At 68.8% G+C, this 57,350-nt stretch carries 48 protein-coding genes and 1 riboswitch (2 of these 49 cut by a window edge); of the genes, 32 read left to right on the top strand and 16 right to left on the bottom strand.

What is annotated here, in order from left to right:
- Both LQ566_RS06880 and LQ566_RS06875 read right to left on the bottom strand, forming a co-directional pair.
- Positions 1-689: the 5' portion of an alpha/beta hydrolase gene (locus tag LQ566_RS06880; protein ID WP_231090869.1), read on the bottom strand. It extends 343 nt beyond the left edge of the window; only the first 689 of its 1,032 coding nucleotides appear in the window; its start codon is at positions 687-689; the stop codon falls past the left edge of the window.
- Positions 686-2,107: a M28 family peptidase gene (locus tag LQ566_RS06875; RefSeq protein WP_231090868.1), complete on the bottom strand. Its 1,422-nt coding sequence runs from the start codon at positions 2,105-2,107 to the stop codon at positions 686-688. The genes LQ566_RS06880 and LQ566_RS06875 overlap by 4 nt, the downstream gene beginning before the upstream one ends.
- 88 nt (positions 2,108-2,195) lie before the next feature.
- Between LQ566_RS06875 and LQ566_RS06870 the strand changes: the two genes are divergently transcribed.
- The gene (locus LQ566_RS06870; protein ID WP_231090867.1) at positions 2,196-3,197 is read left to right on the top strand and encodes an AsnC family transcriptional regulator; all 1,002 of its coding nucleotides are present in this window, start codon (positions 2,196-2,198) and stop codon (positions 3,195-3,197) included.
- A gap of 71 nt (positions 3,198-3,268) precedes the next feature.
- Here the strand turns inward: LQ566_RS06870 and LQ566_RS06865 are convergent, their stop codons facing one another.
- The 3 genes from LQ566_RS06865 to LQ566_RS06855 form a co-directional block, all read right to left on the bottom strand.
- The gene (locus LQ566_RS06865) at positions 3,269-4,579 is read right to left on the bottom strand and encodes an MFS transporter (RefSeq protein ID WP_231090866.1); all 1,311 of its coding nucleotides are present in this window, start codon (positions 4,577-4,579) and stop codon (positions 3,269-3,271) included.
- A gap of 168 nt (positions 4,580-4,747) precedes the next feature.
- Positions 4,748-5,572: an ABC transporter permease gene (locus tag LQ566_RS06860; RefSeq protein ID WP_231090865.1), complete on the bottom strand. Its 825-nt coding sequence runs from the start codon at positions 5,570-5,572 to the stop codon at positions 4,748-4,750.
- Positions 5,569-11,223, bottom strand: a complete 5,655-nt coding sequence (locus LQ566_RS06855; protein ID WP_231090864.1) for an ATP-binding cassette domain-containing protein — start codon at positions 11,221-11,223, stop codon at positions 5,569-5,571. The genes LQ566_RS06860 and LQ566_RS06855 overlap by 4 nt, the downstream gene beginning before the upstream one ends.
- 153 nt (positions 11,224-11,376) lie before the next feature.
- On the opposite strand from LQ566_RS06855, the gene LQ566_RS06850 reads away from it, so the two are divergent.
- Positions 11,377-12,435, top strand: coding sequence for an enoyl-CoA hydratase/isomerase family protein (locus tag LQ566_RS06850; RefSeq protein WP_231090863.1), 1,059 nt, complete (start codon positions 11,377-11,379; stop codon positions 12,433-12,435).
- A complete protein-coding gene (locus LQ566_RS06845; protein WP_231090862.1) occupies positions 12,432-13,349 on the top strand; it encodes a DnaJ domain-containing protein in 918 nt (305 codons plus the stop codon). Before LQ566_RS06850 ends, LQ566_RS06845 begins: the two co-directional genes overlap by 4 nt.
- Positions 13,350-13,389: 40 nt before the next feature.
- Here the strand turns inward: LQ566_RS06845 and LQ566_RS06840 are convergent, their stop codons facing one another.
- Positions 13,390-14,124, bottom strand: coding sequence for a FadR/GntR family transcriptional regulator (locus tag LQ566_RS06840; protein WP_231090861.1), 735 nt, complete (start codon positions 14,122-14,124; stop codon positions 13,390-13,392).
- Positions 14,125-14,168: 44 nt separating this feature from the next.
- Between LQ566_RS06840 and LQ566_RS06835 the strand changes: the two genes are divergently transcribed.
- Positions 14,169-15,029, top strand: coding sequence for an amidohydrolase family protein (locus LQ566_RS06835; RefSeq protein WP_231090860.1), 861 nt, complete (start codon positions 14,169-14,171; stop codon positions 15,027-15,029).
- 291 nt (positions 15,030-15,320) lie between these two features.
- Here LQ566_RS06835 and LQ566_RS06830 read toward each other — a convergent pair whose 3' ends face one another.
- Positions 15,321-16,073, bottom strand: coding sequence for an SDR family NAD(P)-dependent oxidoreductase (locus LQ566_RS06830; RefSeq protein ID WP_231090859.1), 753 nt, complete (start codon positions 16,071-16,073; stop codon positions 15,321-15,323).
- Positions 16,073-16,930: a fumarylacetoacetate hydrolase family protein gene (locus LQ566_RS06825; RefSeq protein WP_231090858.1), complete on the bottom strand. Its 858-nt coding sequence runs from the start codon at positions 16,928-16,930 to the stop codon at positions 16,073-16,075. Before LQ566_RS06825 ends, LQ566_RS06830 begins: the two co-directional genes overlap by 1 nt.
- Before the next feature lie 98 nt (positions 16,931-17,028).
- On the opposite strand from LQ566_RS06825, the gene LQ566_RS06820 reads away from it, so the two are divergent.
- Both LQ566_RS06820 and LQ566_RS06815 read left to right on the top strand, forming a co-directional pair.
- A complete protein-coding gene (locus LQ566_RS06820; RefSeq protein WP_231090857.1) occupies positions 17,029-18,324 on the top strand; it encodes an L-fuconate dehydratase in 1,296 nt (431 codons plus the stop codon).
- Positions 18,317-19,294 (top strand): aldo/keto reductase, encoded by a 978-nt coding sequence (locus tag LQ566_RS06815; RefSeq protein ID WP_231090856.1) that lies wholly within the window; start codon positions 18,317-18,319, stop codon positions 19,292-19,294. Before LQ566_RS06820 ends, LQ566_RS06815 begins: the two co-directional genes overlap by 8 nt.
- Before the next feature lie 86 nt (positions 19,295-19,380).
- On the opposite strand, the gene LQ566_RS06810 is transcribed toward LQ566_RS06815, so the two are convergent.
- Together LQ566_RS06810 and LQ566_RS06805 are read right to left on the bottom strand one after the other, a co-directional pair.
- Positions 19,381-21,303, bottom strand: a complete 1,923-nt coding sequence (locus LQ566_RS06810) for a hypothetical protein (protein ID WP_231090855.1) — start codon at positions 21,301-21,303, stop codon at positions 19,381-19,383.
- 91 nt (positions 21,304-21,394) lie between these two features.
- The gene (locus LQ566_RS06805) at positions 21,395-22,039 is read right to left on the bottom strand and encodes a bifunctional 4-hydroxy-2-oxoglutarate aldolase/2-dehydro-3-deoxy-phosphogluconate aldolase (protein ID WP_231090854.1); all 645 of its coding nucleotides are present in this window, start codon (positions 22,037-22,039) and stop codon (positions 21,395-21,397) included.
- Positions 22,040-22,508: 469 nt separating this feature from the next.
- Between LQ566_RS06805 and LQ566_RS06800 the strand changes: the two genes are divergently transcribed.
- Both LQ566_RS06800 and LQ566_RS06795 read left to right on the top strand, forming a co-directional pair.
- Positions 22,509-24,236 (top strand): ABC transporter ATP-binding protein, encoded by a 1,728-nt coding sequence (locus LQ566_RS06800; RefSeq protein WP_231090853.1) that lies wholly within the window; start codon positions 22,509-22,511, stop codon positions 24,234-24,236.
- Complete coding sequence (locus LQ566_RS06795; protein ID WP_231090852.1) at positions 24,233-26,476, top strand: ABC transporter ATP-binding protein; 2,244 nt, start codon at positions 24,233-24,235, stop codon at positions 26,474-26,476. The genes LQ566_RS06800 and LQ566_RS06795 overlap by 4 nt, the downstream gene beginning before the upstream one ends.
- 108 nt (positions 26,477-26,584) lie before the next feature.
- Here LQ566_RS06795 and LQ566_RS06790 read toward each other — a convergent pair whose 3' ends face one another.
- Positions 26,585-26,791, bottom strand: a complete 207-nt coding sequence (locus LQ566_RS06790) for an AsnC family protein (RefSeq protein WP_231090851.1) — start codon at positions 26,789-26,791, stop codon at positions 26,585-26,587.
- 100 nt (positions 26,792-26,891) lie between these two features.
- On the opposite strand from LQ566_RS06790, the gene LQ566_RS06785 reads away from it, so the two are divergent.
- Positions 26,892-28,331 carry a serine hydrolase domain-containing protein gene (locus LQ566_RS06785; protein ID WP_231090850.1) on the top strand — a complete coding sequence of 480 codons (1,440 nt, stop codon included), beginning with the start codon at positions 26,892-26,894 and terminating at the stop codon, positions 28,329-28,331.
- Here the strand turns inward: LQ566_RS06785 and LQ566_RS06780 are convergent.
- Positions 28,286-29,431: a LacI family DNA-binding transcriptional regulator gene (locus LQ566_RS06780; RefSeq protein ID WP_231090849.1), complete on the bottom strand. Its 1,146-nt coding sequence runs from the start codon at positions 29,429-29,431 to the stop codon at positions 28,286-28,288. The two genes, LQ566_RS06785 and LQ566_RS06780, sit on opposite strands and share 46 nt — an antisense overlap.
- A 292-nt stretch (positions 29,432-29,723) precedes the next feature.
- Here LQ566_RS06780 and LQ566_RS06775 point away from each other — a divergent pair, with 292 nt between their 5' ends.
- From LQ566_RS06775 to LQ566_RS06725, 11 genes are all read left to right on the top strand, one after another.
- A complete protein-coding gene (locus tag LQ566_RS06775; RefSeq protein WP_231090848.1) occupies positions 29,724-30,782 on the top strand; it encodes an autoinducer 2 ABC transporter substrate-binding protein in 1,059 nt (352 codons plus the stop codon).
- 93 nt (positions 30,783-30,875) lie between these two features.
- The gene (locus LQ566_RS06770) at positions 30,876-32,396 is read left to right on the top strand and encodes a sugar ABC transporter ATP-binding protein (RefSeq protein ID WP_231090847.1); all 1,521 of its coding nucleotides are present in this window, start codon (positions 30,876-30,878) and stop codon (positions 32,394-32,396) included.
- Between the two features lies 1 nt (position 32,397).
- Positions 32,398-33,408 (top strand): ABC transporter permease, encoded by a 1,011-nt coding sequence (locus LQ566_RS06765; RefSeq protein ID WP_231090846.1) that lies wholly within the window; start codon positions 32,398-32,400, stop codon positions 33,406-33,408.
- 11 nt (positions 33,409-33,419) lie between these two features.
- Positions 33,420-34,478, top strand: a complete 1,059-nt coding sequence (locus LQ566_RS06760; RefSeq protein ID WP_231090845.1) for an ABC transporter permease — start codon at positions 33,420-33,422, stop codon at positions 34,476-34,478.
- A complete protein-coding gene (locus tag LQ566_RS06755; protein ID WP_231090844.1) occupies positions 34,475-35,038 on the top strand; it encodes an RpiB/LacA/LacB family sugar-phosphate isomerase in 564 nt (187 codons plus the stop codon). The genes LQ566_RS06760 and LQ566_RS06755 overlap by 4 nt, the downstream gene beginning before the upstream one ends.
- Before the next feature lie 6 nt (positions 35,039-35,044).
- On the top strand, positions 35,045-35,791 hold the full coding sequence (locus LQ566_RS06750; protein ID WP_231090843.1) for a glutamine amidotransferase: 747 nt from the start codon (positions 35,045-35,047) through the stop codon (positions 35,789-35,791).
- 189 nt (positions 35,792-35,980) lie between these two features.
- Positions 35,981-36,262, top strand: a complete 282-nt coding sequence (locus LQ566_RS06745; protein WP_231090842.1) for a hypothetical protein — start codon at positions 35,981-35,983, stop codon at positions 36,260-36,262.
- Complete coding sequence (locus tag LQ566_RS06740) at positions 36,262-37,401, top strand: hypothetical protein (protein ID WP_231090841.1); 1,140 nt, start codon at positions 36,262-36,264, stop codon at positions 37,399-37,401. Before LQ566_RS06745 ends, LQ566_RS06740 begins: the two co-directional genes overlap by 1 nt.
- Entirely contained in the window at positions 37,398-37,844 is a 447-nt protein-coding gene (locus tag LQ566_RS06735; protein WP_231090840.1) for a hypothetical protein, read from the top strand. The genes LQ566_RS06740 and LQ566_RS06735 overlap by 4 nt, the downstream gene beginning before the upstream one ends.
- A 3-nt stretch (positions 37,845-37,847) precedes the next feature.
- Positions 37,848-38,291, top strand: a complete 444-nt coding sequence (locus LQ566_RS06730; protein WP_231090839.1) for a hypothetical protein — start codon at positions 37,848-37,850, stop codon at positions 38,289-38,291.
- A 3-nt stretch (positions 38,292-38,294) separates the two neighbouring features.
- Positions 38,295-38,735, top strand: a complete 441-nt coding sequence (locus LQ566_RS06725) for a hypothetical protein (protein WP_231090838.1) — start codon at positions 38,295-38,297, stop codon at positions 38,733-38,735.
- Between the two features lie 462 nt (positions 38,736-39,197).
- Here the strand turns inward: LQ566_RS06725 and LQ566_RS06720 are convergent, their stop codons facing one another.
- Positions 39,198-40,640, bottom strand: a complete 1,443-nt coding sequence (locus LQ566_RS06720) for a rhamnulokinase (RefSeq protein WP_231090837.1) — start codon at positions 40,638-40,640, stop codon at positions 39,198-39,200.
- 7 nt (positions 40,641-40,647) lie between these two features.
- Positions 40,648-42,684 carry a bifunctional aldolase/short-chain dehydrogenase gene (locus tag LQ566_RS06715; protein WP_231090836.1) on the bottom strand — a complete coding sequence of 679 codons (2,037 nt, stop codon included), beginning with the start codon at positions 42,682-42,684 and terminating at the stop codon, positions 40,648-40,650.
- Between the two features lie 122 nt (positions 42,685-42,806).
- Here LQ566_RS06715 and LQ566_RS06710 point away from each other — a divergent pair, with 122 nt between their 5' ends.
- Complete coding sequence (locus LQ566_RS06710; protein ID WP_231090835.1) at positions 42,807-43,583, top strand: DeoR/GlpR family DNA-binding transcription regulator; 777 nt, start codon at positions 42,807-42,809, stop codon at positions 43,581-43,583.
- Positions 43,584-43,637: 54 nt separating this feature from the next.
- Positions 43,638-44,411, top strand: coding sequence for a class II aldolase/adducin family protein (locus tag LQ566_RS06705; protein ID WP_231090834.1), 774 nt, complete (start codon positions 43,638-43,640; stop codon positions 44,409-44,411).
- A gap of 36 nt (positions 44,412-44,447) precedes the next feature.
- Here LQ566_RS06705 and LQ566_RS06700 read toward each other — a convergent pair whose 3' ends face one another.
- Positions 44,448-45,860: a D-alanyl-D-alanine carboxypeptidase family protein gene (locus tag LQ566_RS06700; RefSeq protein ID WP_231090833.1), complete on the bottom strand. Its 1,413-nt coding sequence runs from the start codon at positions 45,858-45,860 to the stop codon at positions 44,448-44,450.
- Between the two features lie 134 nt (positions 45,861-45,994).
- On the opposite strand from LQ566_RS06700, the gene LQ566_RS06695 reads away from it, so the two are divergent.
- Genes LQ566_RS06695 through LQ566_RS06685 form a run of 3 tightly spaced genes read left to right on the top strand, consistent with a single transcriptional unit; the run spans position 45,995 to position 49,136 of the window.
- Positions 45,995-46,747 (top strand): glycosyltransferase family 2 protein, encoded by a 753-nt coding sequence (locus LQ566_RS06695; RefSeq protein WP_231090832.1) that lies wholly within the window; start codon positions 45,995-45,997, stop codon positions 46,745-46,747.
- Positions 46,744-47,790, top strand: coding sequence for a lysylphosphatidylglycerol synthase transmembrane domain-containing protein (locus tag LQ566_RS06690; protein WP_231090831.1), 1,047 nt, complete (start codon positions 46,744-46,746; stop codon positions 47,788-47,790). Before LQ566_RS06695 ends, LQ566_RS06690 begins: the two co-directional genes overlap by 4 nt.
- 35 nt (positions 47,791-47,825) lie before the next feature.
- Positions 47,826-49,136: an MFS transporter gene (locus LQ566_RS06685; RefSeq protein ID WP_231090830.1), complete on the top strand. Its 1,311-nt coding sequence runs from the start codon at positions 47,826-47,828 to the stop codon at positions 49,134-49,136.
- Between the two features lie 47 nt (positions 49,137-49,183).
- Here the strand turns inward: LQ566_RS06685 and LQ566_RS06680 are convergent, their stop codons facing one another.
- Complete coding sequence (locus LQ566_RS06680; protein WP_231090829.1) at positions 49,184-50,374, bottom strand: Fic family protein; 1,191 nt, start codon at positions 50,372-50,374, stop codon at positions 49,184-49,186.
- Between the two features lie 168 nt (positions 50,375-50,542).
- Positions 50,543-50,651, top strand: a riboswitch (TPP riboswitch).
- Here LQ566_RS06680 and LQ566_RS06675 point away from each other — a divergent pair.
- From LQ566_RS06675 to LQ566_RS06645, 7 genes are all read left to right on the top strand, one after another.
- Positions 50,646-51,272 (top strand): ECF transporter S component, encoded by a 627-nt coding sequence (locus tag LQ566_RS06675; RefSeq protein WP_231090828.1) that lies wholly within the window; start codon positions 50,646-50,648, stop codon positions 51,270-51,272. (Overlaps the previous riboswitch by 6 nt.)
- A gap of 10 nt (positions 51,273-51,282) precedes the next feature.
- A complete protein-coding gene (locus LQ566_RS06670; protein WP_231090827.1) occupies positions 51,283-52,725 on the top strand; it encodes an ABC transporter ATP-binding protein in 1,443 nt (480 codons plus the stop codon).
- Positions 52,722-53,525 carry an energy-coupling factor transporter transmembrane component T family protein gene (locus LQ566_RS06665; RefSeq protein ID WP_231090826.1) on the top strand — a complete coding sequence of 268 codons (804 nt, stop codon included), beginning with the start codon at positions 52,722-52,724 and terminating at the stop codon, positions 53,523-53,525. Before LQ566_RS06670 ends, LQ566_RS06665 begins: the two co-directional genes overlap by 4 nt.
- Positions 53,526-53,549: 24 nt before the next feature.
- Positions 53,550-55,163: an adenosylhomocysteinase gene (locus tag LQ566_RS06660; RefSeq protein WP_231090825.1), complete on the top strand. Its 1,614-nt coding sequence runs from the start codon at positions 53,550-53,552 to the stop codon at positions 55,161-55,163.
- Positions 55,156-56,466, top strand: coding sequence for an amidohydrolase family protein (locus LQ566_RS06655; protein WP_231090824.1), 1,311 nt, complete (start codon positions 55,156-55,158; stop codon positions 56,464-56,466). Before LQ566_RS06660 ends, LQ566_RS06655 begins: the two co-directional genes overlap by 8 nt.
- The gene (locus tag LQ566_RS06650) at positions 56,463-56,927 is read left to right on the top strand and encodes a cupin domain-containing protein (RefSeq protein WP_231090823.1); all 465 of its coding nucleotides are present in this window, start codon (positions 56,463-56,465) and stop codon (positions 56,925-56,927) included. The genes LQ566_RS06655 and LQ566_RS06650 overlap by 4 nt, the downstream gene beginning before the upstream one ends.
- A gap of 291 nt (positions 56,928-57,218) precedes the next feature.
- Positions 57,219-57,350: the 5' portion of an ABC transporter substrate-binding protein gene (locus LQ566_RS06645; protein ID WP_231090822.1), read on the top strand. 744 nt of this gene lie beyond the right edge of the window; 132 of the gene's 876 nt are visible here — the first part of the coding sequence; its start codon is at positions 57,219-57,221; the stop codon falls past the right edge of the window.

Below are 57,350 nucleotides of genomic sequence, written 5' to 3'. Positions count from 1 at the left end.
CAGAGCCGATCCAGGTCGCCCCAGCGTGCACGCGCCCGGTCGCTGAGTCCGTCGGTGGCGATCAGCTCCCGCAGACGCTCGTCCTCGGTGCTCGCCCCGCGCAGCATGAGAGCGATGAGTGCGGAGACCACGCCAGAGCCCGGCACAGCGGCGGGGAGCGCTCGGGCGAGGCGGATGCTGAGGTCCATGCGGGTGACGGGCGTGAATGCGGCCGTGCCGCGCAGTCGAGAGCGGGAGTCGGGCTCCGGGGCCACCGATGCGAAGAGCGCGGCGACGGCGCCCTCCGAGTGCCCTGCGGCGAGCCAGTCATCCCCGAGCCGGTCATCGATGGTGCTGCGGGCACGCACCATGGCGCACAGGGACGCGCCCAGCGGCCGTCCGATCAGGTAGGGGTGCTCTCCCGCGCTGCCGATACCGGGGTAGTCGGGACGCAGGACCGCGATTCCGCGGGCGAGGAGGGCGTCGCAGAGCGCGTCGCCCTGGGACATCCGCCGCCACTCGGGATGCTCGGGCGAACCGGTGCTGGGCGCCGAGCGACGAGATGCCCCGGTGGTCATGTGCCCGAACACCACCACGGGAAAGCCGGTGCTCGGGGCGGGGGCGTGCGGCACGTGGACGAGCCCCGTCTCGACGGTGCCATCCGCATCGAAGGCGACCGCGCGGGTGGTGCCGTGGACGAGACCGGTCACCAGCGCCCCCGTGGAAGCAGCCGGCGCAGGGCCGCCGGCATCGTGCCCAGCAGGGAGCCGCGTCGTCGTTCGGCGTCATCGATCACGTCGGTGAAGAACCGTGCGACCGGGGCGAGCTGGTCGACGTCGATGCGATCGATCGTGTCGACGTCGTCGTACAGATACAGCGGACCGGAGATGAGGCTCACCGTGGGCACGCCGGACACCAGCGTGAACGAGGCGTCGGTCGGGATCCCTCCGGCAAAGAACTCCAGCGGGGCGGCGCCCATCAGGGTGGTCGAATGCAGCGCGTTGCGGCGCACCGCGCGGGCGATGCGGGCGGTGAACGCAGGATTCACGTTGAGGAAGATGCCCCGGGGTTCGGTCTCACCGGTGGAGCGGAATCCGCCGTCTGCGCCCTCCACGGCTCGCAGGCCGATGTGCTCGATCGTGGTGTTCAGCACGATGTTCCAGGGCGAGTTGCGCGACAGCACGTAGCGACGGGCGAACTCCTGGTGTGCCTGATATCCCGTGAAGTGCGTGTCGAACGTGACGAACAGCAGGGTCTTGTCGCGCCGCGCGCCGCCCGCCGCCGCCCGGCCGTAGTGCTCCGCCAGCGCGATCACCTCCGCCGTGCCCGAAGCATCCTCCACCGCGCCCGCGCCGACGGAGTCGTGGTGCGACTGGATCATGATGGCGTCGTCACTGGCACCGGCGAGCACCCCGATCACGGTGCGTGAGATCACCTCCTCACGCGTGATGTCGAGGGTCAGAGCGGCGCTCGCGCGCTTCGCGAGGGCTGAGCGCAGCCGCTCGCCTCCGGCCCGTGTGACCCAGACACCCGGCAGGGGAAACAGCGTCCGGCGATAGTACTCGTTGTGGTAGCCGAGGGAATCGGGATAGTCGCGGAGGACGCCGATCACCCCGATCGCGCCCGCGGCTGCCGCCTCGCGCATGGTGCGCGCGAGCGACGTGACGTACGGGTTCCGGCTGCGCAGTACGTCTCGCCGCAGGACGCGGCGCCCCGGATCGTGGATGAACAGCGTCAGAGGCAGGGTGTGCGCGAGCGTCATGTCGAAGGTGAGATCGAACAGCACGATCGCTCCGCGGACGTCGTGGCTGCGCACGCGGCCTGCGCCGATATCCACGACAGGTGCATCCACACGGTGTTCGGCAACGCCCGTCCAGGTGTGGCCCGCCAGGCCCGAGTGCAGGATGGGTGAGCAGTCGATCCGGGTGTCGCCCACCGTCAGCCCGTGCTCGCGAGCACGCCATGCGTACGATGCCACCTCCATGATCTGGGTGTCGAGCCCGGCCTGCGCGAAGCGGCGCTGCACATAGCCGGCCGCGGCAGCCCCACCCGGACTCCCGGTGGCCCGCGGGGAGAGCGCGATCAGATCCTCGATGGTCGCCATCATCGCGGGAGCGGTCAGTGTCATCACTCCAGGTTAGGAATCCATATGCGTAGGTCGGACGGATGCGCCGGTTCCGTCAGACTGGAGCGTCACGGAGTCTAGGATTCGTCACATGGAAGATGTCGACGACGCCACCGTCGCCCGCTCCCTGGATGAGATCGATCTGGCGGTGCTGCACGCACTGCAGATCGACGCCCGGGCGCCCTGGGCCCGCATCGCTGCCGTCATCGGCGTCGACGCGGCGACGGTGGTCCGGCACTGGAGCGCCCTGCGCGCCGACGGACTGGCCTGGCTGACGGCCTGGCCCACCCCCCAGCGATGGTCGGCCACCACCGACCTGGGGGTGGCCCTGCTGGATTCGCGTACCCCGGCGGATGCTCTCGCGGCGGTGGTGCGCCGACCCTGGGTGCTGAGCGTGGACGAGACATCCGCCGGCTTCCTCGCGTTGCTGGCCACTTCGGCGGGCCTTGCCCGGCTGGGGGATCGCGCGCGGGAGCTCGCCGACGACGGGGCTCGGGTGCTGCGGATGGATGTGGCCGCATCGATCGTGGCGGAGGACTCCACCTGGCGCCTGGCGGTGCTCTCGAACGCGCAGCAGCGTTCGCTGCGCGCCGGCGCGCCGAGCGAAGCGGTGGGTTCCCGGCCGATAGCAGCCACCACGCTCGCGGAGATCGCGGCCGCTCTGGACGAGGATCCGCGCATGCCCGCAGCGACGCTCGCCCTGCGGCTCGGCGTGTCCGAGGCGACGGCGCGACGCCACCTGGAACGGGCCACGGCGGCAGGGCTCCTGCGATTCGGGTGCGACCTCGCGATGCCCGCGGCCGGCTTCCGGCGGGGCGTGGTGCTGTGGGGGCGCAGCGAAGATCCGGAGGGGGCCGCCGTCCGTGCCGCTCGCCTGCCGGAGGTGCATCGGGCGGGCATCCTCGTGGGCGCGGCCCCGCTGTTCGTGTGCCTGCGGTCTCGATCTCTCACGTCCCTTCCCGCCGTGGAGCGGGCCTGGGGCGGCGATGTGGAGATCAGCGACCGCTGGGCGGTGCTTCGTGGCATGAAGCGCAACGGACACGTGCTGGACGCCGAGGGGCGATCGGTCGCCCGGGTCGCTCCGTCGTGGTGATCGGTTTCATCGCGCGCACATCGTCCGAATCCGGCCCGGTTGAGAGCGTTTTGCGCACGATGAACGCGTGATCAGGCCGACCGCAGACGATCGTCGAGGCGGTAGCGCAGCAGCGGGATGAGGCTGAGGGCGCACAGGGCGGCCGGGATCACGGAGACGCCCACCACGATCGCCCACTGCGCGCTCGCGCTCTGCGGGGCGGCGTCACCCGTCGAGGCCGCGTATCCGCCGATCGACAGCACCAGTCCGAGTAGCGCTGGTCCCAGGGCCAGCCCCAGCAGCTCGAAGCCGGACCACACGCCGGCAATCATCCCGATGCGGTTGACGCCGTTGCGCTGCGCGTCATCGGCGGCGAGGTCGGGAAGCATCGCGAGCGGGAACAGCTGCGCGCCCGCGTATCCGACGCCCACCACCGCGGCGGCGATGAACATCGGCAGCGCATGACCGGTGCGCGCGGTGAGCAGGGCCAGTAGCCCCACCGTCATCACGACGGTCGCCACGGCATACCCGCTCCGCTTGCCGATGCGAGCGGAGAGCCGGGACCATGCGGGCGTCAGCACGACGGCGGGGCCGACGAAGCAGACGAACGCGATCGTGGCCGCTGAGGGATCGTGGAGCACATGCCGCGCCACGTACACCACGCCGCCCAGCACCATGCCGATGCCGACGGCCTGCAGCACGAACGCGGCGATGAGTACGCGCGCGTCGGCCTGACGCAGCACGATGGTCAGTTGGTCGAACAACCGGCCGCCGGCCTGCTCGGTGCGCGTGAGCGGCACCGAACGCGTGCCCCACCACACCCCGATCGTCCCGATGAGGATGAGCGCCGCCATCGCCACGGCCATCACGCGGTAGCCGGCGATTCCCCCGAAAGTCTCGACGAGAGCGGGCGCCGCGGCCCCCGCCACCAGGATCGCCAGCGTGAACACGATCACCCGCCAGGTGATCATCCGCGTGCGCTCGTCGTAGTCGTCGGTGATCTCCGCGGACATCGCGAGATAGGGCACCTGGAAGAACGCGTAAACGGTCGCTGAGGCGAGGAAGGCGATCAGCACCCAGAGCGCGGCCGCCACGGGCGGCGCCGTCGGACCGAAGAACATCGCGGTGAAGGCGAGGGAGAGCAGGATCCCGGCGCGGAGGATGAAGGGACGACGTCGTCCACGCGGGTTACGGGAACGGTCGCTGAGCCGCCCCGCAACGGGGTTCAGGAAGAAGTCCCACGCCTTCGGCGCGAACACGATCATCCCTGCGATCGCTGCCTCCACGCCGAGCAGATCGGTCAGATAGGGCATCAGGATGAGACCCGGGACGGTCCCATAGGTTCCCGAGGAGATGCCGCCGAGGGCGTAGCCTGCTCGAATGCGGCGCGACAGCGCAGTCATGGGGCGATGTTATGGCGAACGGTGCATCTCGTTTCACTCCATGCCTCCGATCCGTCACGGGCGGGCGCAGGTTTCCCTTGATCCGTCAGCGGATTGCGCCTGTCGGTGTTGCTCAGCGGGGCGGTGTTCTGGAAATCGGCGGGCTGCGTGCTGTGATGCGTCAGCGGGTCAGTCGATGTCGCGTCGCCACGTGGTGAAGGTGCCGATCACGGTCAGCAGGACGGCGTAGCCGGCCAGAACCAGCGCACCCACCCACCATGCGGGGGTGTCCGACGCTGCGTCGCCGGTGCCCGCGATCGCCAGCAGGCTCTGACCGACGAGGGCGTCCGATGCTGCGCCGGGCAGATACTGCAGCGGCTCGCGCAGCTGGTCGACGAACATGCCGGCCATCCGGATCACCGGCTCCACGAACTGCGTGAACGCCAGCACCACCACGATGGCTGCCACCTGGTTGCGGATGACGCTGCCGACGCCGATGCCGACCAGCGTCCAGAGGATCAGGGCCAGCACAACGCGTCCTGCCATGGCCCAGGTGCCGGTGCTGCCGAGGGCGGTCTCCTGGCCGAACACGGCGAGCATTCCGGCGCCACCGCCGATGGTGGAGGCGATGGCGACCACGCCGTAGATCGCCCCCATGATCACGCCGACGATCAGCTTCGAGCTGAGCACGACGCCGCGACGCGGATTGGCCAGCAGCGTCGGCACGATGAGCTTGTGACGGAACTCGCTGGTGACCATAAGCGTGCCGAAGAGCAGGGGCAGCACGTAGCCGCTGCTCGCGGCCAGCGAGTAGATCCAGGGCGCGACCTGGTCTGCGGGCAGCGGAATCGGCTGTCCGCCAGGAATGCTCCCCGACGCGCTCGCGCCGACCGCCGCACCCATGCCCACGGCGAACATGAGCAAGTAGGCCACCAGGATGACGCCGATCACCCACCAGCCCACCGTGGTGAACTGCTTGGTGAACTCGGAACGGGTCGCGTTGCCGAGGCTCATCGGCCCTCACCTCCGTGGTCGTTGGCGTCCGTGTGGTCTGTTTCGGCGGCGTGCTCGTCGCCGAAACGGCGGAAGAACGCGTCGGCGGCGTCATCGGACTCGGTGCGGTCATCCCGCCGCTCCCACGCGTCGCGCGGAACCGGGTCCTCTTCCTCGAGCGAGTCGTCGTCCGTGTCTTCGGTGAACTGCGCGAGCGGGATCTCGATCACGCGGGTCGATAGATCCTCCGCCGGAACATCGCCGTGCAGCGCCGACGTGACGGCATCGGCCGCGTACGGGGCGGTTCCGGTGTCGTGCGTGGGATCGACGGATCCGTCGCGCATCAGCTCGTCGCCGTCGGGGTCTGCGCTGGTGCGGGAGCCGAGGAGCAGGTCATCGAACGACAGCTCGCCGGTGACGGGATTCGCCTCGTACGTGAGCACGGTGGGCGCGGGGACGTCGGGGACGTCGGGAGCGTCCTCGCCGGTGGACGCATCGGGGTCACCGGACGTTGTGCCGGGGGAGGGCGTGCCGTGTTCGGCGGACGTCGCGGCGCTGTCGTCGTACGTGTTCGCGTCGGAGGTGTTCTCGTCGGAGGTGTTCTCGTCGGAGGTGTTCTCGTCGGAGGTGTTCTCGTCGGAGGTGTTCTCGTCGTGCGTGTTCGTGTCGGAGGTGTTCTCGTCCTGCGTGTTCGCGTCGTATGCGTTCTCGTCGTGCGTGTTCGCGTCGTGTGGGTTCTCGTCGGAGGTGCTCTCGCTGGACGTGTTCGCGTCGTCCGTGTTCGCGTTGTCCGTGTTCTCGCCGAATGGGTTCTCGCCGGATGGATTCTCGGCGGTTTCGGCGCGGGGAGCGTCGTCGAGAGGGCCGTCGTGGCTCGGCTCGGACGAGAGGTTGTCGTCCGAGCGGACTTCTCCGGTGTGGTGCGTGTCGGCGACCGCCGCATCCGCGGGCTCCACTCCATCGCCGGCGTGCTCAGTACCATCGTGGTCCGACGTGTGAGCGGAGCTGGTGTCGGTCGAGTGGATGGATTCCGCCGTGACCACCGGAATCGTACCGGTGCGGATAATGCCGATCTCGCCCGTCGCCGCCACCTCGTACCGGGTCTCGGCGGCGATGTCCTCGGCCCGGATGACGCCGATCTCACCGGTGGGCGCCACCTCGAACACGGTGTTGTCAGAGGCGGTGCTGGCGTCAGCATTGGTGCGCGGCGGCTGCGGCGGGGTCCACCCTTCGCCGGGTCCGCTGTCCTGCCTTGGAGCCCACGCGGAGTCATCCGGCTGTTCCGGGGCGGGGTCTTCCGCTGACGGCGTCGCCGTGAAAGAAGTGGTGGCCGTGGCAGGGGCGCGGAACAGCGGCGGGGTGGCGGGGGCCGGAGCGGGCTCCGGTGCATCCGTGGCCTCGAAGACAGGAATGTCGAAGGCGGACCCGTCGTGCTCAGGGATGTCGCTCTCGCTCGCCGGTGCCGGTGCCTCGGCGTTCGGTGACCAGGTGTCGGACGAGGGCGCGTGCTCGCTCGGCGTGGTGACGTCATCGGACGGAGCCGTACCACCGGGTGCTGTGTTGTCCGCAAAGGTTGCGTAGCCGTCGGCCGCCTCATGGTCGTTGGGCGTCGCGTTCCCGTTGGTCGGCGTCGCGTTCCCGTCGGTCGGCGTCGCGTTGCCGTCGGTCGGCGTTGCGTTCCCGTCGGTCGGCCCGTCGGTCGGTGTCGCGTCGGTCGGCGTCGCGTTGGAGTCGGATTCGTGGAACGAGGGTGTCTCGCCGGATAGCGCCGGGTCGGACTGAGTCGTGACGCTTGTCTGCCCGCTGTCATCCGCGTCTGCGAACGCGCTCGTTGTGCTGGTGCCCGCATCGGGTTCGGGGCTGGCGTCGGTGAGGGAAGCTTCCGGTTCGCTGCGCTCCGCGGACGTGTCGGGGAGAGGAGACTCCAGCACGGCGGCATCATGGGCGGCCGTGGGCGGCACATCGGCCTCACCCTGCGCGGAGGCCTCCGGCCTCGCCCCGGCGGACTGATCAGTGCCCGCCGAGTTCTCCGAGATGCGAGGCGTGCTCGCCAGGGCAGCATCGGTGGTGAGTGTCGACTCGTCTCCCGCTGCCGGGACCACGGAGATCAACTCGGTGGGCAGGTTCCAGTCTCCCGCGGGATCGTCCTCGGACGTGGCCTCTGCAGGCGATGCCTGCTCGGCAGGAACCGCACCCTGCAGTCCCGTGGCATCGTCTCCCGTGAACGCCCCGGACTCCGAAACAGCGGCGTCCTCGGTCGCCTCGGCGTTGTTGAAGAGCTCATCGAGCGTGCCGATGGCGTCTGTGACCACCGGCGGCGCGGCGTCCGACGACGCGGCGGCGTTCTCGGTCGCCTCAGCGGAGCGTCGACGTGAGAGACGCCACCACGGGCGACGCTCGGGTCGCTGCGGCGCGGCAGAAGCACTCACCGAGCCGGGCTCGTCTGTGCTCTGGGGCTCATCTGTGCTCTGAGGCTCGTCTGTGCCCTCGGGCTCGTGGATGATCTGCGGCTCAGCGGGGGCGGTCGTGGCGGTGGCTGCCGACAGCGGCATCGCCCAGTCCGGTGTGATCTCGTCGCCGAGGCCGTCCTCGTCCGAGTCCGCCGCGGGCAGACGAGAAGATCTGTCGGTGCTGTCGGTGCTGTCGGTGCTGTCGGTGCTGTCGTGCGCGTGGTCTGTTTCTGCCGGGAAGGCAGATTCTGCGGCGAGATCGATCTCGCCGTCGCCCGTGACGCTCGCCGACTCTGGCAGGTACGAACTGTCCGGCACCGAGGAGGCCGTGCCAGCACCCCGGTCGTCGGAGCGGCCAGTGGCGTCGTCGGCGGGGCCCGCAACTGCGTGGTCAGCTGGTCTGCTGTCAGAGTCGAGAGCAGGATCATCGCCGAACGGGTACTTCATCGACGCAGGCATCCACCAGGCACGAGGTGCAGCTTGGTCAGCCTGGCCCGCGGGAGCGTCCTTTGAGACCGAGCCCTCGTTCTCTCCCAGGGGAAGTTCCACGCTGGTGGGAGGCACAGTGTCCCCAGAGCCGGGGGCGGTCTCCACCGGCGATGCGTCCTTCGTGCCACCATCGCCGGTCTCGGGGACTCCGGCATCCGTGACGTTGTCGAACGCCGTCGAGACGCCATATGCGTCGCCGTCGGCGCCACCATCGTTCGCCGCGGTGGCTTCTGCACCCGTGTATGCGTCCGGACCACCGGCGGGCTCTGCGCCTGCACCCGCGTCTGCATCGGCGTCGGCATCAGCGTCGGCGGCGACGTCTGTGTGAGCGCCCGAGGAGAACTCTTCAGCACCGCCGACTGCGGCTGCTTCCGGCTCGGTGTTCGTGTCCGCGTCGAGGTGACCGCCGTCGCTCGTGCCGCCTCGCTCGTCTTCGAGGCCGGGGGAGTCCTCGGGCGGACCTGCGGCGTCTGCGTCGGCCTGGTGATTCGTCCCGTCTTCGGCGAGCGTCTCGCTCGTCTCGGCGACCGGCTCGGTGCTCGCCGCAGAACCGTCCCGGGCGTCCTCGTCCGGCGCATCCATCAGCGACGCGGTCCCGGTGGGAACGCGAATCTCGGCAGGCATCCACCATGCGGTACCGAGCCCCGCCGGTCCACGATCGTCCGAACTCACGTCCTGCCTGTCGTTGGATTCAGGGACCGGCTGCGCGGAATCGAGCGCTTCCGCCGTGGGGGATTCTTGTGAAGGCGCTTCCTCACCGCTTGTCTCGGAAGCGCCCCAGCCGTCAGCATCCTCGGCGGACGTCGGGGCATCGCCGGACAGCGCGGTGTCGCTCGACAGCCCAGTGTCCTCGGTCGGCGGCGTGGTGCCGTCGCCCGGCTCTTCGTCGGAAAGATCACGAGCGGATTCGCCGGCATCGGACGCACCGGCGAAGCTCACGATATCCGGTGCCGCATCGTCGGCGGAGTGGTCAGCTTCATCGTCCGAGGACCTGCCGGCGGCGTCATCGGGGCCTGTGATGGGGCCGCTCGCATCGGCCTCCGAGGCGAACGCGGCTCCGTCGGAGCCATACGCGTCATCGTGCGGGCTCGCGGGAGCGTGGGCACTGGCAAAGCCGTTCCCGTCAGCGTCGGCTCCGTGGATGTCGTCGCGGGTAGCCTCGTCGGCGTCATCGGGGCTCTCAACGTCAGCGCGCTCCGCGTGCGGAACTGCAGCGTCAGCGTCAGCGTCAGTTTCGGTGTCGGCGCCAGTTTCGGTGTCGGTGCCGTCATAGATGCCACCGTCGGTGCCGGCTCCGTGAATGTCGTCACGGTCGGCGTCAGACTCGGCGGCTGCGTCCGGGCCCCCCTCTTCGAGAGCTCCGCGGCCCTCGGCGCGCGAGCCGAACTCGGCTGCCGGAACGTTCGACTCGGAAGGCTCGGCGTCGGCGGGGGCCACAGGGAGGAGAAGGCGGTCCTCGCTCGATTCTTCGCCGTTTGTCGGCGTGGCATCCGCGGTATCGCCGCCCTCCCCGACGGAACCGTCCACTCCACTCGGCGCGTCCGTAGCGGCATCCGCACTCACGTCGGAGTCCTGCGTGACAGCGGGTTCGCCCAGGAGCATCTGCTCAGCGGCGCCGGCCGAGGACGTGTCCGGCTCGTCACGGTCCGTTGCCGCACTCGCTGCGGCCGTGGCGAAGGCTCCTCCGGCCACCGCGCCGGCGGCCACGGATCCCGCACCGGCAGCGGCGGGTCCGGCACCGGTCGCGACCGTTGCCGCGGACGTGATCGCAGAACCTCCGCCGGCTGCAGCGCCCGCGTCTGCATCGCCCAGCGCGCGGCCCGAAGCGGAAGGGTGTACCCGCGTGCCGTTGGTGAGCTCGAAGAACACCTCTTCCAGCGAGGGGCCCTTGCGCTGCAGCAGTGAGAGCGCCACGCCGGCGTCCGCTGCGGCCGCGCCCACCTCGGCGGTGGTCGCGCCGCGGACGGTGAGACCTGAGCGCAGGAGCTCGGCGGTGAGACCGGCTTCACGCAGTGCGGCGGCCAGCGCGCCTCGGTCGGGACCGTCGACCACCGTGGCCGACTCCTCGTCGGTGAGGAGGTCGCCGAACCCTCCGTGGAAGACCAGCCGACCGCCCGAGATCATGATCAGCGCGTCTGCCGTCTGCTGGACCTCCGCGAGCATGTGCGAGGAGACCAGCACGGTGCGACCTTCGGCAGCGAGCGCGCGAAGGAAGCCGCGGATCCAGGTGATGCCCTCGGGATCGAGTCCGTTCGTCGGCTCATCCAGCACGAGAACGCCGGGGTCGCCCAGCAGCGCCGTTGCGAGCGCGAGGCGCTGCCGCATGCCCAGGGAGTAGCCGCCCACCTTGCGTCCTGCGGCGCCACTCAGCCCGACGAGTTCCAGAACCTCGGGAACGCGAGAGAGCGCGATGCCCGCGGCACGTGCGTAGACCTTGAGGTGATCGGAGGCGGTGCGCCCCGGGTGGAAGGACGTTGCTTCGAGCACCGCCCCGACGGTTCGTGCCGGGTGAGCGAGGCGCCCGTAGGGTGCGCCGTCGATCAGCGCAGAACCGGACGTGGGGGTGACGAGACCCAGCAGCATTCGCAACGTCGTCGTCTTGCCGGCACCATTCGGACCGAGGAAGCCGGTCACCACACCGGGCTCGACGCGGGCGGTGAGGCCGTCGACGGCGGTCACCGCACCGTAGCGCTTCGTGAGGCTCCGGAACTCCAACACGTGTCCTTCGGGCATGTGCCAGCCTCTCTTCGTCGCGAATCAGGTCATCTCATTGTGGCCGATTCAGCGTTTCTCCGGTGGATCATCGGCGATTCCGGAGGCGCGTCTGCCACCGCTGTGCCCGCTGCGGTGACCGATGGTCCCTGTCGCGAGGGTAACCTAGGCCGGGTGAGCACGCCACAGTCGGACGCCTCGGTGATCGTCCAGATGACGGGGGGCCTGGGACAGCTGACGCTGAACCGGCCGCGCACCCTCAACGCCCTGAGCATCGACATGATTGAGATCATGCTGGTGGCCCTGCGCGGCTGGATATCGGATCCGGACGTGTCGGCGGTGCTGATCGATGCCGCCGGCGACCGCGGCCTGTGCGCGGGCGGCGATGTCCGCGCCGTTCGTGAGTCGCTGATCGGTGGACGGCCCGACGAAGCCCTGCACTTCTTCCGTGAGGAGTATGCACTGGATCTGCTGATCCACGAGTACCCCAAACCGGTCGTGGTGTTCGCCGATGGGATCACGATGGGTGGTGGCATCGGGCTCGCCGGGCACGCCGCGGTACGCGTGGTCACCGAACGCTCGCAGCTCGCGATGCCGGAGACGCGCATCGGATTCACCCCGGACGTCGGCGGCAGCCTGCTGCTTGCACGCGCCCCGGGCCGCGTGGGGGAGTACCTCGGCCTCACCGGCGTCTCGATGAACGCCGCGGACGCGATCTGGGCGGGTTTCGCCGATCAGCTCGTTCCGTCGGATCGGCTGCCTTCCGCACTGGACGCTCTGCGCCACCGGGCCGACCCGGGAACGCCGATGGAGCTGCTCATGCTGTTCGATGAGACGCCCGGACGCTCGCGTTTGGAAGACGCTCGCGAATGGATCGACGATGCCTTCTCACGGGACACGGTCGGTGACATCGTGCAGCGCCTGCGGGAGATCGGAGGAGAGGCAGCCACCACCGCCGATCTGCTGGGGGAAGTGTCGCCCAGTTCGCTGGCGGTCACGCTCTCCTCGATTCGCGCCGCCCGCGAGGCGGACGATCTGCGGGCCGTGCTGGAGCAGGAGTTCCACGTGGGAGCGTTCCTGTCCGCGCGCCCCGACATGGCCGAAGGCATCCGTGCTCAGCTCGTGGACAAGGACCGGTCGCCCGCATGGTCGCCGGCGACCATCGCCGACTTGCCCGACGGTCTCGGAGAGGAAGCTCTCGCGTTCCGCGCACCGACGGCGCTCTTTTCGTGAGCGGGTCGCCGCTGGCCGCGTCCGCGTATGAGATTCTGCGCGTGGCGGCTGATGCGAGCGACGAAGAACTTCGTCGGGCGTATCGACTCCGGCTGCGGGAGGCGCACCCCGACACGGGCGGCGACGCCGCGCTCTTCGTTCGCGTGCAGGCTGCATGGGAACTGGTGGGCACCCCCGCCGCGCGAGCCGCGTACGACCGCGGACGCGGGGGTGCCTCCGTCTCCCACCCGACGTTCGCCCCGGAACCCACCGTGCGCAGCCGCCCCAGCGACACCCGGCCGGGTCCGCGCAGTCACGGACAGCCCGGCGGCTACAACCGCGAGCGGTATCTCGTGGGCATTCGCGAGTGGGCCGGGCGCGGCGTCGCGCTCCCCGATCCCTACGACCCGGCGCTGGTGCGCTCCGCACCCCGGGAGCTTCGGCGCCTGCTCGCCGACGCGCTCGCGGAGGAGAACACCGCCCGCTCGCTCTCCGACCTGGGCATGGGCTACACGATCTGGCATGACGTCGCCGTGCCGCGCATCGGCGGAAAGCTCGATCACGTCGTCCTCGGTCCGAGCGGCCTGTTCGCGGTCGCGAGCGACGACTACGCCGCACCGGTCAAGTTCCGTCGTGGCGAGGTGATCGGCGAGGGTGTGGACGCGGCACCAGTGGGGGCGACCGTGGCGGCGGCGCGTGCGCTGGGCAAGGCTGCCGGGGTCCGCTTCGGCGGCGTGATCGTGGTGCTGCCCGACGCCGATGTCCCGGAGCAGATCACCGAACTCGGGCGGGTCCGCTCGCTCGCGGCGGTGGTCGTGGGCCGCGGTGCGCTCACGACCGTGCTGCGTCGGGGGATCACCGGTGTGCGTGATCTCGGCGGCACGGAGATCTTCGACGTCCGCACGCGCCTGCAGGCGGCCATCCGCTTCGTCTGAGCCCGCCGGCCTGTCCGTGCGAAGGCCGCCGTCGCCTGTCTCAGTCGGCGGGGGTGGGGGCGGACTGGTCCGCATCCCGTGAGTCATCCGCTGTGGCAGAGGCGGCCGCGGCTTTGCGCAGCCACCGCTCGATTCCGGAGACGTGTACGGATGCGAGCGAGGACGCGAGTTCGGGGTCGTGTGCGGCGATGGCCTCCGCGATCGCCTGGTGCTCGCTGAGTGTGCGCTCGACCGCGCCGTCCTGGGTGAGACCGCGCCAGAGCCGTGCGCGCACGGTCTGGCTGCTGAGGCTGTCGAGCAGGCTCGAGAGGTAGTTGTTCCCGCCCATCCGGGTGATCGCGCCGTGGAAGCGCAGATCGTGGGCGACGAGCTCGGCGATGTCGGTGAGACCGAGGGCCTGATCCATCTCCGCTTCGAGAGAGGCGACGTCCTCATCGCTCGCCTTGAGTGCGGCCGCCGCGGTGGCGTGTGATTCGAGGACGCGTCGAACGGTGAAGATTTCGAGCAGCGACTCGTCGTCGTGCATGTCGACGACGAACGAGATGGCCTCCAGCAGAAGGTGCGGTTCCAGGCTGGTGACGTACGTTCCATCGCCGCGGCGCACATCGAGCACCCGGATGACCTCCAGCGCCTTGACCGCCTCCCGCATCGAGTTGCGGGACAGGCCCAGCCGTTCAGCGAGTTCCTTCTCCGGGGGCAGCCGATCGCCCGGGCCCAGCTCGCCGCGCACGATCATCGCCTTGATCTTCTGGATCGCCTCGTCAGTCACCGCCATGGGGTCATGATAGCGAGACATCGGATGTCCGGCAGGATAGACGCATGCACATCCTCGACGCGCATCTCCACCTCTGGGACCCCGCCGTTCTCGACTACGGCTGGCTGAGTGGTGACCTGGACCGAACGTTCGGCCCGCGGGAGCTCGAACACGCACTGGCCGGGATGTCCGATGACCGTGCGTTCATCTTCATGCAGGCCGATGCGCGCCCCGACCAGGCGCTCGCCGAGGTGGACTGGGTGGCCTCGCTGCCGTTGCCAGTGCGGGGATTCATCGCCTTCGCCGCGCTGGAACAGGGCGACGCGGTCGCGGAGCATCTGGCCGCCCTGTCCTCGCGACCCGGCGTGGTCGGAGTGCGTCGGCTGCTCCAGGGGGAGGCGCCGGGCTTTGCGCTCACCCCCGACTTCCTCCGCGGGGCGGAACTCGCGGCCGCGCACGGACTGGTGTTCGATGCCTGCGTGCGCGGCGAGGCCCAGCTCCGCGATGTCGCGGCGCTCGCGGACGAGCTCCCGCAGCTGAGCATCGTGCTGGACCACCTCGGCAAGCCGGTCGTGGGTTCGGCGGAGGCGCCGGCCGACCCGTCCGCGGGCGGCTGGTCGCGATCGATCCGTGACCTTGCCGAGCGCCCGAACCTGGTGTGCAAGGTGTCGGGCTTGCCGGGCGAGAGCGACGGCGCCTTCTCCGCCGCTCAGTTCGAGCCGTTCCTGGATGTGGCGCTGGAGGCGTTCGGTGCGGAGCGCCTCCTCTACGCCAGTGACTGGCCCGCCTCCTTCCCGGGTGACGCCGTGGCAGGATACGGCGCGTGGGAGCGGATCGTTCGCGAGTGGATCGCTTCTCGCGGCATCGACGCCGGCGCCGTGCTGCGGACGAACGCCGAGCGGGTCTACGGACTCGACGCGACCTGAGACGGCGGTGATGGGTGGTCACGGGCCTGGGGGATGGGCGATGGCGCCGACTTCCTGCCACAGACGATAAACGGCGCCCAGCCAAGGGGGGTGGCTGGGCGCCGCTTGGACTGACACAATGCGGCAGTCCGCTGAGGTCTGATGTTCAGTTTCGGGCAATGATCATCAGAAGAATGTGACTCGATCTCTCAAGTCGCTTCCAGCGTAGCGCGTCTCAGATGCCCGCGGGCGAACTTTCACCCGCATTGCGGAAAAAACTCGTCCGCTCGGCGGGCGCACCCGGCACGAGCATCAGGAGCGCGGACGCGGACGCAGTTGCGCCATGCCGCCGTCGACCTCGATGAACGTTCCGGTGGTCGAACCCGACCGCGGGCTCACGAGGTAGGCGACCGCGTCGGCAACCTCATCCGGGGACACCAGGCGACCGTGCGGCTGGCGCGCCTGGAGCGCGGCGCGCTCCGCCTCGGGGTCGGTCTCCTTCTCCAGGAGCCGGCCGATCCACGGCGTGTCGGCGGTACCCGGGTTGACGGCGTTGACGCGGATGCCCTCGTGGAGGTGATCGGCGGCCATGGCACGCGTGAGGGAGAGAACGGCGCCCTTGGTCGCAGAGTACAGCGCGCGCTGCGGAAGGCCCGTCGTCGCCGCGATGGACGAGGTGTTGCAAATTGCTGCGGAGGGCGACTGGCGCAGCCACGGCAGGGCAGCGCTGGTCACCCGCGCGATCCCGGTGACGTTGATCGACAGAACGCGCGCCCACTCGTCGTCGTCGTTGGCCGCGATGTCGCCCTGTGCGCCGATGCCGGCGTTGTTGATGAGGATGTCGATGCGGCCGTGGTCCGCCGCGACCTGTTCGACGGCCGCGGTGACGCTGGCGCGATCCGAGATGTCCGCCCGGTACGCGGAGAAGGCGGCATCGGCGATGTCGGGGTTGAGATCCAGCACCGCGATGGTGGCGCCCTCCTCATGCAGGCGCCGGCCGATGGCCGCGCCGATTCCCTGTGCGCCGCCCGTGACGACGGCGACGAGTCCGTCCATGCTTCCCATCAGTTCTTCTCCCATGCGATGAATTCGTGGCGCTGACGCCCCAGTCCGTCGATCTCGACCTCCACGACGTCCCCGGCCTTCAGGTAGGGGAACTTGCCGCCGAAGGCCACACCCTGCGGGGTGCCAGTGAGGATCAGGTCACCGGGTTCGAGGGTGACGTACTGCGACAGGTGCCAGACGATGTGGGTGACATCGAAGATCATGTCGTTGGTGTTGGAGTCCTGACGCGGCTCCCCGTTGACGAAGCTGCGCAGTCCGACGTTGCGCGGATCGATCTCATCCGGCGTGACCAGCCACGGGCCGGTGGGGTTGAAGCCGAAGGCGATCTTGCCCTTCGACCACTGTCCCCCGGAGACCTCCATCTGGAACGCCCGCTCGGAGACGTCGTCGCAGATCACGAACCCGGCGATGTGCGCAGCGGCCTCCTCCGGTGAGTCGAGGTAGGCGGCACGGGTGCCGATGACGACGCCGAGCTCGACCTCCCAGTCGGTCTTCTCGCTCCCGCGGGGGATCGTGACGGCATCATTCGGACCCACGACGGTGTTCGGCGTCTTGAGGAACATGATCGGAATCGTCGGCGGCTCCGCACCGGACTCCCGCGCATGCGCAGCGTAGTTCTGCCCGATGCAGATGACGGCGCTCGGGCGGGCGATCGCCGCGCCGATGCGCAGCTCGTCCGCACCCGCCAGCACCGGCAGCCGGCCGGCGTCGATCGCCGCCTGCGTGCGGGAGATCGGATCGTTCTCCAGGAAGGCTCCGTCGATGTCGGCGGTGACGCCACGCAGGTCCAGCGTGGCGTCAGCAGTGATGACGACGGGGATCTCCTCGCCGACGGGACCCAGACGTGCGAACTTCATCGATGCTCCGTTTCCGTGTGGCCGCGTCAGGCGGCGTCAATTGACAGTATAGACATCCGATGTTTAATCTGTGAGAGCCCGATCCAAGGAGATCTCACGTGAGCCGTATCGTCGCCCTCGAAACGACAGACATCCGCTTCCCCACCTCGCTCAGCCTCGACGGCTCCGACGCGATGAACCCGGACCCCGACTACTCGGCCGCATACGTGCGGATCGTCACCGACGCCGACGACGACATCTCGGGGCACGCGTTCGTGTTCACCATCGGTCGCGGCAACGACGTCCAGGTCGCCGCCATCGACACCCTGGCCGGTCATCTGGTGGGTCGTGAGATCGAGCCGCTGCTCGATGACATGGGCGGCACCTGGAAGGAGATCAACGGCGACTCGCAGCTGCGCTGGCTCGGCCCCGAAAAGGGCGTCATGCACATGGCGATCGGAGCCGTGATCAACGCCCTGTGGGACATCAAGGCCAAGCGTGCCGGTCTGCCGCTGTGGCAGCTGCTGTCCCAGCTCAGTCCGGAGGAGATCGTCTCCCTCGTCGACTTCCGCTACCTCACCAACGCCCTCACGCCCGAGGACGCACTGCAGATCCTGCGCGACGCGGAGGCGGGCCGCGCCGAGCGCACCGAGCGCCTGCTCGCGGAGGGCTACCCGGGCTACACCACCAGCCCCGGATGGCTCGGGTACTCCGACGAGAAGCTGGAGCGCCTGGCGCGCGAGGCGATGGCAGATGGCTTCACGCAGATCAAGCTGAAGGTGGGCGCCGATCTGCAGGACGACATCCGTCGCTTCCGCAAGGCACGCGAGGTGTGCGGTCCCGACTTCCCGATCGCCATCGACGCCAACCAGCGCTGGGAGGTGAGCGAGGCCATCGAGTGGGTGAACGCGCTCGCCGAGTTCCAGCCGGCATGGATCGAGGAGCCCACCAGCCCCGACGATATCCTCGGCCACGCGGAGATCGCGCGCGGCGTCGCACCGATCCGGGTGGCCACTGGGGAGCACGCGCAGAACCGCATGATCTTCAAGCAGCTGCTGCAGGCCGAGGCGATCTCCGTGATGCAGATCGACGCTGCCCGCGTCGGCGGGGTGAACGAGAACATCGCCAACCTGCTGCTGGCCGCCAAGTTCGGAGTTCCGGTGTGCCCGCACGCCGGTGGTGTCGGGCTGTGCGAGGCGGTGCAGCATCTGTCGATGTTCGACTTCGTGGCTGTCTCGGGTTCGAAGGAGGGGCGACTGATCGAGTTCGTCGACCACCTGCACGAGCACTTCGTCATCCCGACAGACATCCAGGGCGGGAACTACATGGCTCCGACGGCACCGGGCACGGGCATGGAGATGAAGGCGGAGTCTCGCGAGCGGTACACGTGGAGCGGAGCGCACGCGAATGCGTGACACCGTGTCGGGCCTGGCAGAGCTGCCGGTGCGGCTCGGCTACGGAGCCGCCAACCTCGGCAACATGTTCCGCGAGGTGTCGGACGACGAGGCCTGGGAGGTGCTCGAAGCCGCCTGGGAGGGCGGCGTGCGCTACTTCGACACCGCGCCGCACTACGGTCTCGGGCTGTCGGAGCGACGTCTCGGGGCTTTCCTGCAGACCAAGCCCCGAGACGAGTTCATCGTCTCCACCAAGGCCGGGCGGCTGATCCGGCCGAACCCCGATGACGACGGCGGACTCGACCTCGACAACGCCTTCCATGTCCGCACCGACGTGCGCCGCGAACTCGCCTACGACGGCGATGGCGTGCGCGCCTCGCTCGCGGAGTCCCTGGAGCGGATGGGGCTGGACCGCATCGACGTGCTGTACCTGCACGACCCGGAGCGCTCGGGTCACCTGGACCAGGCCATCGCGGAGGCTTATCCGGCGATGCAGGAACTGCGCGCCGAGGGGCTCGTCAGCGCCGTGGGTATCGGCTCCATGGTGTCGGATGCTCTTGCCCGCTCGGTGCGGGAGGCCGATCTGGACGTGATCATGATCGCCGGACGGTACACGCTGCTCGAACAGCCCGCGGCGAGTGAGGTGCTTCCCGCCTGCCATGCTCGCGACACTGCCGTTGTCGCCGCCTCCGTGTTCAACTCGGGTCTGCTGGCCACGGCCGTGCCGTCTCGCGACAGCCGGTACGAATACGGCGCCGTTCCCGACGACATCTGGGAGCGTGTGACCCGGATCGCCGCGATGTGCGACCGGCATGGGGTGCCCCTTCCCGCCGCCGCGCTGCAGTTCCCGTTCCAGGACTCGGCCACCGCGTCCGTCATCGTCGGAACGGCGCGTGCCGACCAGATCCGCCAGAACCTCGACCTCGTGACGGCGCCGATCCCCGCCGCACTGTGGGATGAGCTTCGCGCCGAGGGGCTGATTCCGGCCTGACGCGCACAGCGTCGTCGTGAAAGATGAGAATCGCACCTCCGAGACGTCTCGGAGGTGCGATTTCTATCTCTCAGGGGGTTTCGCGGTCAGTCCACGTATCCGCCCTCGCCGGTGTCGCCGTCATAGACGAACTCGCGCTTGCCGGTGTCGATGTGGATGTCGATGCCGAGGGGCTCCTGCGCCAGGAGATGCTCCTCGGCCTGCTTCGCCTTCGCCTCGTATTCCTTGGCGGTCTTCTCGTCGACGCCGAACACCGTGCCGCCCTTCAGATCGGTGATGATGAAAAGGAACGCCTGCACCGCGGTGCGATTGAACTCGGTGTCGGGGATCTCCTTCCACAGCGAGCCGTCGTCTCGGGCGGTCTTGTAGTGATCGATGAGTGCCTGGAGCTTCGCTTCGGTGGTGCCGGTGCCGGGCAGCCCCTCCTCGCCTCCGGCGGTGCCGGTCGACTTCGGCGTCGGCTCGGCGGATGCCGTCGGCTGCGGGGTGGGCTTAGCCGTGCCGCTGGGCTTCGGTGTCGCCGTTCCCTTGGGCGTCGGTGACGCCTTCGGAGTCGCGCTCTGCTTCGGCGTCGCGGAGGGCTTCGGATCGGCGGAGCTGGTGGTGGGCGCGGGCGCCGGCGTGGGCTCCGTGGACGTGCCGGAGCTCTGCAGAGCGATGCCGACGACGATCGCGATGATCGCCAGCAGGGCGAGAACACCGACGCCGATCAGCGTGGGAAGCACCCACTTCTTACGTCCGGACGGGACCACCGTGCCGGTCATCTGTGAGGCGGCGGGGTGTCCGGGCTGCGTCGGTGTGCCGCCGCCCAAGGGCGGGGTGCCATACGGCGTGGGTGGGGCGCCGTACGGTGCGGGCGGGGCGCCGTACGGGGCGGGCGGGGCGCCGTACGGGGCGGGCGTCGGCGCTTGGCCGTAGGCCGGAGATCCGTATGCCGGCTGACCCGCGGGAGAGTGCCCGTATCCGGCCGGGCCCGCGGCGCCGTACGGCTGGGCGGGGGGAATCTGGCCGTAGGGCTGGGTCGGCGCGCCTTGCCCGTACGGCTGGGTCGGTGTGTCTTGCCCGTACGGCTGGGTGGGTGTTGTCTGGCCAGACGGCTGGGTCGGTGTGCCCTGGCCGTGCTGCTCGGTGGGCGCTGCCTGCCCGTAAGGCTGGGTCGCCGCGTCCTGCCCATGGGCTCCCGTGCCCGCGTTGCCGTAGGGCTGGGTGGGTGCTGTTTGGCTGTAGGGCTGGGTTGGTGCGTCTTGCCCATGGGCTCCCGTGCCCGCGTTGCCGTAGGGCTGGGTGGGTGCTGTTTGGCTGTAGGGCTGGGTTGGTGCGTCTTGTCCAAGGGCTCCCGTGCCCGCGTTGCCGGAGGGCTGTGTGGGTGCTGTTTGGGTGTTGGGCTGGGTGGGTGCTGTTTGGCTGTAGGGCTGCGTGGGCGCGTCTTGCCCGTAGCCGCCCGTGTCCGTGTTGCCGTACGGCTGGGGCAGCTCCGACTGCCCATACGGCAGCGTCGGTGCGTTGTGCCCGTAGGCCCCCGCGCCTGCGTCGCCGTACGGCTGGGTCGGGGAGGTCTGCCCGTAGGTCTGGGCCGGTGCGTCGTTCGCGTGGGCACCTGCGCCGCCGTAAGGCTGAGTGGGTGCCGACGGACCGTACGGGTGGGTGGGTGCCGGCTGACCGGAGGGCGGGACCGGCGGCTGCCCGTACGGCGGGGCCGGCGGCTGCCCGTACGGGTGGGTGGGCGCCGGCTGACCGGAGAGCGAGGCCGGCGGCTGCCCGTGTGGCGCGGACTGCGGTGGGGGCGGTCCGTCAGACGGGTCGGCCGTCGGCTCTCCGGTATCGCCCGAGGTCTGCCCGTCGGCATCCGGGATCGCCGGCCCCGGCGCGACCGAATCCGCCGCTTCATCCGGTTCCTGCGCGGATTCGCCCGAGGCGTCCGTCGCCGGCGGGAATGCCGCCTCCGGTGTCTGTGGCGGATCGCTTTCCGATCCGTTCTGGTGCTGCGGATCCTGACGCTCGTCACTCATGGACGCCCCCTTCGTCGTGTTCAGGACACGACCGCTGCGAAGGACGCGTCCATCACCCACATGCTACGTGGGCGATGTCCGCCGCGGGAGTTCAGGCCTCGCGGACGGCGCGCAGCGCGTCGGCGAAGAGGCGCGCCCGCCGCGTGATCTCCTCGTAGTCCTCCGCGGCCAGGGCGGCTCCGGGAACCAGATCGCCACCCGCACCCGCTGCGATCGCACCAGCGGCGAACCAGGTTGCGAGGTTGTCCGGGGTAACACCGCCGGTGGGCATCAGCGGGACGTTCGGGAACGGGCCGCGCAGCGCACCCAGGAAGCTCGGGCCGCCCAGCGATGCGGGGAAGATCTTCACGACGTCGGAGCCCAGCTCGACGGCGGACATCACCTCGGTGGGAGTCAGCGCGCCGGTCATGGTGACCGCTCCCGTCGCCTTCATCGCCTGCGTCAGCTCCGGACGCGTGCCCGGGCTCACCAGGAAGGCGGCGCCCGCGTCTGCGGCCTCACGTGCCTGAGCTTCGGTGGTCACGGTTCCCGCTCCCACGTATGCCGAGGCGCCATAGGTGGCGATGGCGCGCGCGATCACCGCGGCCGCGTCGGGAGTGGAGTAGGTGACCTCGATGCCGCGGATTCCACCGCTGATCAGGGCGTCGATCGCCCGCATCGCGTGCTCGGGCGACGGGGCGCGGAGCACGGCGAGCACTCCGGTGGCGCGGACGGGGGCGAGGACGTCGGTCGTCATGTCAATTACCTCACTGGCGCGGGAGAGGGGGAGGGCACCGGTGCGAGCCTACCCGCCTCGGCTCTGGCTCCCGCATCGAACGGTGCCGCGGAGGCCAGTCGGCGGGTGGATAGTCCCGGGATCTCCCGATCCGCGCCGGGCGGCATCGCGGACGCCGGCACGTGGGGCCATCCCGGGACAGCCTGACCCGTACCTCACGGTCGACGGCCCTCATGTCTACAGCCCTTACTGCCGACGGCCCTTACTGCCGACGGCCCTTACTGCCGACGGCCCTTACTGCCGACAGCGGAGTCGCCTCGCGGTGGTCTGCCCGCCGTCATCGTGATGGCTGCCGGGCCGCCGGCCAATGTCGGAGGTTCGTGCTTCGCTGAGAGCGGACGCCGTGACGTTGCCCAGCAGACGCAGAGCGCGTAGCGTAGTCCGTCGCCTCGCGCGCACCCGCGCGAGGAAATCCTGCATCGGAGAGAACGTGCTCGGAAGAATTCTCGTCCGGTACCTGGGTCGATATTGGCCGTGGCTGATCGCCGTCGTGGTGTTTCAGTTCGCGTCCGCCCTCGCCTCCTTGTACCTGCCGCACCTGAACGCAGACATCATCAACACCGGCGTCGCGACCGGCGACACCGGCTACATCCTGTCCACCGGTGGGTGGATGCTGCTCATCTCCCTCGGGCAGATCGCCGCATCGCTCATTGCCACGTATTTCGCCGCCCGCGCCTCGATGTCGGCGGGCCGCGACATCCGAGCCGACGTGTTCGGCAAGGTCTCCGGATTCTCCGAGCGCGAGGTCTCGCAGTTCGGTCCCGGATCCCTCATCACCCGCAACACCAACGATGTGCAGCAGGTGCAGATGCTCGCGATGATGGGCTCCACCATGCTCGTCACCGCGCCGCTGCTGGCCATCGGCGGCATCATCATGGCCCTGCTGCAGGATGTCGGCCTGTCCTGGCTGCTGGCCGTGGCCATCCCGCTGCTGCTCATCGTGGCGGTGGCCATCATCAGCCGCATGGTGCCGCTGTTCCGCTCGTACCAGAGCAAGCTCGACGCCGTGAACCGGGTGATGCGCGAGCAGCTCACCGGCGTGCGCGTGGTCCGCGCCTTCGTGCGTGAGCCCATCGAGGAGGGCCGCTTCCGCGAGGCGAACACCGACATCCGCATCGTCGGCCGCAAGGTCGGGTCCCTGTTCGTGGTGCTGTTCCCCGTCGCCATGCTGATCCTCGACGTCACCATCGTGGGCGTCATCTGGTTCGGCGGCATCCAGGTCGATGCCGGTCACGTGCAGGTCGGCACCCTGTTCGCGTTCATGCAGTACGTCATGCAGATCCTGATGGGCGTCCTCATGGCGAGCTTCATGACGATCATGATCCCGCGCGCCGCCGTGTCCGCCGACCGCATCAGCGAGGTGCTGGAGACCCCGTCCACGCTGACGGCTCCCGAGCGCCCGGTGGCGTCCTTCCCCGAGACCGGAACGGTCGCCTTCAACGACGTCTCGTTCCAGTACCCGGGTGCCGATGCGCCTGTGTTGTCCGCTGTCACCTTCCGCGCCGACAAGGGCGAGACCGTGGCCATCGTGGGCTCGACGGGTGCGGGAAAGACCACGCTGGTCTCTCTCATTCCGCGTCTGTTCGACACCACCACCGGTTCGGTCCTCGTCGACGGCGTCGACGTGCGCGAGGCGGACGCGGAGTCGCTGTGGTCGCGGCTGGGGCTGGTGCCCCAGAAGGCGTTCCTCTTCAGTGGCACGATCGCCTCGAATCTGCGCTTCGGCCGGGAGAGCGCTACCGACGAGGAGCTCTGGCACGCGCTGGAGATCGCGCAGGGGGCCGATTTCGTCCGCGAGATGCCGGACGGACTGGAATCCACCATCGCGCAGGGCGGCACGAACGTGTCCGGCGGTCAGCGCCAACGTCTCGCCATCGCGCGCGCGATCGTGCGTCAGCCGGAGATCCTCATCTTCGATGACTCGTTCTCGGCGCTCGATCTCACCACGGACGCCCGCCTCCGGGAAGCGCTGTGGCGCGAACTGCCGGATGTGACGAAGATCGTGGTCGCCCAGCGCGTGTCCACCATCACCGAGGCCGATCGCATCATCGTGCTGGAGGACGGCACGGTCGCCGGGATCGGTACGCACGAGGAGCTGCTCGCCAGCAGCGAGACCTACCGTGAGATCGTCGAGTCGCAGCTGGGGGTGGACGCATGAGCGAGACGCAGAACAAGACGGCCGACGACGCCGCTGTCCAGGAAGAGCTCGAACAGGCCCAGGCCATGGCGCAGGCCATGGAGGCGGGCGAGTGGGCGCAGGGAGGAAAGGCCAAGAACTTCTGGCCCAGCTTCAAGCGCATGATCGGTCTGCTCCGCCCATACGCGGTGGCCTTCATCGGGGTGTCCATCCTCGGCGCCATCAGTGTGGTGCTTGCGGTGGCTGCGCCGAAGGTGCTCGGCGAGGCGACGAACCTCGTGTTCGAAGGGGCCATGTCGACCGCAGCCGCGGCGCTGCTCACCTCGGTGCTCGGTGCCGACGCGATCGTCGGCATGGACCAGGCCGCCGTGGTCGAGGCGCTTCGGCAGATGGGGCAGAACGACTTCGCGAACGTCATCAACGGGCTGAAGGACTTCGAGCTCGGCGCCGGCGTGAACTTCGACGCGCTGCGCCTCGTGATCCTCGCGGTCCTGGCGATCTACGTCGCCTCCGCACTGCTGAACTGGATCCAGGGATACGTGGTCAACGTGATCATGGTGCGTGCCATGTGGTCGCTGCGCGAGGAGGTCGAGGCGAAGATCAACCGCCTGCCGCTCGCGTACTTCGACAGGGTGCAGCGTGGTCAGCTGATCTCCCGCGTGACCAACGACATCGACAACATCACCCAGACGATGCAGCAGTCCCTCTCCGGTGCCGTCACCTCGGTGCTCACCGTGCTGGGCGTGCTCATCATGATGTTCTCGATCAACTGGATCCTGGCGCTGATCGCACTGGTCTCCCTGCCGCTGATGGGCGTCATCTTCGGCGTGATCGGCCCGCGCTCGCAGGCCGCCTTCAAGGTCCAGTGGGCTCAGGTCGGCAAGCTCAACGCGCGGGTGGAGGAGTCCTTCTCCGGTCACGCGCTCGTGAAGGTGTTCGGACGTGAGAAGGCCTCTGCCGAGGCGTTCGCGGTCGAGAACGAGGAGCTGTACAAGGCCTCGTTCAAGGCGCAGTTCCTCTCCAACATCATGATGCCGGCGATGATGTTCATCGGCTCCGTGGTGTACGTCGGAATCGCTGTGGTCGGCGCCCTCATGGTGGCCGGCGGCACGCTTCGCCTCGGCGATGTGCAGGCCTTCCTGCAGTACTCGCAGCAGTTCACCCAGCCGCTGTCGCAGCTCGGTGGCATGGCCGCGGTGGTGCAGTCGGGAACGGCCTCCGCTGAGCGTGTGTTCGAGCTGCTGGACGAGCAGGAGCAGGAGCCGGATGCGGCCGACGCCCCCGCGCTGGTGGCCGGCCCCGGTGTCATCGAGTTCCAGGACGTGAAGTTCGCCTACTCGCCCGAGAAGCCCCTGATCACCGGACTGTCCTTCCGCGTGGAGCCCGGCCAGACGGTGGCGATCGTCGGTCCGACCGGTGCCGGAAAGACCACGCTGGTCAACCTGATCATGCGCTTCTATGAGCTGGACGGCGGCCGGATCCTGCTGGACGGACAGGACATCGGCCAGCTGACGCGCCACGACGTGCGCTCGCGCACCGGCATGGTGCTGCAGGATCCCTGGCTGTTCGCCGGCACGATCCGCGAGAACATCCGTTACGGACGCGAAAGCGCCACCGACGAAGAGATCGTCGCGGCCGCCGTCGCCACCCGTGTGGACAACTTCGTGCGTTCGCTGCCGGACGGCTACGACACGGTTCTCGACGAAGACGCATCCAACGTCTCGGCAGGTGAGCGCCAGCTCATCACGATCGCGCGCGCGTTCGTGGCCCAGCCGTCGGTGCTCATCCTCGACGAGGCCACGAGCTCCGTCGACACACGCACCGAGGTGCTGCTGCAGCACGCCATGGCCGCGCTTCGTGAGGGACGTACGTCGTTCGTCATCGCGCACCGCCTGTCCACCATCCGCGACGCCGACCTCATCCTGGTGATGGAGCACGGCGACATCGTGGAGCAGGGCAATCACGAGGAACTCATCGCGAAGAAGGGCGCGTACTGGAACCTGTACCAGTCGCAGTTCGAGCACGCGGTGAGCGATGTCGAGGATGCGCCCGCCACGGGAACGATCCCGGTGCTCACGGGGGCGATCCCCGTGGCCACGGGATCCGTCGCTGTGGCCGCGGGTGCCGAGACGATCGCGGTCGACGCCCTCACCGTGGCGGAGGGTGCTCCGGTTCCGGGTGAGACCCCCGCTGCCGCCGCAAGCGAGGCGGACGACGCCGAGTCCACCGGCGATCCGCGGACTCGTTCCACCGACGCCTGACGGCGATGCCCGATGGGCCCGGTCCCGCTCACGCGGGGCCGGGCCCATCGGCGTAAGCGGCACCGGGTCAACGGCGTCGGGCGCAGTGGCTCGTGGGTGCGGGGACGGTCACTGCCGCCCGAAGCGGCGGTGAGCAGCCTGCTTGCTCACCCCCAGCGCGCTCGCGATCGCCTGCCACGAGTAGCCGAGGTTTCGGGCTCGGCGCACCTGGGCCTCCTCGGCCCGGGCGAGCTGCTGGCGGAGCCCTGTGAGCCGGTGAAGCTCAGCCATCGGCTCGCCGGAGTCTTCTGCCTCGATGGATGTCTGAATGGTCATGTGCACCTCCATCGTCAATGTATGTTGACCTGCGCTGGATGTCAACATGCATTGACGATGGCTCCGGCGTTCCCGCGCGTCTGCATGAAAACATGGGTCCATGACTGCTGATCTTGTCCGCCTGGTTCCGCATCTCACCGCATTTCTCGACGAGTGGATCGAGCGGCAGCGGGTGATCCACGCCGTGCCCGGCATTCAGGTGGCGGTGCGTGTGGGCACCGATCTGCTCTACTCGCGCGCGTTCGGCCTCGCGGATACGTCGACGGGAGAGGAGCTGGGCACCGAGCACGTGTTCCGGATCGCGTCGCATTCGAAGACGTTCACGGCCACAGCCGTCATGCAGCAGGTGGAAGCCGGCCGGCTGCGTCTGGACGACACCGTCGCCCAGCACGTCCCAGAGCTGGCCGACGCTCCGATCGGATCATCCAGCATCCGGGAGCTGCTGGGGCACCAGTCCGGAGCGGAGCGCGACGGTCGCGCGGCGGACTTCTGGCAGCGTGAAGCGCCATTCGTCGACAGAGACGGCCTCATTGCGCAGCTGCGTCACGATCGGGTCTTCCCCGCCAATACCCACTTCCACTACTCCAACCTCGCCTACTCGCTGCTCGGGCTCGTTCTGGAGGCCGTGACCGGCACCTCATACGCCACCGTGATCCGCGACACCCTGCGTCCGATGTCCGAGGCGATGAGTGAGCAGGTGCGGATCGGGCCCGAACTGGACGTGGACGGCGGATTCGGCCTCCCCGCTCGCCGAGCCTCCGGTCACGGCATCCCGCGGGCCGAGCGCATGACCGGCGCCGATGGCGATCGGACTGCGCCCGTGATCCCGCCGGTGGACACAGGCGCTGAGTCGGCGGCGACGGGCTTCTGGGCCAATGCCGAGACGGCGTCTGCGTGGGTGGCCGCTCATGCCTTCGGAACCGGGCTGTTCCTCGCGGACGACACCAAGCGGCTGATGCAGCGCGACGAGTCGAAGATCTCGACGGGTGGGACCACCCGCTGGTACGGTCTCGGGTGGATCATCCGGAAGGTCGGTGATCGCCGGGTGATCGGGCACTCCGGCGGGTTCCCCGGCCACATCACCCAGTCGTGGGCCGACCCGAAGACCGGCTTCGCCGTCAGCGTCCTGACCAATCGCATCGACGGGCCGGCCAGCGCCCTGGCTGCGGGCATCATCTCCCTCATCGACCTCGCCGTCGAAGAAGCCGACGAGAAGACCGACGAGCTCCTCGAACCGGGTGCCGCCGGGCGGTACCTGTCGCTGTGGGGCGACGTCAACCTCGTGTCGCTTCCCGGCGTCGTGCTGCAGCTGTCCGATACCGCGCTCGACCCCGCGGCGGGAGCGGTGGTGATGCACGACGATCACGGAGCGCTTCGTGCGGAGGCCGAGGACGGCTTCGGGGACGCGGGTGAGGTCGCGGACCTCCGGCGTGACGGATCCGGTACCGTGACGGCGGTCACCATCACGGGTGTCACGCACTACCGCCCCGACGTCTACCTCGATCGCGAAGCGGCCATGCTCGCCCCCGATGCGGGGTGAGATGACGATCGCGGGACCACCTCGGGCGTGAGGACCAGCTCGACGTGGTCGTGGGCGTGTGCGGCACCCGTCTGCTGGTCGAGCATGTGCGCGGCGGCGATGCCGAGCTCGGCGATGGGCTGGCGGACGGTGCTCAGTGGCACCACCCAGTCCTTCGCGAACTCGATGTCGTCGTAGCCGACCAGCGCGATGTCGCCGGGCACCGAAGCGCCCGCGGCGATGAGCGCACGGTACGCCCCGAACGCCAGCATGTCGTTCCCGCAGAAGATCGCGGTGGGCCAGTCGTCGGGTTCCGTGGCGGCGAGGAGACGGCGGGCTGCGCTCTCGCCGTCGCTGATGCCGATGCCTCGGGTGTGCACGGGGATGAACGCCCGGTCTGGGTCCAGGCCGGCCTCGGCGAGAACCGCCCGCGCGCCCCGCGCCCGCTGTTCGAACTGCCGGAGACGTCGCGGCCCCGCGATGTAGCCGATGCGTTCGTGGCCGCGTTCGAGGAGCATGGTGGCCGCAAGCCTGCCGCCCTGCTCGTGATCCACCGTGATGGTGCACAATCCGGAGCTCCCCGGGTAGTCCAGCAGCACCATGGGAAGTTCCGCGTGCACCGCACGGTAGTGGGCAGCGGCCGAGACGCCGCGCGCCGGTGCGAGGATGACACCGCGCACCCGCTGGGCGGACAGCATGGTGAGCAGCTCCTGTTCGCGACGGGGGTCGCCTTCGGAGTCGCACAGCAGCACGACCTGTCCGCTGCGGCGCGCCGCCTGCTCGACGGCGTGGGCGACGCCCATGTAGAACGGGCTGGCGATGTCGAGCACGACCAGCCCGATCACGTTGCTGGTCGCTCCCGTCAGGACTCGAGCATGCTGGTTCGGAACGAAGCCGAGCGTGGTGATCGCCTGCAGGACACGCTCGCGTAGGGCGGGGCGGACACGCTCCGGATGGTTGATGGTGTTGGAGACCGTGCCGACGGACACACCGGCGTGCTCGGCGACTTCACGGATCCGCACCGGCGCGAGTGAGGGCGTCGCATCCGGCTCGCCCGAACCCGCGGGGCGTGACGGGGTGGCGTCGCCCGACGTATCAACGCGCCGACGCGCGGGCGTCATCCGCGCTCCCGCGCGCGTCTGGCGATGGGGGGAGAAACCATGAAACCTCCTGGATCAGCATCGATCAGTGGGGCGAGCCGCAGGTTCGGGATGTCACAGCTCTGCATCACCTGTTGAATCCTAGTGATTCTCCCGCTACGTTTGAAGCGCTTCAAGAATGAAGCGCTTCAAATCGAGCAACGACGCCGATAACACCGTGTGTCGACTGCAGAGCCGCGACGGGTGTGCAGCGACAGTGCGGGGCGTTCTGCCGGCATATGCACCAGAGACACCCACACACGAGGAGACGCACATGAAGAAGCAGGGACGCTTCGCCGCAGCGCTGCTGGGCCTGACCGTTTCGGTCGCCCTGAGCTTGACCGGCTGCACCGCCGGCGGAACCGCCGGGGGCGGCGACAACGCCGGGGGTGGCGACAACGCCGAGGGCGGCGACTACACGATCGTCATCGTTCCCAAGGACTCGACGAACCCGTGGTTCGTCCGCATGGAGGAGGGCGTCAAGAAGTACGCGGCCGACTCCGGCCTCAACGTCTACCAGAAGGGCCCGGCTGAGACCGACGCCACCATGCAGGCCCAGGTGATCCAGGACCTCATCGCGCAGGGCGTCGACGCGATCGGCGTCGTCCCCGTCGACCCGGGCGCCCTGGAGCCCGTTCTCAAGCAGGCGATGGACGCCGGCATCGTCGTCGTCACCCACGAGGGTGCGACGCAGGAGAACACCCAGTACGACATCGAGGCCTTCAACAACAGCGACTACGGCGCGTTCATCATGGACAACCTCGCCGAGGCGATGGGGGAGAAGGGCACCTACACGACGATGGTCGGACACGTCACCAACGCCTCGCACAACGAGTGGGCCGACGGCGCGGTCGCGCACCAGAAGGAGGCCTACCCGAACATGACCCTCCTGGAGGCCGAGCCCCGCGTCGAGTCGCAGGACGACGGTGAGGTTGCCTACCAGACGGCCAAGGAGGTCCTGAAGAAGTACCCCGAGGTCACCGGCTTCGTGGGCACCAGCTCGTTCGACGCGCCGGGTGTTGCTCGTGCCATCGAGGAGCTCGGGCTCAAGGACAAGGTGTTCGTCACCGGCACCGGCCTGCCCGCGGCCAACAAGCAGATCCTCGATGACGGTCTGGTGAAGAGCCTGACCCTGTGGGACCCGGCCGACTCGGGATACGCGCTCGCCGCGCTGGCCACCAAGATCCTCGACGGCGAGAAGATCGAGGACGGCATCGACCTGGGCGTCAAGGGCTACGAGGACATGAAGTTCTCCCCGGGCAGCGACAAGGTCCTCGAGGGCAACGGCTGGGTCGTCATCAACAAGGACAACGTGGACGATTTCGGCTTCTGAGCCGCCGGGGTCCGCGCCGTCGCGCGGACCCCGATCCGCGGACCCGGCGAACCGTCGCCGGGTCCGCACCCACCCGTCTCGTTAAGGAGAGAAATGACGGCACCCGTGCTGGCAGTCCGGGGCATCAGCAAGGCGTTCGCCGGCGTTCACGCGCTGAGCGACGTGTCGCTGGAGATCGCCCCTGGCGAGATCCACTGTCTTGCCGGTGAGAACGGCAGCGGCAAGTCCACCCTCATCAAGGTGATCTCGGGCGTTCACGCCCCGGACTCCGGAACCGTCGAGATGAACGGCGAGGAGCAGTCGCGCCTCACGCCCGTGGTCGCGATCGAGAACGGCGTCCAGGTCATCTACCAGGACTTCTCCGTGTTCCCCAACCTCACCGTCCTCGAAAACCTCGCCCTTCCCTCGGAGATCTCCGAGGGGCGCAAGGTCATCAACTGGCGACGCATGCGAGCCAAGGCCGAGGCGGCCATCGCGAAGATCAACGTCGACATCGATCTCGACGCGCAGGTGGGGAGCCTGTCGGTCGCGCAGAAGCAGCTGGTCGCGATCTCTCGCGCGCTGATGACCGAGGCGAAGCTCATCATCATGGATGAGCCGACCACCGCTCTCACCAAGCGAGAGGTCGACGCCCTGTTCCGCATCATCCTCGACCTCAAGGCGCGCGGGATCGCAACCCTGTTCGTCAGCCACAAGCTGGACGAGGTGTTCGAGATCAGTGAGAAGTTCACCATCATCCGCAACGGTCGCACGGTCATCACGTGCCTTCCAGAGGAGCTCGACCGCCGCTCGTTCTCCCAGTACATGACCGGACGTGACTTCGAGGAGTCGACCTTCTCCGGTCCGCAGGCGAACGCCCCGGTGGCCCTGGAAGTCGACGCGCTGAGCATCGACGGCGCCTTTGCCGATGTGTCCCTCACCCTGCGCTCCGGCGAGATCCTGGGCATCACGGGTCTGCTGGGTTCCGGTCGTACCGAGCTGGCCCTCGCGCTGTTCGGCGCGCTCGGCGTGGACTCGGGGGAGATCCGTCTGGACGGTCGAGCGCAGCGATTCCGTAACGTGCGCGATGCGATCCGGGCCGGCATCGGATACGTGCCCGAGGACCGCCTGACCGAGGGGCTCGCGCTGGAGCGGTCGATCGGTGCCAACATCACCATCAGCGAGATCGATCGTTTCGTCTCCCGGCTCGGCCTGCTCGACCGTAGGGCGCTGCGTGCTGAACAGCGTGCCTGGGTCGACGAACTGCGTATCGCCACGCCGGACCCCGACAACGCGGCCAGCACCCTCTCCGGCGGGAACCAGCAGCGCATCGTGCTGGCCAAGTGGCTCGCCACGAAGCCGCGTGTACTCATCCTCAACGGACCCACCGTCGGGGTGGACATCGGTTCCAAGCACGACATCCATGAGATCCTCCGGCGTCTTGCCGGCGAGGGTCTCGCGGTCATCATCATCTCCGACGACATTCCCGAGGTGCTGGAGAACTGCAACCGCGTGCTCGTCATGAACGGCGGGCGCATCAGCGGACGCTTCGAGACGGCGGATGTCGCCGAATCCGACATCACCGCCCTGATGAGTGACGACACCATCCACGCGATCAACGAGAAGGAGGTCTGAGATGACGAAGCTCTGGCGCCGCGCGCGCAGTTCCAACGAGTTCTACGTCCTGCTCGTGATCATCGCCCTCAGCCTGGTGATCCAGTTCCGCAGCGGGCAGTTCTTCACCGTCAACAACATCGTCGACATCGCGAACGCGATGGTCGTGCCCGGCCTGTTCGGCGTCGCCACCTTCATGGTGCTGGTCTCGGGCGGCATCGACGTCTCATTTCCCGCGCTCGCGTCGCTGTCGGTGTACGCAACCACGCGCATGCTGGTCGACGCCGGGTACGACGGAGCCCTGTGGCTGCCGGTCCTGCTGGTGGTGCTGCTGGGCGCGGTTCTCGGCGCTTTCAACGGACTGCTCATCTCGCGCATCGCCATTCCGGTGCTGATCATCACCCTCGGCACCGCGAATGTGTTCTCCGGCATCATGCAGGGCGCGCTCAGCTCGGTGCAGATCCCGACGCTCCCGCCCAGCATGAGCGAGTTCGGACGAGCATCGATCCTCACGGTCACCAACCCGGACTCCGGGCTGACCTCGAAGCTCCCGCTCTCCTTCCTCCTCCTGATCGTGGTGGTCGTCGTCGCCTTCTTCGTCATGCGGTTCACGACTTTCGGGCGGGGCCTCTACGCGGTGGGCGGAGACGAGAGCTCGGCGGTACGCGCCGGATTCAAGGTACGAGCGATCAAGTTCTGGCTCTACGTCGCCGTGGGCGTGATCGCCTCGCTGGCGGGACTCGTCCGCACGAGCATGATGGACCAGATGCATCCGACCAACCTGCTCGGCAGCGAGCTGATGGTCATCGCTGCCGTCGTTCTCGGTGGCGCGGCCATCACCGGCGGAACCGGCACGCTCACCGGCACGATGCTCGGCACGCTGCTGATCGTGATCGTGCAGAACAGCATGATCCTCGTCGGCATCCCCACCTACTGGCAGAGCATCGCCCTCGGCGCGCTCATCATCATCGGCACCGGAATCTCTGCGCTGCAGCTGGCCCGCCAGCACCGCCGCAGTCGGATTCCGGCGTGAAAGGGGTCGTCATGAACAATTCGACGATCGAGAAGGCGCCCGCTGGTGTCATCGCGCGGCTGCGCTCCTGGGCGAGCGCCGACCCGCACGTGACCCGCCTCGCCATCGTGCTCGTGCTCCTGCTCGTGGTGTTCGCCGTGATGAAGCCGAGGAACTTCGGCAACGTGGCGACGTGGCAGTCCATGGCGGTGCAGTTCCCCGAGTACGGCCTGATGGCTCTCGGCGTGATGCTCACGATGATCATCGGCGGCATCGATCTGTCCGTCGTGGCCATCGCGAATCTGGCATCCATCGCCAGCGCCGTGATGATGCTCGCCCTCGCGCCCAAGGGCTCCGACGCCGGCACCGGCTACCTCGCCGCCTTCCTCGCTGTTCCGCTGTGCCTCGTGATCGGCGCGATCGCCGGCGCCTTCAACGGCTTCCTCGTGGCGAAGATCCGGATCCCGGCGATCCTGGTGACGCTCGGAACGTTCGAGCTGTTCACCGGCATCGCGATCGTGATGACGGCAGGCAAGCCACTCAGCGGGCTTCCCTCGCAGTACAGCGAGGTGTTCGCCGCCCGGGTCGCCGGCATTCCGGTACCGCTCATCATCTTCGCCCTCGCGGTCGTGATCGTGGCGGTGCTGATGAACCGGACGCCGTTCGGCGCGAAGCTCTACATGCTCGGCTCGAACGAGAAGGCGGCGGCGTTCAGCGGATTGAAGACGACCAGCCTCACCATCCGCACCTACATGACCTCCGGGATGCTGGCCTCGGCCGCGGGGCTCGTGATGCTGGCGAACTACAACTCGGCGAAGGCCGACTACGGATCGACCTACACCCTGCTCGCGGTGCTCATCGTGGTGCTCGGCGGTGTGAACCCCAACGGCGGCTCGGGCAAGCTCAGCGGTGTCGTGCTCGGCATCGTGGTGCTGCAGGTGCTCTCCAGCTTCCTGAACACCTTCCCGAACATCAGCAACTTCTACCGCCCGCTCATCTGGGGCGGGGTGCTGCTGCTCGTCATCGTCATCAACCAGTGGTACAAGCCGGGAGGTCTGTCCCGGTTCTTCCAGAAGAGGAGCGCGTCATGAAGACGACCAAGGACCGACACGTCGTCCTGGGAGCCGACTTTGCCGGATTCGATCTGAAGGAGGCGGTGAAGGCGCACCTGGAGGAGCGGGGCTGGACGGTGGCGGATCTCACGCCCGATCGCGATGCCGCGCCGATGTACCACCGCGTCGGGTTCCTCGTGGGCTCGCGCATCGCGGAGCGGGAGTATGAGAAGGCGCTGCTGTTCTGCGGCAGCGGCATGGGCATCCACGTTGCCGCGAGCAAGGTGCCGCACGTGCATTCCGCCGTCGTGGAGTCCGTGGCCGCCGCTCGCCGCGCCGCCACCGCCAACAACTGCAACGTGCTGGCGATGGGCGGGTTCTTCACCGGGCCGGCGCTCGGCATGGCGATGGCCGATGCCTTCCTGGAGGGACACCTCGGCGAGGGCTACGAGGACTGGGACGGGTTCTACGAGTACCACCGCGTGGGGTACCAGGAGTGCGAGGACTTCGACTACGAGGCGTACAAGGCCAACGGCTTCCAGGTGGCGGACCCGAGCGTTCCGGCGCTGGGGCCGGAGCCGCGCGGTCTGGCGTTCTGAGCGATCATGGCACGCGTCCTTCTCGCCGGAGAGTCCTGGTCCACCACGTCGATCCACACCAAGGGGTTCGACTCGTTCATCACCTCCGCCTATGCCGAGGGCGGCACGGAGTTCATCGCCGCGCTGCGCGAGGCCGGTCATGAGGTCACCTTCCAGCCCAACCACATCGCTGCCGATCACTTCCCGTGGTCGGCCGAGGAACTGGCGGCGTTCGACGTCGTCGTGCTGAGCGACATCGGGGCGAACACCCTGCTGCTGCCGAACGACGTCTTCGCCCGAGGGCAGGTGCGGCCGAATCGTCTGCAGGTACTGGCCGACTGGGTTCGCGCCGGCGGATCGCTGCTGATGGTCGGCGGTTACCTGAGCTTTCAGGGGATCGAAGCCAAGGCGAACTACCGGGCCACCCCGATCGCCGAGATCCTGCCGATCGAGATGGAGGTCGGAGATGACCGGGAGGAGACGCCGCAGGGCGCCGCTCCCCGCGTGATCGCCGAGCACGCGATCACGGCGGGCATGCGCGAAGAGTGGCCCGTCGTGCTGGGATATCACCGCCTGCAGGCACGAACGGAGGCGGCGGAACTCGTCGCCGTCGACGGCTCGCCCTTCGTCGTCGTGGGCGAGGCGGGCGCGGGGCGAACCGCCGTGTTCGCCAGCGACATGGGTCCGCACTGGCTCCCGGACGAGTTCCGCGCCTGGGACGGCTTCACGACGATCTGGGATCGGCTCGTGCGCTGGCTGGCACGCGAGAGCTGACACCGCCCGACAGAAACGGGGGCCCGGGATTCCGGGCTCCCGTTTCTGACGTCACCGGTTCGGTCACGTGCCGCGGGTTGTTTACAGGCGCCGTCGCGCAGAGTGCGGGACCGGCTACTGTGACCGCCGGAGGATTCCGGGGGCGGCATCCTTCACCTGCGAGTGGGGACGTGAATGTACAGACAGGTGATGATCGATGCACCGGCGATGGCAGCGGCACGTTCGCGCCTGGGAGCCGCTTTCGAACCCCGTGCTGCGGTCGTCGTACCGGATGTGTCACCGGGGAACAGCGATATCGTCACCGCCGCGGTCGACTTCTTCGGCCGGGAGTTCGAACGGGTGCTCACCGCGATGACAGCGGACGGCGCAACGCTCACGCGGGGCCTCACCGAGGCAGGAGCCGACTTCACGCAGACCGAGCGAGACGGCGTCGCACAGGTGACAGCGCTCATCGGTGAGCTGGAGCGTTGATGGGCGCCAACTGGAGCGCGCACTATCCGGATTCCGGCGACATGTCAGCGGTCCGCGCTGCCGCGGCGTGGTGCGACCAGCAGATCGTCGACGTGGAAGGGATCGATACCGTCGCCGCCGGTGTGCTGGACACCCGAGACGACTTCTGGCGGGGCTGCGCCGCCGACGAGTTCTCCGCTGCGCTGAGTCGTCTTCGCACCCGCGCCGACGACTCCCGGGAAACGCTGTACGCCGCATCGAAGGCGCTGAAGGTCTACGCCGACCTCGTCGACGAGATCGCGTTGGAGGCCCCGCCGTTCCGCGCTGCCCTGGCGAGCGCCCAGGCATCGTTCACCGGCGGGCGCATCGCGGCTCGACGCTTCGCCGACTACCAGGCCGAAGTGCGCAGGGCCTACCAGACGATCGAGAACGCCAACGCGGGTCTTGCAGCCCTTGCCACTCGGCGGGACAAGGCGGACCGGGCCCTCGCGCGTTCGCTTCTTCTCGGCGCTTCTGAGTCTTGGAGTTCCATCGCGCACACCCCCGCGTCATCGCCGGAGGTCCCGGCGTGGCTGCAGCGCAAGCGCGCGAACGAAGACACCTGGCAATTGCTGGGCAGTTGGATCGCGGGCGACAAGCAGGCTTACGTCCTCGGTCAGCAAGACGCGTTCACGCAGCGTATTCAGCAGAGCGACTACATCCGTGAACAGCGCGAGCGCATTCTTGACGACCTTCGGCAAGGAAGACTGAGCGCCGGATACATAGACAGGAACGGAGACGGGCTGCGTGATCCGAGCGATGCCATCTGGCACGGCGTGAGCAACGATCCGCTGAGACTGATCACCGATCTGGGAACTGTGTTGGGGGTGGTCGGTACCTCGGATCGCGCCGACGTCCCGATCCGATTCGAGAACCTCCCGGACACGTTCTTGGGCTCATATCTTCTGAACTTCTTTGTTGAAGAGCCGGGGGTCGACGGGAGTGTTTTGATCACCTACATTGTGGAAAACGACACCACCATCGATTCCGCGACGCGCATCCCCGTCTTGGGTGGACATGTGCCCGGTGTCTACCACTGGATGACCCATGAGAATGAGGTCGGCGCCGGATTCGAGACTGAGCGTCAACTGATCGTGTGGACGGAGAGGGTCTATCTATGAACGCGCTACGACAGCGTACGATCCCGATCTTCGCCGCGCTCGTAGCGCTCTTTGCCCTCGCCGTCGGTACGGCGGGGTGTGGATCGCAGGTTCATCTCGAGTCACCGGTAGGGGTGTGGCGTGCGGCGCCGCCGGAGACGGGTGTTTTGCAGATCTTCGAGGACGGTACTTTCACGATCACCGACTCGTCTTTCGACATCGGCTACGGAGGAAAAGCGCCTAGGAATTATCGTGCCGAGGGGGACTGGAATCTCGCCAGCGATGCAGAGTGGGTATACCTCTACACCAATTACGACTATGTCGGCGACCGTGCGGCGGGCGGTGCCGGGGGGCATTCTCGCGAGTTCGCTGATGGCAGGATCGTCTTCGAGTCGGAGGATCTGAGCATCACGTTTGTGTATGACCCTTCCGCTTCGCCCACGCCGAGCGGGCCTGTGGATTGAGCCGTGTTCTCCTCGGAGCGGTGGTTTCGTTTCATCACCGTGTTGGCGGCGCTCGTTGTTGCGGGTGTCGGTACCGCGGGGTGCGTGCCACAGGTTCATCTCACCTCGCCGGTGGGAGTGTGGCGTGCGGCGCCATCGCAGACCGGTGTTCTACAGATCAACGAGGATGGGACGTTCACGATCACGGACTCGTCGTTCGACCTCGGCTCTAGACAGAAGACGGCGAGGAATTACAGCGCTGAGGGGCGCTGGGACTCATCGATCGAGACAGGTGAGGTGTATCTCGCCATCCATCACGACTACCGTGGTGATCTCGAGATGGGCGGTACCGGAGGCTATTCTCGCGAGTTCATGGATGGCAGGATCGTGTTCGAGTCGGAGGATCTGAGCATCACGTTTGTGTATGACCCTTCCGCTTCGCCCACGCCGAGCGGGTCTGTTGACTGAGTCGTGTTCTCGCCGAATCGGTTGCGTTTCATCGCCGTGTTGGCTGCGCTCGTTGTTGTGGGTGTCGGTACAGCGGGGTGCGGGCAGCAGGTTCATCTCGAGTCGCCGGTTGGCGTTTGGCGTGCGGCGCCGCCTGAGACCGGTGTTCTGCAGATCTACGAGGACGGTACTTTCACGATCACCGACTCGTCTTTCCGAATCGGATCCGGAAAAGACGCTCCGAGGAAGTACCGCGCCGAGGGGGACTGGAATCTCGCCAGCGATACAGCGTGGGTTTACCTCAACATTAACCACGCTTACGTCGGCGACCATGCGGCGGGCGGCGCTGGGGGGCATTCTCGCGAGTTCGCTGATGGCCGGATCACGTTCGAGTCGGAGGATCTGAACATCACGTTTGTGTATGACCCTTCCGCCTCGCCCACGCCGAGCGGGTCTGTGGACTGAGCCGTGTTCCGAGATCGGTGGGTGAGGTTCATCGCTGTTCTGACAGCGCTCGTTGTCGCGGGTGTCGGTACCGCGGGGTGCGGGCCCCAGGTTCATCTCACGTCACTGGTGGGAGTGTGGCGTGCCGCGCCACCGCAGACGGGTGTTCTGCAGATCAACGAGGATGGCACGTTCACGATCACGGACTCGTCTTTCGATATCAGCTCAGGGGGGTACGGCGTCGAGGAAGTATCGCGCTGAGGGAAAGTGGAGATCGTCCATCGAGTTGCGTGAGGTGAATCTCATCATTCATCACGCCTACCGGGGTGATCACGCGGCGGGCGGCGCCGGAGGGCATTCCCGGGAGTTCATGGATGGCAGGATCCTGTTCGAGTCGGAGGATCTGAGTATCGCGTTTGTGTATGACCCTTCCGCTTCGCCCACGCCGAGCGGGTCTGTGCGCTGAGTCGCGTTCTCGCGGAATCAGCGCGGTTCGTACCTGAGGGGGGACACGGCGGTGCGGATCAGTGCCCGCAGGGCATCGACGTCTCCGCTGAGCGTTCCGATCGCCCGCGCCTGGATCAGAAGGTTGCCGATGGCGGTGGCTTCCACGGGCCCGGCTTCCACCGGCACCCCGGCGCGCTGCGCGAGCAGACGGCACAGCAGGACGTTCTGGCTTCCCCCGCCGACGACGTGGATCGTGCGCAGTGGCGTCCCGGCGAGGTCGGCGGCCGCGTGTGCTGCGTGCGCGAACGCGTGGGCGAGGGATTCGACGATGGCGCGGCACACCTCTGCCGGCGTCGACGGGGCGGGGAGGCCCCGCTCGCGGTACCAGGCGGCGATCCGGGACGGCATGTCGCCCGGGGGTGAGAATCGCGGATCGTTGACGTCGAACACCGCGGCGGCCGGTCCGGATGCGGTCGCCGCCTCCAGCAGGGAGGTGAGGTCCAGGTCGTGACCGGCGTCCCGCCAGGTCCGCAGCGACTCCGTGAGGATGAACGTGCCCATCGAGTTGCGCTGCAGCAGCACCCGGCCGTCGGCACCGAGCTCATTGGTGAATCCGCCCTGTCGAGCGGCGTCGGTCAGGACCGGGGCGTTCGACTCGATCCCCACGAGCCCCCACGTTCCGCAGGAGATGTAGGCCGAACCGGCACCCGCCAGCGGCGTCGCGACGACCGCGGATGCGGTGTCGTGGGCGGCGACGGCGATGACCTGCGGCACTCTGCCCGTGAAGGCGGTCGCGGTATGGGAGAAGTCCGGGGCGGTCATCGCGACGGGAGACTGGATGTCGAGGCCGCCCAGCACCGTGCCCGCGTCCACGAGCTTCGCCAGCACGCCCGGCGGGATTCGTGCAGCATCAAGGAGGCGGGAGTCCCACTCTCGAGAGCCGACGCCGATCATCCCGCTGGTCGATGCGAGGGTCCGCTCGGCGATCTCCACGCCCGAGAGCCAGAAGGAGAACAGATCCGCGGTCAGCAGCGCGCGGTCACCGGGCTGGACGCGCTCATGGGTCACATCATCGGCCAGCTGGTAGATGGTGTTGATCGGCATGGGCTCCACACCGGAGATGCGGAACTGCTCGGCCGGATCGACGCGCGCGGCGACGGCGGCCACAGCTTCCGCGGTGCGCTCCTCCCGGTAGTGGTGCGGATTCGCCGTGAGCAGGCCGTCACGGACGATGCCGTAATCCACGCCCCACGTGTCGACGCCGACCGAGTCGATCGGCGTCCGCCCGTGGGCCTCGGCGAGGCGGGTTAGCGCCGAGGCCCACGTGCGCGTGATGTCCCAGCGCAGCGAGCCCTGCTCCCGGACGACCGGGTTCTCGAACCGTGCGGGAGCCTCCAGCCGGAACCCTCGCGGGGTGACCTCGGCCGTGATCACCCGCCCGCTGGATGCGCCGAGATCGATCGCTGCGTGGACGGTCATCGCTCGATCATCGCAGGAAAGCCGCCGCGACTCCCGAGTCCACCGGGATGTGCAGGCCGGTGGTACGGGTGAGCTCGGGGCCCGTGAGGACGAACACGGCGTCGGCCACGTTCTCGGGCACGACCTCGCGCTTGAGGATGGTGCGGTTGGCGTAGTACTGACCGAGGTCCTCTTCCTTCACACCGTAGGTCGCGGCGCGGTTGGCACCCCAGCCCGAGGCGAAGATACCGGAACCGCGCACCACGCCATCGGGGTTGATGCCGTTGACGCGCACACCGTGCTCGCCGAGCTCGACCGCGAGCAGACGAACCTGGTGGGCCTGGTCGGCCTTGGTGGCGGAGTAGGCGATGTTGTTGGGGCCGGCGAACACACTGTTCTTCGACGAGATGTAGATGATGTCGCCGCCGAGCTTCTGCTCGATGAGGATCTTGGCTGCGGCCTTGGACACCAGGAACGAGCCCTTGGCCATGACGTCGTGCTGCAGGTTCCAGTCAGCCTCGGTGGTCTCCAGCAACGGCTTGGACAGCGAGAGGCCGGCGTTGTTGACTACAAGGTCTACGCCGCCGAACGCCAGCACGGCGTCGTCGAGCGCGGCCTGAACGGCGGTTGCGTCCGCGACGTTGGCGGCCACTCCGATCGCGACGTCGGCGGTGCCGAGCTCCGCGGCGGCGGCTTGGGCCTTTTCGAGGTCGAGGTCTGCAACGACCACGCACGCGCCTTCGGCGGCGAGGCGCGTAGCGATGGCCTTGCCGATTCCTGAGGCGGCACCCGTGACGAACGCGATGCGGCCTGCGTGAGACTTCGGCCGGGGCATCCGCTGGAGCTTCGCCTCCTCCAGGGCCCAGTACTCGATGCGGAACTTCTCCGCGTCGGAGATGGGGGAGTAGGTGGACAGTGCTTCGGCCCCGCGCATGACGTTGATCGCGTTGACGTAGAACTCGCCCGCGACGCGCGCCGTCTGCTTGTCCTTGCCGTAGGAGAACATGCCGACACCGGGAATGAGGATGATGAGCGGGTCCGCTCCGCGCATGGCGGGTGACTCGGCGGTGGCGTGCGCGTCATAGTAGGCCGCGTAGTCGGCCCGGTACTGCTCGTGCAGCTCCGCCAGGCGTGCCTTCGCCTCGTCGATGGTGGCGGTGGTGGGAAGATCCAGCACCAGCGGCTTGACCTTGGTGCGCAGGAAGTGATCGGGGCACGACGTGCCGAGTGCGGCCAGGGGCGCCAGCTTCTCGGACGCGAGGAAGTCCAGGACGGCGTCGCTGTCGGTGAAGTGACCGATCATCGGCTTGTCGTGCGAGGCGATCGCGCGCAGCGTGGGGGCGAGGGCGGCTGCGCGCTCGCGACGGTCGCTCTCCGGCAACGCCTCGAACCCGGGGACCACGCCGCCGAACGGGGACGGGTCGCCGTGCTCGGCGATGTACGCCGTAGCGGTGTCGATGATCCAGCGGCTGTTGGTCTCCGCTTCCTCCGACGAATCGCCCCAGGCGGTGATGCCGTGTCCGCCGAGGATGGTGCCGATGGCCTGCGGGTTCTGTTCCTTGATGGCAGCGATGTCCAGTCCGAGCTGGAAACCGGGACGGCGCCAGGGCACCCAGACGACCTTGTCGCCGAAGATCGTGCGGGTGAGCTGCTCACCGTCGGCTGCCGTGGCGATCGCGATGCCGGCATCCGGGTGCAGGTGGTCCACGTGTGCCGCGTCCACGAGGCCGTGCATCGCGGTGTCGATGGACGGAGCCGCGCCGCCCTTGCCGTGCAGGCAGTAATCGAACGCGGCGACCATCTCGTCCTCGCGCTCCACGCCCGGGTAGACGTCGACGAGCTTGCGGAACCGGTCCAGTCGCAGCACCGCGAGACCGGGTTCCGTCAGCGTGCCGAGGTCGCCGCCGGACCCCTTGACCCAGAGCAGCTCGACGGGCTCGCCGGTGACCGGGTCCGTCTCGGTCCCCTTCGCGGACGTGTTGCCGCCGGCGTAGTTCGTGATGCGCGGATCGGCGCCCAGGCGGTTGCTGCGAGTCAGCAGATCGGTGACGGCGGGGTTGGTCATGAGACTCCTTCTCAGCGCGACGGTGTGATGCCACGCTAGCGCTCCAAGTTTCGTTCGTCAACAAAAATAGTTTCGTATGAAACTCAACATTCGTGGCAGACTGGCCGAGGAAGGTGGTGACCATGTCTGAAGCGGACGATCGCGGACTGCGGATCCTGGAGATCCTCGAGGAGCGTGAAGAGGTCACCGTGCTCGACCTGGTCTCCGTCCTCGGCGTGTCCGCCGTCACGGTGCGCAAGGACGTCGAGAGCCTGGAACGACGCGCCTTGGCGGAGCGCACCCGAGGCGGCGTTCGTTCGCTGCGCGCCGGAGTCGAAGGCGCCTTCGGCGACCGCCTCGCGCAGGGCGTGCGCGCGAAACAGGGGATTGCGGCAGCCGCGGCCGCGCTCGTGCCGGACGGAGCGGCGATCGCCGTCGATGCCTCCACCACCTCGTACTTCTTCGCACTGGAACTGCTCGCCCGCCGAGAGCTCACCGTGATCACCAACTCGCTGCGCATCGCCGGTCTCCTCTCGTCACAGTCCGATGCGGACATCGTGCTGCTCGGCGGCGCTGTGCGGCGGGCGAGCGAGTCGACCACCGGTGCCGACCCGAGCGCACTGCTGGGCTACGGCCGCATCCGCACGGCATTCTTCGGCGCCGCCGGCCTGTCGCTGGAGCGCGGATTGCTGGAGGCCTCCGTGGCGGAAGCGGAGACGAAGCGGGCAATGGCCGCCATCGCGGATCAGGTGGTCGTCCTCGCCGACGCCAGCAAGTTCAGCGGGTTCGGCATGCACCCGGTGATCGCCGCGGATCGCATCGGTCGCATCATCACCGACCATGCGCCGCCGCACCTGCGGGAGGACTGGCAGCGCATCGGTGTCCGGGTGGAGCCGATCTCGTCCTCTCCCACCGGGTGATCGTTCGTCCCCGATCGAGTATCAACCGCGCCACGCGCACCGAAGGAGTTCCGCATGACCGCACGCATCGACCCGTCCGCCATCTCCGACACCCTCGTCGAGCTGACCCGCTCTCTGGGGGAACCGCATCGTGACCTCGTGATCATGGCCGAGGGCAACACCAGCGAGCTCGTCGCCTCCGGCACGATCGCCGTCAAGGCCTCGGGATCGGCGATGAGCGCCGCCGGGCCGGACGACTTCGTGGTCGTCGACGTCGATCCCCTGATTGCGATCATGCGGGATCCGTCATCGACGCAGGATGACCTCAGCGCCGCCCTGACGGCCCAGGCAGACGGAGTCGTGCGCAAGGCCTCGATCGAGACGCTGGTGCACGTGGCCTTTCGGGCGTTCAGCGACGTCCGCTTCGTGGCGCACACGCACCCAACGGCCGTGGTGTCGCTCCTCGCAAGCGTGCATGCGCCCGTCGCCTTCGCCGGACCGGTCTACACGGAGGAGCTGCTGACGCTGGGCGTTCCGCTGTACGTCCCCTACGCCGAGCCCGGCATCGAACTGGGCCGTGTGGTGCTGGAGGCGATGGCGGACTACGTGGCCCAGCACGCCAGGGTGCCCTCGCTCGTGCTGCTGGGCAACCACGGCATCATCGCGGCCTCGGACACGGCGGCGGGCATCGAGGCGGTGTCGACGATGGCCGTGAAGAGCGCACGGGTGCGCGTCGGTGCGCTCTCCGCGGGCGGTATCGCACCGATCGATCCGGAGCGCGTGGCGCACTACTTCCAGCGTCCGGACTTCATCGAGCGCAGCGCGCACCTCTCGGGCCGCCGTTCCTGAAGCGGGCGCCGTCCGGGTCGAGCGTGCGTCGCGGGCTCAGTTGAGGCCGAACAGCTCGACGGGGTGGGTCAGCCGCCACCAGGCATCGGGCCCGGGCAGTTCGTCGGTCAGCTCCAGATCCACCGTGGCGGCACCCAGCGCACCGGTGACCGTGAGGGTCCCGGCCTTCGCTCCCGCAGAGGTGTCGTCGAGCTTCAGCTCACGCGTCACGGTCGGCAGCTTTTGCCAGAGACTCACGTTCGCGTCGGTTGCCGTGCGCACCGTCGTCGAGGATCCCCACATCGTCGTCACCGTCGCCACCTCGGTGCCGGCGGGCACGGCGGTGGACGGCGCCAGCAGCGTGGCCAGCTGGTCGTACAGCGATCGCGATGCCGCGTCGCGCTCGTCGGCGCTCTCCTGGTTCAGCGTCACGGCGTAGGCCCGCACCCGCGTGCCCGCGACGTCGAGATCTTTCGCCGAGAGCAGGTTATACCCCTCCAGGGTGCCGGTCTTGAGCCCGACGACTCCCGGGTCGCCGATGATGCCGTTGGTGTTGGTGACGAGACCGGCACCGGGCAGCTCGACGGTCTGCTTCGCGGCGATCTCCGCGACCACCGGGTTCTGCAGGGCGATCTCCGCCAGCCGGATCAGCGCCTCCGGGGTGGCCGTGTTGCCGTAGTCGATGCCCGTGGGTTCCACGACGGTGATGTCGGTGAGCCCCACTTTCGCCAGCCACGCGTTCGCGGCTGCCACGTAGTCGGCATCGGTGGGCCAGAAGGCCTCCGACAGGCGGTCGGTGTAGTTGCCCGCGGAACCCAGGATGATGCCCTCAAGCATCTGGTACTCCGTGAGGACACCGTCGACGGGGACGTCGAGAGCTGACTCGTCGGAGCGCAGGTAGTCCCAGTACGCATCGCTGTCGGACTGCGTGAAGGAGAACTCCCGGCCGCTCTGGCCGATCTCCAGAGGCTCCGTGTCCAGCACGGTCATCACGGTGACGATCTTGGTGATGCTGGCCATCTGCGTCCGCTCGGCGGTGGAGGCGTAAGTGGGGCCTCCCTCGTAGCCGATCGCGGCGGAGCCGATCCCGGGCCACACCGGCAGCTGAGTGGTGGCCGCTGCGGGTTCCACCGTGATCGGCGAGACGGTGGGGGGAAGGGATGCGAGCGGCCACAGAAGCGTCGCGGCGACGTATCCGCCGGCGATCGCGAGCAGGATGCCCCCGGGAATCCACCCGCTGCGCGTGCGCGGCATCCCGACGCCGGTGAGGAGGTCGGGGGCCACCAGGGTGGCGCCGGCGGGCTCGGTGGCGATGGAATCGGGGTTCACCCACTCCAGCGCACGAGTCGTCGGCCCGCTGGGCGCGGATGCGGGCACGGGCTCGTCATCGGGTGTGCCGGACGCAGCATCGGGCGCGGCGGTATCGGCGGACCCTCGGGGAGCGGTTCCGGGGAGCGGGGCAGAGTGCACTCGCCTAACGTACCGTGACGTTGCCGAGTGGCAGCCGGTGGAGCGGAGTCCACCCTGAGAGGTCCCCTGAGCTCCACCCCGAATCGCCCCTGAGCGATACTGCAATTCGTCGTGCGCCCGGCTTGAATGGCGGGATGACTGCGACAGAGACGTCCCGGCCGCCCAGCATCTCGGTCGTGATCCCGGTCTACAACGAGGCGCCGATCATCGCGCGATGCCTCACGGCCCTCCTATTGCAGACGGATCTGCCGGACGAGATCATCGTCGTCGACAACGCCAGCACTGACGACACCGCCCGCATTGCGAGTCGCTTCGCCCGGGTGCGGGTGTTGCGGGAAGAGCGACAGGGCATCACGTATGCCCGGCAGACGGGCTTCGACGCCGCACGGTGCGATGTCATCGCCCGCATCGATGCGGACACCCTGGTGCGCTCGGACTGGATCGAGCAGATCCGCGCGGACTTCTGCTCACCGCGCGTGGATGCGCAGGGTGGTGGTGCCGCCATCGCCGAGCTGTCGCCGGGGCGCCGCTTCTGGTTCTCGTGGTGGTACCGCGGGTTCCGCTTCTGGCATCAGCGCAGCATCGGCGTGCAGCCGATGCTCTACGGTTTCAACAGTGCGCTGCGGCGCGAGGCGTGGCTGGCCGCGCGCCGGCTGGTGAGTATGGGGGATGACCGGGTGAGTGAGGACGTGGACGTGACGATCGCCCTCCTGCGCACCGGGCACGTCCTGCGATTCTCCCCGAACATGATGGTGAAGGCGCGGTTGTTCCGCTCCATCGACCGCGAGAAGCTCGCGCGCTACTACGCCACCGACAGCATGACCCTCGCGCGCCATCGGTTCGGCAACCGCAAGAGGTGGGCGCGGGTGGAAGAGCCCATGTCGTGACTCGGCGGTGGTACCGATCGCCCCGGTTCTGGGTCAGCGCGATCACCGCGGCGCTGGTGGTCGCGATCGTCATCGGTGCCTGGCCGACGGTGGTGGCGGCGTTTCACAGCCTGCCGCTGGTGAATCCGTGGGTGATGGCGTTGCTGATCCCGGTACAGCTGGCGAGCTTCGCCGTCACGGGGGAGGCGCTCTTCTCCTACCTGCGCGCTCGCGGTGAGCTGCGGGGACTGCATCCGCTGGCGGCGATGCGGATGTCGCTGGAGTTCAACTTCGCCAACCACATGCTGCCGTCGGGCGGTGCCGCGGGCATCACCTACACGAGCTGGAAACTCGCGACCCTCGGCGTCGCGCCCGCGAAGGGCACGCTTGCTCAGCTCGCCCGGTTCGGTGTCACGTTCGTGTCGTTCACCATCGTGCTCGTGGTCTGCTCGGCCTGGCTGATCGCGAGCGGGCGGGGCACACCGCTGCTGCTCTGGGTGGCCGCCGGCGTCGGAGCGCTGGCCCTGGTGGTGACGGTGGGCGGGGTGCTGCTGCTTCGTCGTCGTCGACCGGTGCATCGCTTCGCCGGGCGGCTCGCTGCGGTGGTGAATGCGATCGGCAGGCGGGTGGGGCGCCCACAGCTGGTGGCACCGATCGTGCTGGTGCGATTCTTCGACGGACTGCACCGTGAGCTTCGCGCGGTGATGGAGCAGCCGCGCGCGCTGCTGGCTCCTTTCCTGTGGACATTCCTCGTGCACGCGTGTGATGCGGGGCTGTTCTGGGTGGGACTCGCGTCGTTCGGGCTCTGGCCCGATCCGGCGCTCGTGTTCGTGGCCTACGGCATGGCCACGGTGGTGAGTATGGTGGTGGCCACGCCCAACGGCATCGGCGGCTACGAGGTGGTCATGATCGGTCTGCTGGTGTCGGGGGGGCTTCCGGGCGCCACGGTGGTGGCGGCGATCACCCTGACGCGTGCGATCCTGCTCCTCGGCACGATCGTGTTCGGATGGGCGTTCTACCAGCACAGCGTCACGAGGTCGCGGATCGATACCCCTGTGGTCTGACCACAGGGGTATCCTGGAGGAATGCGGGTGCGATCATGACCGAGACAACCGGGGCCTCCGGGCGGATCTGGGCCATCTGGATCACCGGTGTCGCCGCGTATGTGCTCTCGGTCGCGAATCGCACATCCCTGGGCGCGGTCGGGGTCGATGCGGCGCACCACTTCGGGGCTGACGCATCCACGCTGGCGATGTTCGCCGTCCTCCAGCTCGCCGTCTACGGCCTCGCGCAGATCCCGGTGGGCCTCATGCTCGACCGGTGGGGTGCTCGGCCGATCATCACGGCCGGCATGATCCTCATGGCCGCAGGCCAGCTCGTGATGGCGCTCGCACCGAACGTCGGCATCGCGATCCTCGCGCGGATGCTGCTGGGCGCCGGTGACGCCGCCGTCTTCCCGAGCGTGCTCCGCGTCGTCGCCACGTGGTTCCCGGCTCAGCGTGCTCCGCTGCTCGTCCAGCTCACCGGCATCGTGGGTCAGGCGGGGCAGCTGCTCGCCCTCGTGCCGCTCGCGGCGCTGCTGCACGCGACGACGTGGTCCATCGCGTTCGGGTCGCTGGCCGGGCTCGGTGTGCTGTTCGCGATCCTCGTGTTCGCCGTGATCAGAAACCGTCCGCCGGAGCGTCAGGAGGACGTCTCGGTCAACACCGACACCGGCGCGATCCGCGTGGTGCGCTCCTCGATCGACCTGCGCCAGAGCGTCGCGGACGCGTGGGCGCACCCCGGTACGCGCCTCGGATTCTGGTCGCACTTCACCACCCCCTTCGCCGGAACCGCGTTCATCATGCTGTGGGGCGTTCCCTTCCTCACCGAGGGGGAGGGTCTGAGCACGTCGGCCGTCTCCGTCGTGACCAACCTGTACGTGGTCTTCGGCATGGCGGTGGGGCCGCTCCTCGGTGCGCTCTCCAGCCGTCATCCGCTGCGCCGCTCCCACATGTTGGTGCTGCCGACCGTGGGTCTGCAGCTGCTGATGTGGGTGGTCGTGCTGGTGTGGCCCGGTCCCGCACCACTGTGGCTGCTCATCCTGCTGGCGCTCGCGCTGGCCACCGGCGGGCCGGCGTCGATGATCGCGTTCGATCACGCGCGGACGTACAACCCGGAGCATCGGCTCTCGACCGCCACCGGCATCGTCAACGGCGGCGGGTTCCTCGCCGGTCTGCTGGCGATCCTGTTCATCGGGCTGGCGATGGACCTGCAGGGCGCGGGCGATCCGTCGCACTACAGCCTGGACGCGTTCCGCGTCGCCATGCTGACCCAGGTTCCGCTCTGGCTGCTGGGCGCCGCAATGATCCTCCGCGAACGCCGCCTCGTGCGGCGGATGATCGGGCTCTCGCGCCCCCGACAAAACTGACCGTCAGACTCGCCGTGAACCAGGAGCGAAAGCTCCCACGGCCCGCGTCACCGGGCCTTTTCGCGGCGTCCCGCTCGCGCAGCGAATCGGTCGATCGCGGTGAGCACTTCTTCGCTGCGCCAGAACGGCCCGAGCTTGTGTTCAGCCTTGGACTTCAGGATGCCGGCATCGACGAGCGCCTGAAGTGGGGGATAGACGTTCGGCTGCTTCACGTCCAGGGCCTCTGCCGCGGCGGCGGAGTTGAGAACGGGTTGTCGTGCGATGACATCCAGCAACCTCCACGCGTTGCTCGAACGTCGCGCCGTTAGGCGTGAGTCCCACGACTTCCTGATGTCATCGACTTCTGCGACCAGAAGCCGCGCGTTCGCGACGGCACGACCAGCCGCGGCCGCGAACGACATCACGATAGCCGCAGGGTCACCCGCCCGGTAAGCGGTGAGCGCATCGTGATAGCCCTCGACATTGGCGAGGAGGCCTGCCGATACGGGCACCGCCACGTTTCGCGTGACGCCGCGATTTCGCAGCAGTGCCTGGGCCAGAGCGCGGCCGGTTCGTCCGTTGCCGTCGGTAAACGGGTGGATGGTCTCGAACTGAGCGTGCGTGATCGCCGTCGAGACCAGAGCGGGAACGTCTCGGCGGCCCGCGAATGCGACGAGGTCGTCGATGAGGGCCGGGATTCTCTCGTGCACAGGCGCGACGAAGTCCGCGCCGATGGGGGAGTCGCTGTGAGTCCCGATCCACACGGCCTCGGTTCGCCACTGGCCGGGAGTATGCCGCGGCTGCTCGGCCATGAGCACGCGATGGAGCTCTCGGACCATGTCCGGGCTCAGATTCTCGGCAAGTGAGATGGCTGCCGTCATGGCGCGCGTGTTCGCGGCGATGAGTTCAGCGTTGCGGCTTCCCCGCGCGCCGAGCTCGGCGCTGAAGATCGCGCGTGCGCTCGCCGTGAGGTTCTCGATCTGCGACGATGACGCTGCCTCGGAGCGCAGCAGAACGGGAGCGAACGCCGAGACCCGATGACCGAGCTCGGCGTCGAAACGCGTGAGTTCAGCCCCGGCGTTCTCCGCCGCCGCAACGACGGCGGGGTCGAGCGCTGGTGTCAGGCCGGCGATTGGCGCCGGAATCGCCGCCCGATAGCGGCGTGGTACGCCGCTGATGCTGTCTGAAGTGGGAACCGCTGGGTGCCAGTCGACCGTCTCGTACCGAATGGCCGGCCACTCATTGCGGTCGTTACTCATAATCACCTCCTCGCTCTTTATGAGTAACTCGGTTACTCATAAAGAGCATACCGCCACTTATGACCAGCGTGGCAGGGCTGTGATCAGCGCAAACCGGCTCCAGGTTGCGGAGGTGATCACGATCGAATCGGGCGGCCCGGACCGCTGCGCTCGCGGATCGCTATACTCGGGGGACACCACGGGAGTCCTCGTCGAGGGCTGAGAGGAAGCGATCGCGCTTCGACCGTCGAACCTGATCCGGGTCATGCCGGCGAAGGAAGGGAATATTTTCGTGCATTCATCCACGTCTCCACAGCTGCACGCGGCGGCCCGCCGCATCGACACCCGCTGGCGGGTGGTCGACATCGTCGTGGCGAGCGTCATCGCGGTGGCCTGTGCCGCCCTGTTCCTGATCTGGAACGTCGCCTACGAGGGCCCGTCGGCGCTTCTCAAGCCGCTGCTTCCCGGCGTGCAGGGCCTGCTTGCCGGACCCTGGCTGCTGGCCGGTGTGCTGGCCGGGTTCATCGTGCGAAAGCCCGGCGCCGCGATCTACGCCGAGCTGGTGGCGGCGTCGATCTCCGCGCTCCTCGGCTCGCAGTGGACGGGGCTCACCATCGTCTCCGGCGCGGTTCAGGGCCTCGGCGCCGAGCTCATCTTCCTGCTGTTCCTGTACCGCGTGTGGAACCTGCCCGTGGCCGTCCTCGCGGGTGCCGCTGCCGGCCTGGCCTGCGGCATCAACGACCGCATCCTCTGGTATTCGGGAGCGGATGCGCTGTTCACGACCGTCTACATCATCAGCACGACCGTGTCCGGGGCGGTGATCGCGGGCGTCGGCAGCTGGCTGATCACGAAGGCGCTGGCGAAGACGGGCGCGCTCTCGCGCTTCGCCTCGGGTCGTCACGCCACCGCGCGCGTCTGAACCGGCCGCGATGACGGCGGTGGCGCTGGAGGCGCGGGACTGGGGGTGGCGATACGCCACACGCCGGGCCTGGGCGGTGGCGGACGTGACCTTCCGGGTCGAGCCCGGGGAGCGCGTGCTGCTGCTGGGCGCCTCGGGATCCGGGAAGTCGACCGTTCTGCACGCCTTCGGGGGCGTGCTCGGCGGCGACGATGAGGGGGAAGCCCGTGGTGAGCTCCTCGTCGACGGATCCCCGGCCACCGCCGTCCGCGGGCGAGTCGGACTGGTGCTACAAGATCCGGACACCCAGGCCGTGCTGTCGCGGGTGGGCGATGACGTCGCCTTCGGTCCGGAGAACCTGGGCGTTCCTGCGCAGGAGATCCCCGCGCGCGTGCGGCGGGCACTGGACGAGGTTGGACTCGACGTCGCCCTGGACCGATCCACGTCCGCGCTCTCCGGCGGCCAGAAGCAGCGTCTCGCGCTGGCCGGTGTGCTGGCGATGCAGCCGGGCGCTCTCATCCTGGACGAACCCACCGCGAACCTCGACCCGGAGGGCGTGGCCGAGGTGCAGGGCGCCGTCCGCCGCGCGCTGGAATCGACCGGTGCCACCCTGCTGGTGGTGGAGCACCGCATCGAGGCCTGGCTGCCCGTGATCGACCGGATCATCGTGCTGGGCGAGGGCGGTGTGATCGCTGACGGTCCGGTGGAACGGGTGCTGGGAGATCGCGGTGCCGAACTCGCCGCCGCGGGGGTCTGGGTGCCGGAGCATCCGCCCCAGCGCCCCGCCGCTGCGGCGACCGCTCCCGGAGCCACCCTGTTGCGGGGTACCGAGCTCGCCGTCGCGCGGGTGGCCGGGCACCCCGTTGCCGGTCCGCTGAACGTCGATGTGCGAGCCGGTGAGGCGCTCGGCATCGTGGGACGAAACGGAGCAGGGAAGTCGACGCTAGCGCTCACCGTGGCCGGTCTCATCGCGCCGGCCGCCGGGGTCGTTGCCGCCGCCCCGGAGCTGGCCGCGGGGCTGCGCGCCGATCCGTACCGCTGGCGCTCGCGTGATCTCCTGACGCGGATCGGGATGGTCTTTCAGGAACCCGAGCACCAGCTGCTGTCCACCACCGTGCGGGGCGAACTGGAGGTGGGGCTGCGCGCGCTGAAGAGATCGGAGGCGGAGGTGCGAGCCCGCACCGATGAGCTGCTCGCGCGCCTGCGGCTGGATCGTCTCGCCGACGCCAATCCCTACACGCTGTCGGGAGGCGAGCAGCGGCGGCTGACCGTGGCGGCCGTGCTCGCCACCGGTCCCCGGGTGATCGCGCTGGATGAGCCCACCTTCGGTCAGGATGCGGTGACCTGGGCGGAGCTTGTCGCCCTGATGGCCGAGTTGCGCGATGAAGGCCGGGCCATCGTGGCCGTGACGCACGACACCGAGGTGCTCGCCGCGCTGCATGCCCGCACCGTCCGGGTGGGGGAGGCCGCGTGACGCTCGCGATCCCGGTGGGCACCACCACTCGTCAGCGGGGCGGTCCCATCGCGCCGCGCTCACCCCTGGCCAAGCTCGGGGCCTCGCTGCTGCTCGCCCTGCCGCTGGTCCTCACGCTCGACGTCGTCTCGGCATCGGTCGCTCTCGTGCTCGGACTCGGTTTCGTGTTCGCGTCGGGTCTGCGCCCGAAGGAGTTCTTCTTCCGGACCATCCCGGTCTGGGTCGGCGCCCCCGCGGCCGCGATCGGCATCGGTTTGTACGGACGCACGTCCGGGGCCCTGCTGTTCGAGTGGGGTGCGATCCGCGTCAGCGAAGGCTCGCTGGAGCTGGCGCTCGCCACCACGATCCGGCTGTTCGCCATTGGGCTGCCCTCGATCGCGCTGTTCGCCTCGATAGATCCGACCGATCTCGCCGACGCGCTCTCGCAGCGCCTGCGTCTGCCCAGCCGGTTCGTTCTCGGGGCACTCGCCGGCATGCGCCTGCTGGGACTGCTGACCGACGACGTGCGCTCCCTCGGGCTGGCCCGCCGCGCACGCGGTGTCGCCGATCAGGGGCGCGTCCGCCGCGTGCTGGGCATGGCGTTCGCCCTGTTCGTGCTCGCGATCCGCCGCGGCACCAAGCTCGCGACCGCCATGGAAGCGCGCGGCTTCGGCTCCTCGAACGCGCGCAGCTGGTCGCGCCCGTCGCCCTTCGACGGTCGGGACGCGGCCCTCATGGCGGCCGCAGCGGTGGTCTCGGCCGTCGCACTGTCGGCATCCATCGTCACCGGATCGTTCAGCTTCGTCCTCGCTCCGGCGTGAGCCCCGCGTCGGTACGCTGGAGGGGTGCACGAGGCGCCCGAACGAATCGTCCGCCGATTCGCTGCGGCGGGAAACCTCGTCGTCTCCGGACAGCCCACCGCCGTGGTGCCGGATGACGACAGGACCGCGGCGCTGCGAGACCTGCTGCGCCGCCTCGGCGCCGTGATCTGCGGGCTCGGCGACGCGGCCTACGTCTACGCGGACGGTGACACCGGTGTCCGCCTCCGGGGCGACGAGCTCGTCGACGGCGCGGTGGTCATCGAGTGCGGCGACGAGCCCGCGTTCGAGGCCGGAGGGCAGGCGCAGAGCGAGCCCACTCGCGATCCGTTCCGTGCGTTCCGTGAGGCCGGGCGGCTGGTCCGCGTGCTGCCGGCGAGGGCGGTGCGGACGCCGGTCGCCGACATCTCCGACGCGGATGCCCGCCTGCAATGGGCGCACGACTTCATGAGCGCGTGTGCGGTGCAGACCCAGCGGCTCGGCGGGATGCTCACGGGCACGACCTTCGGCATCAGCATGGTGCTGGAGCCCAAGACCGCGAACCTCGCCCTCTTCTTGCGCGAAGCCGGTGCGCGCGTGGTGCTCTACGCGCACGCGGACGAGACGGATCCGGCCATCGCCGAAGCGCTGCGGCGCCGCGGCTTCACCGTTCACGCCTCCACCCACGAATCGCGCCAGCTGGCCAATGCCCGCGCCTTCCTCGCGGAGGGCCTGGATTTCCTGCTGGACGACGGTGCCCACCTCATCCGGCTGGCGCTGCTGGACAGCGTGCCCCTCCGTGGCGCAGCGGAGGAGACCACGAGCGGCCTTCGTCCGCTGCGGGCGATGGGTGACGCGTTGACCGTTCCCGTCGTGGCGGTCAACGATGCGCGCATGAAGACACGCTTCGACAACCGCTACGGCACCGGTCAGTCCTGCGTCTTCGCGATCGCCGATCTGCTGGACGGGATCGGCCGCGGTTTCGGCGGTTCCCCGGTCACGGTGATCGGCTACGGCCCGGTCGGCGAGGGAGTCGCGCAGCACGTGCGCGCGCTGGGAGGCGATGTCACCGTCGTGGAGACCGACCCGGTGCGCGAGCTCGAGGCGCGCTCTGCCGGCTACGTGACCGGTCCGGCCGCATCGGCGCTTGCACGCGGCGGCGTCGTCATCTCCGCCACCGGCATGGCCCGCACCGTCCCGGTGGACCTGCTGCGCGCGGCACCCTCCGATACCGTGTTCGCGGTGGCCGGCGGGGTCATCGATGAGATCGACCTGTCGTCGGCGCTCAGCGCCGGAGCCCGCTGGGAACCCGAGCTCGCCCCGAAGGTGGAGCGTCTGCGGCTGGACGCTTCGCACGCCGTCGTCGTGCTCGACCGTGGCGGCTGCATCAACATCACGGCAGCCGAGGGCAACCCCGTGCAGATCATGGACTACTCCTTCGCCGCGCAGCTCGCCGCCGCGCGGCTGCTCGCCGAGGGGGCGTTCCCGCTGCCTGGCGTGTTTCCCCTCCCTCCGTCCGAGGACGAGGCCATCGCCGCCGGGCTGCTGGATCGTCCCGTCCCCGCCCCATCGTCGTCCGTGCCCACCGCCGTCGACTGGCTCCCGGCGCGCTTCCCCGACGCCCGTCCCACCCCGGCCCCAACCCGAGAGAGCGATGACTGACGTCAGCGACATCACCCTGTACTCCGCCCGTCTCGTGGTGCCCATGACGGCACCCGCGATGAGGGACGGCGCCGTCGCGGTGCGACACGGACGCATCCTCCGTGTCGGCGAACGGGCCTGGGTGCGGGACATGCTCGCCGACCGGGGCGAGCGCTTCGAGGAGATCCGCATCGAGGGTGCGCTCCTGCCCGGCCTCGTCAACGCGCACTCCCACCTGCAGTACTCCGGCATGGCCGAGGTCGGTCAGGGGCGCTATGCCGGCTTCGACGACTGGGCCGACGCGTTCGACGCGGTGTATGAGCGCCCACACGACTGGCACGCCGATGCCGTGGCCGGTGCACAGCAGATGATTCGCGCCGGCATCACCTCAGTGGCGGACATCGTGACGGATGCCGAGGCGCTGCCCGTGCTCGGCGAGACGGGCCTCGGCGGCATCACCTACTGGGAGGTGATGAGCTGGACCAACGAGGACTGGGCGGCCCGCGGCCGCGAGCTGATCATCACCGAGCTCGACCGGATCCCGCCAGTGCCGGGCGCAGGTCTGTCGCCGCACGCCCCCTACTCGCTGGACACCGAACCGCTGCTGGAGATCCCCGACATCGTTCGCGCCCGCGGGCTGCGCACGCACCTGCACCTCGGGGAGAGCGCGTTCGAGGGGGAGCGCCCCGGCACCGCCCCCGGGGATCCGTGGCGTTTCGCCAAGCTGGAGAGCTTCCAGTCGCTGCGTGCCGCCGGCTTCGGTGCCAGCGCCACGGAGTTCGTCGATCAGCTCGGCGTCCTCGGCCCCGACTGTCACGTGGCGCACGGGGTGTACATGACAGCTGCGGACCGCGCGCTGCTGCGCGCCCGCGGGACGTCGGTGGCGCTGTGCCCGCGCTCCAACGACGTCATCGGTCTGGATGCGCCCCCCGTGGCGGCCTATCTGCGGGAGGGGAGTGCCGTCGCGGTGGGCACCGACTCGCTCTCGTCGAGTCCGTCGCTGGATCTGATGGCCGATGTGTCGGCTCTCGTGCGCATCGCCCGCGCACAGGGATACGCCGACCGCGATCTGCACGAGCGGCTGCTGTCGGCCGCCACCCTCGGCGGCGCTCACGCGATGGGCATCGACGTCGGGCCGGATCGCACCGGCTACCTCGCCGTGGGCGCTCGCGCGGACCTCGCCTGTTTCCGGCTCGACGACGTGGATCTCGGCCAGGAGGCGGGAGTCGCCGATGGGCTGGCCGCGCTCGCGGAGGACGGGGCCGGGCGCGCGATCCGCACCGTGATCGCCGGCGAGACGTCGGCCGCGAAGGAGGACGAATGACTGAGAACGAAGCCCGGATGGCCCGGCGCACACCCGACGGTGAGCTCATCGAGTGGGTCGCGGTACCGCAGCGCGCGGCCGAGCTCGAGCTGGAGCCGCATCCGGAGGGCGGGTGGTACCGGCGCACCTGGACGGCGCCGGTGGAGGTCGCCGCGCACGGCGGCGTGCGCCCCGCGGCCACGATGATCCTCTTCCTGCTTCCCGTGGGCGAGGCGTCCGCCTGGCACGTGGTGACCAGCGACGAGATCTGGCTGTGGCACGGTCCTGGCACCGTTCGCGTGCAGTTCGGCAGCGAAGGCGAAAACCCCGAGGACGGTGCGACCCACGTTCTCGATGCCGGCAATCCCCAGGTGCTGGTTCCCGCGGGGACGTGGCAGCGCACGATCCCGGCGGACGAGGAGGCGCTGGTGTCGTGCGTGGTGTCGCCCGGCTTCAGCTTCGCCGACTTCACCCTCGCCTGAGCCTGAGCCTGAGCCTGAGCCTGAGCCTGAGCCTGAGCCTGAGCCTGAGCCTGAGCCGGTGCCGGTGCCCCATCGCCGTGCCGGGTCGCAGGGTTTTCCATCTTTCGCCCGGGGAGCTGTGCGTCGTCAGGTACCGGTTCCGCAACAGTGCGTCACCTTGTTCGGCGTCGCGGCACCTCGCCGCCTACCCTGGAACCAACCCGAGCACACGCGTGCGTCCGTGATCGTGCTCATGCGCCGCCGCGAAAACGAGTCCGCTCCCGAGCGCACTCCCGAATCCTGAGGTCCGCCATGCCTTCCATCCTCCGCTCCGTCCGTCACGGGCTGGTCGTCGCCGGTGTCGCTGCCGGCCTGCTCGCTCTTTCCGCCTGCTCCGCCGGATCCACGGCCGACGCAGAGCCCACCGCCGAGGGCACCCCGATC

Origin of the sequence: Microbacterium nymphoidis (genome assembly GCF_021044885.1) — a bacterium.
Taxonomy (GTDB): domain Bacteria; phylum Actinomycetota; class Actinomycetes; order Actinomycetales; family Microbacteriaceae; genus Microbacterium; species Microbacterium nymphoidis.
The sequence above is the reverse complement of the archived record's forward strand: the minus strand, read 5'-3'. Positions and strand labels throughout refer to the sequence as shown.

What these genes read in the sequence shown, in the direction of transcription:
- LQ566_RS06875 (WP_231090868.1), bottom strand. Translation starts at nt 2,107, where the DNA reads ATGACACTGACCGCTCCCGCGATGATGGCGACCATCGAGGATCTGATC.
- LQ566_RS06870 (WP_231090867.1), top strand. Translation starts at nt 2,196, where the DNA reads ATGGAAGATGTCGACGACGCCACCGTCGCCCGCTCCCTGGATGAGATC.
- LQ566_RS06865 (WP_231090866.1), bottom strand. Translation starts at nt 4,579, where the DNA reads ATGACTGCGCTGTCGCGCCGCATTCGAGCAGGCTACGCCCTCGGCGGC.
- LQ566_RS06860 (WP_231090865.1), bottom strand. Translation starts at nt 5,572, where the DNA reads ATGAGCCTCGGCAACGCGACCCGTTCCGAGTTCACCAAGCAGTTCACC.
- LQ566_RS06855 (WP_231090864.1), bottom strand. Translation starts at nt 11,223, where the DNA reads ATGCCCGAAGGACACGTGTTGGAGTTCCGGAGCCTCACGAAGCGCTAC.
- LQ566_RS06840 (WP_231090861.1), bottom strand. Translation starts at nt 14,124, where the DNA reads ATGGCGGTGACTGACGAGGCGATCCAGAAGATCAAGGCGATGATCGTG.
- LQ566_RS06835 (WP_231090860.1), top strand. Translation starts at nt 14,169, where the DNA reads ATGCACATCCTCGACGCGCATCTCCACCTCTGGGACCCCGCCGTTCTC.
- LQ566_RS06830 (WP_231090859.1), bottom strand. Translation starts at nt 16,073, where the DNA reads ATGGGAAGCATGGACGGACTCGTCGCCGTCGTCACGGGCGGCGCACAG.
- LQ566_RS06825 (WP_231090858.1), bottom strand. Translation starts at nt 16,930, where the DNA reads ATGAAGTTCGCACGTCTGGGTCCCGTCGGCGAGGAGATCCCCGTCGTC.
- LQ566_RS06815 (WP_231090856.1), top strand. Translation starts at nt 18,317, where the DNA reads ATGCGTGACACCGTGTCGGGCCTGGCAGAGCTGCCGGTGCGGCTCGGC.
- LQ566_RS06810 (WP_231090855.1), bottom strand. Translation starts at nt 21,303, where the DNA reads ATGAGTGACGAGCGTCAGGATCCGCAGCACCAGAACGGATCGGAAAGC.
- LQ566_RS06805 (WP_231090854.1), bottom strand. Translation starts at nt 22,039, where the DNA reads ATGACGACCGACGTCCTCGCCCCCGTCCGCGCCACCGGAGTGCTCGCC.
- LQ566_RS06795 (WP_231090852.1), top strand. Translation starts at nt 24,233, where the DNA reads ATGAGCGAGACGCAGAACAAGACGGCCGACGACGCCGCTGTCCAGGAA.
- LQ566_RS06790 (WP_231090851.1), bottom strand. Translation starts at nt 26,791, where the DNA reads ATGACCATTCAGACATCCATCGAGGCAGAAGACTCCGGCGAGCCGATG.
- LQ566_RS06785 (WP_231090850.1), top strand. Translation starts at nt 26,892, where the DNA reads ATGACTGCTGATCTTGTCCGCCTGGTTCCGCATCTCACCGCATTTCTC.
- LQ566_RS06780 (WP_231090849.1), bottom strand. Translation starts at nt 29,431, where the DNA reads ATGACGCCCGCGCGTCGGCGCGTTGATACGTCGGGCGACGCCACCCCG.
- LQ566_RS06775 (WP_231090848.1), top strand. Translation starts at nt 29,724, where the DNA reads ATGAAGAAGCAGGGACGCTTCGCCGCAGCGCTGCTGGGCCTGACCGTT.
- LQ566_RS06770 (WP_231090847.1), top strand. Translation starts at nt 30,876, where the DNA reads ATGACGGCACCCGTGCTGGCAGTCCGGGGCATCAGCAAGGCGTTCGCC.
- LQ566_RS06765 (WP_231090846.1), top strand. Translation starts at nt 32,398, where the DNA reads ATGACGAAGCTCTGGCGCCGCGCGCGCAGTTCCAACGAGTTCTACGTC.
- LQ566_RS06760 (WP_231090845.1), top strand. Translation starts at nt 33,420, where the DNA reads ATGAACAATTCGACGATCGAGAAGGCGCCCGCTGGTGTCATCGCGCGG.
- LQ566_RS06755 (WP_231090844.1), top strand. Translation starts at nt 34,475, where the DNA reads ATGAAGACGACCAAGGACCGACACGTCGTCCTGGGAGCCGACTTTGCC.
- LQ566_RS06750 (WP_231090843.1), top strand. Translation starts at nt 35,045, where the DNA reads ATGGCACGCGTCCTTCTCGCCGGAGAGTCCTGGTCCACCACGTCGATC.
- LQ566_RS06745 (WP_231090842.1), top strand. Translation starts at nt 35,981, where the DNA reads ATGATCGATGCACCGGCGATGGCAGCGGCACGTTCGCGCCTGGGAGCC.
- LQ566_RS06740 (WP_231090841.1), top strand. Translation starts at nt 36,262, where the DNA reads ATGGGCGCCAACTGGAGCGCGCACTATCCGGATTCCGGCGACATGTCA.
- LQ566_RS06735 (WP_231090840.1), top strand. Translation starts at nt 37,398, where the DNA reads ATGAACGCGCTACGACAGCGTACGATCCCGATCTTCGCCGCGCTCGTA.
- LQ566_RS06720 (WP_231090837.1), bottom strand. Translation starts at nt 40,640, where the DNA reads ATGACCGTCCACGCAGCGATCGATCTCGGCGCATCCAGCGGGCGGGTG.
- LQ566_RS06715 (WP_231090836.1), bottom strand. Translation starts at nt 42,684, where the DNA reads ATGACCAACCCCGCCGTCACCGATCTGCTGACTCGCAGCAACCGCCTG.
- LQ566_RS06710 (WP_231090835.1), top strand. Translation starts at nt 42,807, where the DNA reads ATGTCTGAAGCGGACGATCGCGGACTGCGGATCCTGGAGATCCTCGAG.
- LQ566_RS06705 (WP_231090834.1), top strand. Translation starts at nt 43,638, where the DNA reads ATGACCGCACGCATCGACCCGTCCGCCATCTCCGACACCCTCGTCGAG.
- LQ566_RS06695 (WP_231090832.1), top strand. Translation starts at nt 45,995, where the DNA reads ATGACTGCGACAGAGACGTCCCGGCCGCCCAGCATCTCGGTCGTGATC.
- LQ566_RS06685 (WP_231090830.1), top strand. Translation starts at nt 47,826, where the DNA reads ATGACCGAGACAACCGGGGCCTCCGGGCGGATCTGGGCCATCTGGATC.
- LQ566_RS06680 (WP_231090829.1), bottom strand. Translation starts at nt 50,374, where the DNA reads ATGAGTAACGACCGCAATGAGTGGCCGGCCATTCGGTACGAGACGGTC.
- LQ566_RS06670 (WP_231090827.1), top strand. Translation starts at nt 51,283, where the DNA reads ATGACGGCGGTGGCGCTGGAGGCGCGGGACTGGGGGTGGCGATACGCC.
- LQ566_RS06655 (WP_231090824.1), top strand. Translation starts at nt 55,156, where the DNA reads ATGACTGACGTCAGCGACATCACCCTGTACTCCGCCCGTCTCGTGGTG.
- LQ566_RS06650 (WP_231090823.1), top strand. Translation starts at nt 56,463, where the DNA reads ATGACTGAGAACGAAGCCCGGATGGCCCGGCGCACACCCGACGGTGAG.